This is a genomic window from Wolbachia endosymbiont (group B) of Athalia cordata (assembly GCF_947251845.1).
GTDB lineage: Bacteria > Pseudomonadota > Alphaproteobacteria > Rickettsiales > Anaplasmataceae > Wolbachia.
The window spans coordinates 1,268,774-1,326,150 of sequence record NZ_OX366383.1 but is presented as its reverse complement, the minus strand read 5'-3'; the positions used below and the strand labels follow the sequence as shown (position 1 = coordinate 1,326,150).

The window sequence follows — 57,377 nt, the reverse complement described above, 5'->3', positions numbered from 1 at the left end:
GGTAATATCATGGAAAAACATATATTTAAAATAGACGATAAAAATCCGCTTTATAAAAAATTGATTAAACTTCCCACTGCATATTACATAGTAAAGGAAAATGGTAATGTTAATACTGTTTCTTCACATATTGGTACAGTTGAAGTAGGGAATATTAATGATTTAAAGTTAAAGGAGCAGGGTGATGAGATAGTTTTATTTACAAACAACTCACCTCTAAAATTAAATGGCACGGACTTTATTATAGAACAAAAAGCTATCATAGGCGAGAATCAAGAGAATATTATAAAACAGCTTAAATTAGGAGAAGAAGCGTTAATTTCACGTAAGTACATAAAAGACAGTAATAATTTTGTTATTGAACTCATAATGAGTAATGATGATGGAAATAATTTTATTGGAATGCTCAATTTTATCAATTTTAACGATGAAAATGACCCAGTACTACAAAAAATTCAAGAAGAAAAAGGTGGACTTTATTTTACAATAGAAGGTGATTATATCTATATATCAGATGAAGAAGGAAAATGTCTTCCAGTATGTAAAGATGGTAGTTGCTATAAGTATCAATACACAAAAAATGAACATGATATATTAGAAATTAGTGAGATATCAACAATAATAAAAAACTTAACTAAAACTGAGCAATGCAGTGCACCAGCTAAAGCAGGGCAGGATTTTACTTTGCAAAAGGGAAAAGAATTATCGGATAATATCTATCAAGCAGATATCATGTTAAACGGTAAGCTTGTAGCTACTTTACCAAAAATAGGTTACTGCATGCTTGATGACCAATTGGTCATACATAATCACGTTACAGAAGAAGAGATAAAAATTCCTAGAAACTTTCATTATCTTAAAGTCGTTAAGTCTAGTAATAATGATGATTATAAATTAACATTTTGTAATTTCTTAGGTAATGAGTTTTTTGAACATAAAAAGTATGATTCTCAATACTCAAATGTTCCAGATGAATACCAGTATACAAGTTTAAACTATATGAAAAAGGGATATAAGCCAAATTTCTGCAAGTTGCTTAACGATAAACCATCTTTTTTTATTGCAAAAGGAACTACTAATCAAGATTCTTCAGGCCACTGCCCAGCTGATGTATTTGAATTAACAAAAAGTGGAAAAGGTAAGAAAATGGCTACATTAATTGATCAATTTGGCTCTTTCAATAAAGAGGGTAAGTTTCAATATTGTGATTACCATACAAAAGCAGATTACGATGTTTATGATTCTTATAAAATTAATAAAGAGTACAAAACAACAGATGAATTTCTCTTCAATGATGACATAGTTCTTTATACTATTCCAGAGCTATCTTAACCACGCACAAAGTATATTATAATTGCTTTTTAAAAGTGAATTTAGTAGAATTCAAAGAAGTGTAAGGGTATATTTTTTTAGTATTTAATCTAAATAAAATTGTTCTCAGTTTAAAATCGATATAAGACAGTAAGATGAAAAAAATTGAAATCTCAGAATTACTCAAAAGAATTGCTATCTGTTTACTATGCATAGCAATTATGGTCTCTATTGCTCTTTTGTTTGCCTATATGCATACAATGTTTCTCAGTAAAGGATATGAGCTGGCTGCACATTATATTAGCGAAGCTATGCCTTCTGTGTTACTCACTGTTTTCTTTTTTATCGCTTGGTTTATATATGATCAAATATTTAGTAAAATGAAGGAAGTAGAGCTGCCTATAGAAATAGAATTAGCTAATTCAGATAATAAAACAACATTTGCTAATGTTATAATTGACGATTCCTTAAAACAACGATTGCAGATTATTTGCTGTAACCAAATGACAGAAGAAATGCGTGAGATGTTTGGAAGTGAAAGTATTAACTCACTAAAAGGTTATATACTGCACGGCCCTCCTGGAAATGGTAAAACACTTATCGCCCGCGCAATTGCAGGTGAATCAAATATGAATTTTATAAGTATCTCAGGTCCAGAACTTATTGGAGTATATATTGGTCATGGTGCACATGCTGTACGCGAGCTTTTTAAAGTAGCGAGAAAATATTCTCCTTGTATAGTATTCATAGATGAAATAGATGCAGTTGCCCAAAAAAGAAGTACCGCTAATAACTCAGCTTACCACTGTCGAGAGAGCTTAACACAGTTACTAACTGAAATAGATGGATTTAAGAGCAGAAAAGATATAATAGTAATTGGTGCAACTAACCTGGTCAATGAGATAGATCCAGCACTTATTAGGCCTGGACGCTTAGGTCAAAGGGTTCATATACCTAATCCAAATATGGAAACGAGACAAAAGATATTGGAGCTTTATACCAAAAATACAAAAACTGATGGAAGGCTAAAGATTCAAGATATTGCAGAAAAAACAGAAGGCTATTCTGGAGCTGAGTTAGAACAACTAGTTAATGAAGCAAAAATATACGCTGCTCTTGAAAGAAAGTCCAAGGTAGTGAGTGAGGAAGATTTCAACCACGCGTTTCAAAAGCCAAATCCAGGACAAGGAAGAGGGAGAATAACATTAGCTTCATGTCAGACACAGACGACAGAAGCCCCTTTTGTACAATAAAAACTGGAAGTATAGCAAGATGTGCCAAATTTCGTTATTGAAAATAAAATTTAAAACTTGCTATCATTTTGCCACTCGTTAGCACCACAGTGGTTTTGTAATAGAACGCAAGCTGCAAAAACTTAAGGAAAAAATGGTCAGTGCTTGACACTGGCATCTAGTTCTTTCTATCAAAAATGCTGTAAAGTGTTCACCAATTTAGTTGGATCCCAGTACTGGGATGATATTATGAAGACCTAGCAGTTTATGACGGTGTCATTCCAGCGCGTGGCTCTGGAATCTAGTTCTTATTACCTGAGTCTTCTGGGTCCCAGTACTCGTATGATAAGAAAAGAAACACTGGTTTCAATATTTGCATGCATCTGAACAGATACAGATGGCTAAAATATTGAAGAAAGTATACGCGTCAAGTTAAGAGCAACTAGCCTTCTTTGACTTGTTAAGAAAGGTCTTTTTTTCCCTAGATTCTATTATCACATGCTGAAATGACATCTCTTGCTTCTTCATGTAATTATGCAAAAAGTCCTTTGAATTTTTACAGCTTGAAAAATCTTTATAAAATTTACTTTCTTTAAATGCTTTAACTTTCTCTTCATTATTTAGTGAGCCATGTTTAGAAAAATATTCATCTGTCGCTTGAATATATAAATTAATCAGCTCAGGAAAAGTGTAATCAGTTTTGTTGGAAGATTTTAAGCACGTAATTGGCAATTTATGTATATCTTTCTCAGCTTTTTTAGGATCAATATATTCATCATTTTTTCTTAATATTGTATACTGCTTGAAAAATTCTTCATATTCCTCAAAATCTTCAAATATTTCTTTTTTTTGATAATCTTTCCTTCTACCTCTTTGATCTATTTTTTCTATTTCTGTTGCAAGTTGCGCTGGCTGTTTTATCGTTTTATCTCCCTCTCGATTAAAGTACATTGTATAAGGAGTAATTGAATTTACGATTTTATATGTCTTCCAGTAGCAGCCAAAAATCTTTAGTACCAATTTGATTATCGGAGCAAGAAAAATTTTTAATTTTGCTATGAATCCAAAATAATAAAGAGAAGCTTGTTTAAGTGAACTTGCAGCATTGCTAACGATGCATCTTAAATGTATATCCTTATACTTAAAATTTTTATGAACCTCTGCAGCCACATGTCCACCTAGGCAGTCTCCAAACAATATGATATCATCTGGCTTTATACCTTTTTCCAATAAGTTAGTTACAACTGCTATACCAGATTTAACTCTATTGCTACGTATCAATGAACTGTTTTTACTTAAACCAAGTCCAGGATAATTAAAAAGATGTACATTGCTCTGTGGCCCAATTACAATTTTGGGAATAATCTTTACCAGGGCTTAACGCTCTATTTCCACCAATAAAGTATATCAGATGTTTTTCACCTCGATTATTGTTTTGATTTTTACCAAGAAGCGTAATTGTCTCTATTTTTATCCCGTTTTGAGTTTTTATAAATTCTCTCTCAGTTTGCTCTCTTGTTTCTTTCATATTTTAACTCTCACTATGCTGGTTTAATTACACAACAAAATCTTAAAAAAATCAACAAACCTTAATTTATGAACAATATAAACCTTCTCAAATTCATTGAATTATGCTTTCAAACGGTAGTGCCGGGGTGTGAGTATAATGATTATCAATATATAAAAGTCATAGCAGACAGGCTTGAAGCGGCAAGTTCAGGTGAAGTGAAAAGAATAATATTCAATATGCCGCCACGTTCAATGAAGTCCATTTGTGTAAGTGTTGCATGGCCCGCATGGATACTTGGAAATCAGCCAACTGCAAGAATAATAGTTGCAAGTTATTCTCGGCTCCTCAGCGAAAAGCACTCACTCGATACAAGGTGCATAATGCAATCTGATTGGTATAGAGAGCTATTTCCGAAAGTAGAATTATGCAAAGATCAAAACACTAAATATAAATTTCAAACAGTGCAGAGAGGATGTCGAATTGCAACATCAGTTGGAGGAACATTAACCGGTGAAGGTGGAGATTTCATTATCGTGGATGATCCACTAAGTCCCGCACAAGCTTTGAGCGAAACATTTAGAAAGCGTGCTGCAAACTGGTTTGATCAGGCTTTAGTAACCAGGCTCAACGACAGAAAAAAAGGAGTTATCGTTCTTGTGATGCACAGACTCCATTTAGAAGATTTAACTGGTCACCTCCTCTGTAAACCAAGAAACATATGGCATCATGTCTGTTTACCAATAATAGCTGAAGATAAGGAGATTATTTATTCAGTTAATAATCATATTCCAGAGCATGAACAGGAAATATACTCAAGAAAAGAAGGTCAATTGTTGTATTCCCTAACTGAAGGAAAAGAAGAAATTGAGATGATAAAAGCTGAACTTGGGAGTTATGGTTTTGCTGCTCAATACCAACAAAACCCTCTACCACTTTCAAGTGCTATAATTAAACGAGAGTGGTTGAAGCGCTATAAAAATTTTCCTGATAGCCTCTTGCATGTAACACAAAGTTGGGATACTGCAATTTCAACAAACAATACAAGTGACTTTAGTGTCTGCACTACCTGGACAAAAGTAGATAATACATTCTATTTACTCGATGTATATCGCGCAAAACTTGAATATCCAAAACTTAAAGAGAAAGTTCTATCTCTGGCTGCAAGGTGGAAGCCACACGCAATTTTAATCGAAGCAAAAGCAAGCGGTCAGCAATTGGTTCAGGAGCTCAGGAAAAACAGTGATTTACCTATTATTCAAATAGTACCACATGATGACAAATTAACTCGATTTCACCGAATTGTCCCAATTATAGAATCTGAGCGGGTTTTTCTCCCTAACCAAGCAGTATGGCTTAGCGACTTTGAGTATGAGATTTTAATGTTTCCAGAAATCCGTCACGACGATCAAGTAGACAGTACCGTGCAATATCTTCAGTGGGTGAGAAATAATATTGCTAGAGTGGTAGCGATACGTTCATTGTAGCTTGAAAAGGTTCCTCGGAATTGTGTATAATTTTTTTAACTGAGCTTATTTAATTTATCCATTTTCTGAATGATATTTTAGGGTTTATTGAAATAAATACTACGCAAAAATTCTATCTCTGGGTGCTTAGATGAATATCTTTATATTAGACGAAAATCCTGTAACTGCAGCACAAATGTTATGCGATAAGCACATAGTAAAAATGCCGCTAGAAACTGCTCAATTGCTTAGCAGTGTTTTTTCAATAGCATTGAAAGAGCCAAATCCTTTAGTCAGCATTACAAACCAGAATATAGAAGTTCCATATAAACTTACTCACAAAAACCATCCTTGTTCTTTATGGGCTAGACAATCAAAAGGAAACTTTGATTGGTTAATAAAACATGGAAAAGAATTGTGTATAGAATATAGCTTGCGATACAAAAGAACGCATAAATCCGAAGAAGTTATAGATTGGTGCGATAATAACAAGGATTTGCTAATATTTCGATCAGCTGATATACAAGCTTTTACACAAGCGTTACCTGATCGATATAAATGTAGTAACCCAATAGAAGCATATAGAGAATATTACCTAAAAGAAAAGATGAGATTTGCTAAGTGGGAAAAAGGTAGAGAAGCACCAGATTGGTTGCTAGACAAAATGCTATAGGTTATAAAATTATCCAAACCGATCATAAAAAAGGTAGAATTGAAGTTGCAAAAGCAATGCTGGCTGATAATGTTGATGTTTATCAAGTTTATTGATCTTTCTATTTGTGAGATTAAAGAATTCAGTAAACTGTTATTCCCAGTATATGGTAGGCTACTTGCACTATAGAGTGTCATGTACACATCTGTACTAACAAGCAGAGGTAAATCTAAGTCAGTTTAGATATAACATTTACTTTAAAAAACTTTATTTTACGCTGATATTCTAGCGCTTTTCTATGGTATTTTGTTGGGGTATAATTTGCAAAACTATCTTCCTTATAGGTTAAAAAATTACACTGCTTTATATGTAACTCTATCCACTCTGCATAATCCTGATGATCAGTTGCAATAAATATTTCACCTGTGACAAGTATTTTTTTTGCTAATAAATTTAAAAATTCCGTATTAATTAACCGTCTTTTGTTGTGACTTCTTTTTGGCCATGGATCTGGAAAGAGAATAAAGAATTTTTCAACACTATGGTCAGGAAAATTGACAATTAATTCTCTTGCATCTTCTGTCCATATTAAAATATTTTTTATGCTGTGTGCTTCTATACTTTTTAGCAAGGAAGAGACCCCCTTTAAATAAGGCTCACATCCTATAAATAATAGATCAGATTCATTGAATGCCTGATAGAGCATATTTTCACCATTACCGAAACCTATTTCTACTCGTATTCTTTTTTGTAAGTCTACGATCTTTTTTATAGATTCCTTGCTGTTTTTAATAGAATACTTCTCCAAAACATTCAACTTCAACCTAGATCTTCTGGAAAATGACCTAATCCAATTATTATTCCTAGATAACATAACTTACATAACTTAATCTTTTATAGCTTAAACAATTCTCGAAATGAATTAATGAGAATTTACTTGTCACTAATTATTAATATTATATAATATATGAGTTCTAATGAAGTTAAAATTAAAAGGTATGGAAAGTACAGTTGCTATCAAGAGGCTATCATCAAATAGGTTCATAGAAGAGATATTTCAAGATCAATTTGATAATCAAGATAATAACTTTTGTGAAGATTCTTTTGCCAACAAAATCAAAGAAGGAGATGTGGTAGAAGGTATAATCACAAGAAGAAATTCTAATGATATTGTGGTTGATGTTGGTTTAAAGTCAGACGGAAGAATTCTGATTAAGGAGCTCAGTTGTAATGATGATATCACTGTTGGCTCGAAAATTAGAGTTTATGTTGAAAGAATTGAAGATTACCATGGTAATGTTGTTCTTAGTCGTGAGAAAGCAATCAGAGACGAAAAATGGAATAAATTGGAAGAAAGCGCAGTTACAAAAGATGAAGTAACAGGAATCATTAAACGCTCAATTAAATGCGGTTTTATTGTTGATCTTGGTGATGGAATAAGTGCGTTTTTACCGCTGAGTCATGTGGATTTGAAGCAAATAAAAGATGCTAATCACCTTATTGAAACTGAACAAAAATTCATCGTGCTTAAAATGGATAAGAAGCAGGGGAATATTGTAGTATCAAGAAAGCTGGTATTAGAGAAATTGCATGCTGGTGAAAAAATTAAGTTTTTAGAATCTTTAAATGAAGGTGATGTAGTAGAAGGCAAAATAAAAAGCATCACTCACTACGGTGCATTTGTTGGCATTCATGAATCAGATACAGTGGGAGTTATAGATGGGCTGCTACATATTACAGATATCTCTTGGAGTAATGTAAGTCATCCATCTGCAATTTTTTCTTATGGTCAGCATATAAAAACTAAAATTATAAAAATAGATAGAGAAAATGGAAAAATCTCCCTGGGTGTAAAACAATTAGGAGACAATCCTTGGCAAGATCTAGAGTCAAAATGTCCAATTAACAGCGTACACAAAGGATGTGTAACGGGTATAAAAGATTGTGGATTCATTGTTGAGATTAAACCTGGGATTGCGGGTTTGGTACACTCATCAGAAATAACTTGGAACAAGAGTAATTTACCAATCAGTAGTTTTGTAACAATAGGACAAGAAGTGGATGTAAAAATTCTCGGTATTGACATTATTAAAAATAAGATGAGTTTAAGCACAAAAAGGTGCGTAGAGAATCCTTGGCAAGTATTTATTGATAAATATCCTCTTGGTTCTATTGTTTCTGGTAAAGTTAAAAGCAACAATGGTTCACAAATATCTGTGACTTTTGATAATTCTGAGATATCTGAGGACGTAGAAGGAACAATTTATATGCAAAATCTAAGTTGGTCGAAAAACAATTCAGATGAGATAAAAAAGTATAATGTAGGTGATGAAATAGAAGCAAAAGTGATAAGGGCTAACGTAGATCGGACAAGAATTTATCTTGGAGTAAAGCAAATAGAGTATGATCCTCTTGAAGAACTGATAGAGAAAGTTAAAGTAGGGGATAAAATTCAGGTTACTGTAAGTAAGAGAGAGGAAAATGGTCTAATCGTTGAGGTTGAGAACAATGTAACCCTTTTAGTAGATCAAGAGCATTTACCAGAAAATAAAAAGTTTTCTATATCAGAAAAAATACAAGTTGAAGTAGTAGGTGTTGAAAAATATAATATAATATTATCTGCCAAATAACTTCTTGTGCTTCATATAAATGGCAACGAAATCTGATATAATAGCAAAAGTGGCAAAAAAACACCTTTTGTTAGATAAGGTCATTATAGCAGACATAGTTGATAGTTTCTTTCGAGTGTTTTCAAACACGTTGAAATATCATAATAGAGTTGAAATCAGGGGGTTTGGTTCTTTTTCAATTAGAAGCTATAACTTGAAAGAAGCAAGTAATTTGACGTCACAGAAGGTTGCAAAACATCAATACTTTAAAACTTATTTTCGTAGCAGTAAAAAGTTATCCCTCTTGATAAATGAATAAAAATCTATATTGTAAATTTGAAAGTTGTACAATATAGCATCATATGCAAGTAGTAGAAATAGTTATACATAATAACACATATAAAATATCTTGCGAAAGTAAAAAGAAGGACCATTTATTACAACTTGCTAATAGCTTCAACAAGCTAGTTAGCTCCATATCTCAAAGAACTGGAGGTAAGGGCTCAGATGCATTAAATTTCTTACTTGCAGCATTGACTCTCGAAGACAAAATTTTAGAATTAACAAAGCGATTAGACGAAATGAATCAAGAATGCAAAAAGTATAGGGAGGAAAAAAGAGTAGAATATTCTGAAGTATTAGATAGGGTAAACAAGATTATTGGGTGCATAAGTGATTAAAGCAAGCAATCAAATCGACTACCTCACTACTCAAATCAGGGGGGAGAAGTTTCTTACGAGTGATGTAACAATATAATTCGCAATCATCAAGATCAACTATTTTTTCGTATTCAATTAGTTCACTTAAGGAAAATTTATCAAGATATTTCAATGCAAAATGCCCTAGAAGTATATCAGTTTCTTTACAACCCCTATGCCAACTCCTATACATCAGTTTTCTTCTTAATAAGGAGATATCTATCATTGTCATTAAACTTTTTTTTTAATTTAAAGACTAAACTAAATACTTGTCAAGCAAGGCGCATTTTAATATACTCAACGTTTGATTAAGATTTAAAACATAGGTGGAATTAATTTCTCATCAACTTAGCGCTGGAATATATTATTTTTTATCGTTTTCTTTAATAATTTCTATCATAGTATTCGTGCATGAATGTGGGCATTATATTGTCGCTAAAGCATGCAAGGTTAAAGTTGAATCTTTTTCTATAGGCTTTGGTCCTGAAATTTTTGGTTTTAACGACAAGTCTGGAACTAGATGGAAATTAAGTGCCTTTCCATTGGGTGGCTACGTTAAAATGTTAGGGGATACTAATGCAGCAAGCGTTCCTGTTGATCAACAAAAATTAACTGAAGAAGAAAAATTATACTCATTCCATACAAAACCTCGATATCAAAAAGCAGCAATAGTTTTTGCAGGGCCTTTTGCAAACATGATATTTACCGTTATAGCTTTCACAATATTTTTCAGCGTGGCAGGTTATTATCGTACTCCACCAGTAATTGGTAATGTAATTGAAGAAAGTGCAGCAAAGCAAGCTGGCCTATTACCAGGTGACACTATTACACAGATCAATGAGTACAAAATAAAATACTTTGAAGATATTTCACGCGTGATAATGTCCAACCCTGAAACAAGAATAGAAATTAAGTATAGCAGAAATAACGAAGAGTACAGAACTATTCTAACTCCGTTTACAGTTGAGGATAGAGATGTCTTTGGTAACATAATAGAAAGAAAAACTATAGGAATTACCTCAATTAATATGATAGGGTTGAAACAGTCATCTTTTCTTGGAGCTGCTAGCCTATCAGTGAATGAAACCTACCACACTATGTGTTTAACAATCAAAGCACTCTTTCAAATTGTTGTTGGTAAAAGGAGTATAAACGAAATAGGTGGGCCAATAAAAATCGCAAAATATTCAGGGCAATCAGCCAAAAAGGGATTTATTATGGTTCTATATTTTATGGCAATCATTTCAGCTAACTTAGCTGCAATTAACTTGCTGCCAATACCACTACTAGATGGTGGGCATTTATTTCATTATATTATAGAAGCAGTTATACGTAGAGATTTGAGTTTGAAATATCAAAAATATGCAGTCACTTTTGGTGCTACCATACTGTTTTTGTTGATGGCAGTTGCAATCACAAATGATATTAGGCATCTTTTTTAAGATACATATGAAAAAGTTATTTCACATACTAATAATAATATTTATTTCTTTTCCCACTCTACTTGTTGCTCTAGAAAATAAAGAAAAAGTACAGATAAAAAATATTAAGTATATTGGCAATGAGCGAGTAAGTGATCAAACAATAAGGTTTTATACAAAATTAGAACCAGGTAGTCATATAAATGATGATGATGTAGATTCAATTATAAAAGATTTATATAAAACAAAGTTATTTGCTAGTATTAACGCCTATATCGATGATGAAAAAAACTTAGTAGTAAAAATTCATGAGAATCCATTGATTAACAAAGTAATATTGAAAGGCAATAAGTTATTTAACAGTAAAGAGTTGCTAAATAACGTTATCCAGTCAAAATCACTAACTATTTTCACTGAAACAAAATTACAAAACGATTTAATAAATCTAGCTACTCTTTATAGGAACAGTGGTAAAATTGGTGTTAAAATTGCATATGAGCTAGATAAGCTCGGTAGCAATAGGATAAACCTAATTTTTAAGATAAAAGAAGGAAGAACGTCTAAAATTAAGGGTTTACGATTCATAGGTAATAAAAGCTTTTCAGCAAATGAGCTAGAGCAAGTTATCAAAAGGCATAGCAATGATATATTTAGTAAGTTATTTAGAGCCATTTTTAAAAGCGGAACTCATTATTCACCTCAATATCTACTGATTAACACAGAACTGCTTGATCGCTTCTATTCATCTAAGGGATATATTCAAAATAATATCCAACCAATTGTTGAGGTTGATAATAACAACCAAATAGAGTTAACTTTTTTGATTGATGAAAAGCAGCAATACTTATTTGGAAATAATGAAGTTGATATTGAAACTGAGATTCAGGATTTAAGTTTAAGGGAAGAAATATTAGAATTTATCAAAGAGGAAAATAATCAAATATTTAATAGAGTTAAAATTAACAATACAGCAGAAAAAATAAGTAAACATTTAAACGAAAAAGGATATATATTTGCAAAAGTTAATCCAGAATATACACAACATAACAATATTGTGGATGTAACTTACAAAGTGCTACCAGGTAAAAAGATTTATATAAACCAAATTACTATTGATGGCAATGACCGCACTTTAGATAAAGTAATTAGAAGAAAACTTAGCATGGCAGAAGGCGACGCATATAACACATCTGAGATTCAAAAATCACGTAGAAAACTTATATATAGCGATTTTTTTGAAACAGTAAAAATAAATAGTTATATAGTGGATGAAAATGCAGTAAATCTTGATTTAAATGTCAAAGAAAAAAGAACTGCCTCGTTATCTTTAACAGGTGGCATGTCTCTTCCTGGTGGAGTATTTGTTAAAACCGATTTCACAGATCGTAATTTATTTGGTAGTGGTAAAGAGGTATCTTTTGCTCTTGAAAAAAGTCAATATGTTCTTTCTACTAGTATAGACGCTGTTGAAAATAATTTTAACGATTCTGATACGTCATTAGGCGTAGGTATATTTTATGAAAAACAAGATAAGCCAAACACCACTTTTGATACTTGTGACTGGGGAGGAACAGTAAAATTATCTTATAAAATTTTAGAAAATCTAACCAACTCTATTCGCTATTCTTATAAATATAACCATATACATATGGACAATAAGAGTGGAAAAGATGAGGATATCTCTGAGATAATAAGAGATCAAAAAGGTGAGTATCAGATCTCATCAGTTGGATACACGTTAGCGTACAATAAATTGGATAATCTATATACTCCAAAGGAGGGGTACTTGTTGCGCTTAAATCAGGATATTTCAGGATTGGGAGGAAATGTAAATTTCCTAAAATCTGAGTTTTTGTCTTTTTATACACGCCCTATACTAAGCAAAATTGATGATGATATAACATTGCGCTTTAAAATAGCAGCAGGTCATATTTTCTCTTATACCGATAAAGAGCTAAATATTGGCCAGCACTTTTTTAAAGGGGGTAATGAAATTAGAGGATTTGACCTTTCCGGCATTGGACCAAGAGCAGAAGACAAAAATAAAAGCTCATTGGGAGGCAAAACTTATTTTAATTTAACACAGCAAGTAGATTTTCCACTATCTAAATTATACGACTATGCTGGTATCAAAGGCTCACTATTTGTTGACTACGCAACACTTTTTGGTTTAGATGAAAAGGAGATATATAGTGGAAAATATTACGATAGTAAGCTTATAAGAGTATCACCAGGTTTTGGCTTTTCAATGCCCTCTCCTTTTGGTAGACTTAGATTAGATTTTGGGTTTCCTTTAGTAAAGGAAACTTATGATATAATACCATCACCAAACGTTAAAATTTCTATTGAAGCGGGGATTTGAATGAAATATATACAGTTATTTACATCAGTCATTGCCTTAATTGTTTCCTTATTTGTAGGGTATAAGTTTGTAGGGTATCAACCTCAGAGCGCGATTAATACAAAGGCTGCCATTATTGATAGTGACAAAGTTATCAACGAATCTCTGGCTCTGCAAAATATACAACAACAAATAAAGGAGCAGAATTCTAGATTACAGCAAGAATTTGAAAATGAGTTAGAAAAATTTAAGCCATCGAAAGAAGAATTTGACCTTTTGTCAGAAGAAGCAAAAAAAGAAAAGACGGAACAATTTAGTAAGTACACTGTAAGCGTTAGGGATAATTACGCTAAGAAAATGTCACATTTAGAAGAAAACTATAGAGAAGCAGTAGAAAGTGTCTTTAACAAAATAAAAGAAGTGGCTAAAAGAACGGCAGAAAAAAACAATGTAGATTTAGTACTATTTATTTCAAAAAAGAACCAAGTTCTATACTCTATGGATGAGGTTGATTTATCAGATGTGGTATTAAAAAATGTAAATAAGGAAATACCTGAATTTGCTTTGCAAAGCATTGAGTAGGCTTATGCAATTTAATATCAGTGATATTATAAAAATACTACCACATTCTTATCCGTTTCTCTTAGTAGATAGAGTAATAGAATGTGACCATGGTAAAAGCATAAAAGCAATCAAAAATGTGACTTTCAATGAGCCATTTTTTATTGGCCATTTTCCTGGCCATCCGATAATGCCAGGAGTTTTGATAGTTGAGTCTTTAGCTCAGGCATCTGCTATATGTGTCCTCGGTAAAGAAACAATAGAAAATAAAGTTGTTTACTTTATGTCTATTGAAAACGCAAAATTCAGAAGACCAGTTATTCCAGGGGACACGTTGGTTCTTCAATCCAATATAAAAAATGCGCGTTTGGGTGCATGCAAATTTGAGTGTGTTGCATATGTTGGGGAAGAAAAAGCTGCAGAAGCAACAATCTTAGCAAGACTGCAAGACAAATAAAATCTTCATCTGCAAGAAACAGTATGTACACTGTATAGTATAACAATGCAACTGAATTTCAAAATCTCATTTTCAAACTTATACACTTGTAGTGGATTAATAAAATTAGATGAGACGTTTTTAGATTATATAAAATCGTGCGATGAAAGCTTGTTTTGTTCATTAATTGAAGCAAGAGAAAAAGCAGCTTCTTCTTTGATGTCATCCCAGTGCTTGACACTGGGATCCATAGAACAACCAATGTTGGCCACTCAAATGACAGATAGTCAGTTAATAATAGACCTCTCATATTTACTTGATGAATTTATTGCAAAACTTTTTAATATTGGAAAAGAAGCAGAGGAGCTAAAGAAAAAGCACAACGACTTTGCTGCAATATATAAGTGTAAAAGGTTATTTGTTCAACGCTATGCATTAAAGAAGTACACTGATATAGCAGATATAGATATTGATTATGTTACCAGCAAATTAAATCGCTTTCTTGCCCTACCAACAACAGAAAAAAATTTTGCTGAGCAGGTGATGCGTTGGTTGGAAAATAAAGAGGATCACAAAGAAGAAATAGAACTTGCAGCGCAATATGCAGCGTGGAGAGTGAAAAATAAACAGAGTATACTTTTTAGTATTCACAGAAAAATTGATCACGAAAATCTCGTATCGTTCTTCAAAAAAGAAGTAGACGAAGTTGAGGTATTGTATTCAAGCAAAACAAAAAGACGACATGGTTTTGATCTGACAAGTGAAAAGGTGAGTTTGAATAAAGCATTGGATAATGCTCATTACTGCATATTTTGTCATAAGCAAAATAAGGACAGTTGTTCAAAGGGGCTAAGTAATAACGACAATACCTTTAAACAGTCCCCACTCAAAGTTGAATTGCACGGCTGTCCACTAGAACAGAAAATATCAGAAATGAATCTGGTGAAAAGCGAAGGGTACAGCATAGCAAGCCTTGCAATTGTGGTAATAGATAACCCATTATGTGCAGCTACTGGGAACAGAATATGCAATGATTGCATGAACTCATGCATATATCAGAAACAAGAGCCTGTAAATGTGCCAATGATTGAAACAAGGATTCTAGATGATGTGCTCAGTTTACCGTATGGATTTGAAATATATTCTCTGCTTAGCCGTTGGAATCCTTTAAATTTTCAGCGTCCATTGCCAAAAGGAAACACAGGAAAAAACGTCCTAGTTGTAGGGCTTGGTCCTGCGGGTTTTAATTTAGCTCATCATTTATTAAACGATGGGCATAACGTTATCGCCATTGATGGACTAAAGATTGAACCTTTGATCGATAATTTTCAGCTAATTAAAGATTTCGAGCATGAAAAACTAAGTGAACGCACAGCTGGTGGATTTGGTGGAGTAGCAGAGTATGGCATAACCTCTAGATGGAACAAAAATTATCTAAAAATCATTAGACTTTTGCTGGAAAGACGTGAGAATTTCGCACTTTATGGAGGCATTCGTTTTGGAGGTACGATAACCGTTGATGACACATTCAACTTGGGTTTTGATCACACTGCCCTGGCACTTGGCTCTGGTAAGCCACGAATGATCAAAATAAAAAACATGCTAGCTCGTGGAGTGCGCATGGCATCTGACTTTCTTATGTCATTACAACTGACTGGCGCTCTTAAATTTGATTCTATAGCAAATCTGCAAGTTCGTATGCCGATAGTTGTTATAGGTGCGGGGCTTACTGCGATTGACACTGCCACTGAAGCTTTAGCGTATTATCCAATTCAAGTAGAAAAATTTCTTCTTCGTTATGAAATATTGGTTGATAAGTACGGAAAAGACTGTGTTGAAAAAGATTGGACAGAGGAAGAACACAAAATTGCAAATGAGCTGATATCGCATGCACAATTGATCCAAAAAGAGCAAGAATTAGCAAAAAAAGAGAATAGAGGAGCAAAAATACTGGAGTTAATGCAGAGCCTTGGGGGAGTGAAAGTTGTATATAGAAAAGAGCTAAAAGACTCACCAAGTTATCGATTAAATAGTGAAGAGGTGCAAAATGCACTGTCAGAAGGGATTTACTTTATTGAAAACTTAGAGCCAGTTGAAGTTGTGACGGATAAATATAACCATGCTGAATCAATAAAACTAATAGACAAAAAATCCGGCGAAATTAAATGCATGAAAGCACGTTCTATTTTTATAGCAGCAGGTACTGAGCCAAATACAGTTATTGCAACAGAAGATAAAAGGCATTTTAAATTAAGTAATGGGTATTTTACTCATTTGAATTCATCAGAAAAAGAAATAGATCCAATATTTTCTCCTAAGATGCAGAATAAAGACAGAATATTAGTATATAAACAAGGCAATAAAACAATTAGCTTTTTTGGTGATCTTCATCCTTCGTATAGTGGCAGCGTCGTGAAAGCTATGGCAAGTGCTAAGAACGGTTATCCTATTATTTCTCAGCTTTTGAGTAGAGTAGCTGACCAATACGCTGCAGAACATCAGACTAATGAAAAATTTTTTAATAGAATCAAAGAGCAATTCACTGCAAAGATTATAAAAATTCAATATTTAACTGACAAAGTTGTGGAAATAGTGATCAAAGCACCACTTGCGGCAAAAAATTTTAAACCCGGACAATTCTTTAGGTTGCAAAATTTTGCAACCAATAGCAGAAAAGCCAATAATACAAACCTTGCTATGGAAGGTATAGCCGTAACCGGCACTGAAGTAGACAAAAAAAAAGGATTTATTTCCACTATTGTGCTTGAAACTGGCGGTTCCACTAATTTATGTAAATGTTTTAAAGAAGGTGAACAAGTAATTCTTATGGGTCCAACTGGCAGCCCTACTGAGGTTTACTAAGTCTCAATATTAAAGTGATGCTAAATTTTATTTCAAAAAGTAAATAATTTACTAACGCTCGTGCACAAATTAAAAATAAATTATGCACGAGTGTAGCACTGTGAATTAGGAGTGCTATATTAAAGCTTACCTCACTATTAAAGCTATCGGTCAGATTAGATTAAAAACCTAATCTGACCGGTTTCTCTATAACCTTCTAAACCCTGATATAATTATATGGTAATTAGCTTAACTAGTGGTTAATATGCAAATTGATTTTATTTGTATGTTGAGGTAGCATAAACCATACTGTTTTACATCATTGTGCAACTTTATAAATTTTTATTGCTATTTCTATTGACTACATTAATAGTTATAGTCCTAAAATTACCTGAAAATTTGAGCATTGCAGTAAATTGGTCTCTCCCAATTCTAGATTTTGATTTATCTTTTCGTACCATACTAATATCTTTTTTATCAGTTGCATTTTTAGCTGTTCTACCAGCACAAAATTTGACTTTTTCAGAGATGCTATCTTTTTTTGCTTATACTACCTGCTCACTCTGTGCAATTTTATCCAAGCAGATAATGTTGGTTATAATATTCTTTGAATTAATGACCATCAGTGCATTTTTTATTATCGCAGCTAGCTGTAGAGATAGTGGATCTGCAATAAGGTACGCTTGTGTACACTTTTTGGTTGGAGTTATATTGACAGCAGGATTGGCACTTCAAAGCACTAACCTGATAATTTTGGGTTTATTGATAAACTGCGCTTGTTTTCCTTTTTCGTTTTGGGTTGTTGATGCATATCCTGCTGCATCACTACATGGCACTACATATCTCTCTTTATTTACCACTAAAGTCTCTTTTTTAGTGATGCTTTTACACACTTACACCCTATGGCAAGATTGTACTGAAATATTAGCACTTGTAGGCGCCATCACTGTAATTTACAGCATTATATTTGCTTCTCTTGAGCAAAATATTCGTAGATTTCTATGCTATAATGTTGTAGGACAAATGGGCTTGCTGATTATTGCAGGAGGTTTACTCAGCCCTTCGGAAAAGGCAATACCAATTTTGATGCTACACATAATTTTCTCTCTTGTTTATCAATCATTATTGTTTGTGGTTAGCAATGCGATTATTTCGCGGACAAAAACAATTAGTTTTAATGGAGTGGGTAAATTGATGTCAGTCGAAGGCATGTGTGCTATAATTGCGATATTCACAGTGGCTGCATTTCCTGGAACCGTTGGATTTATTAGCAAATCATACATTACAGGCAAGATTGAAGCAAGTGGTGCTAATTTAGAAGTGTATAAAAATTTATACAAGATTCTAAATTTACTGCTTTATTTAAGCGTGGGACTCAAGTTTTTCTATTACATATTTATCGCTAAAAGCAAGTCCAAACCTTCAGAAGGGAAAGAAGGTAGAATAACAATGATTATTTTAGCATTCATATGTATAATTGCTGGCAACCCTTACTTGCCTATTTACAATAACCCTTCGATTTTCGATTTTGTGTACAACACAAAAAATATTTTGTCGCAATTTAATTTGTTATTATGTACCACTTTATTGTTTATTCCTTTACGCAAGTTATTTTACCCAAGAATAAATTTTAAAATGGATATTGATTGGATTTTTAGAGCTTTCGTACCCTATATTGTCTTGCTGTTCAATCAATTGGTCTTTAAAGTGAGAGAAATGTCTGCCAACGTACTGCAAAACTTGACTAATTCACTTACTAATTTATACTTTAATAATATTACTAAACTTAAAGAAGTGCTAAGTTATAACTCAGTGAGTTTTGTTTCAGCTTCTTCTCTCTTTTTAATGAGTATTCTACTAATGCTATTATGTTTAAATCGTTAACTGAAAGTTTAAATTCTGTATTTAGTAAACTGAGAGGAAAGTCGATCATTTCTGAAGATGATTTTAATCTTGCCATGCGTGAAATACGTATAGCTTTAATTGAAGCTGACGTTTCACTTGAAGTTGCAAAAAAATTCATCAACGACATTAAAGATAAAGTGATTGGGGAAAAAGTCATAAAAAGTGTTTCTCCAGCACAAATGATAATTAAAATTGTGCAGGATAATTTAGTTGCAGTTCTCGGATCAGAGAAAAGTGACTTAAATCTAGCAGTTAAACCCCCTGCTGTGATTATGATGGTGGGCTTACAAGGTGCAGGTAAAACAACTACCTCAGGAAAGCTTGCTTTCAAGCTAAAAAAGCAAAAGAAAAAAGTGATGCTTGCCTCTTTAGACATTTATAGGCCGGCTGCCCAGAAACAACTTGAGGTGCTAGGTAAACAGATAGACGTACAAACTTTATCTATAGTAATAAATGAGGAGCCTATTGCAATTACAAAAAGGGCACTGGCAGCAGCAAAGAACGATAATTATGATGTATTAATACTAGACACCGCAGGCAGGCTTCATATTGACAATAATATGATGAATGAGTTGAAAGCCGTAAAGGAAATAGCTTCACCTGCAGAAGTTATTTTAGTAGCCGACGCAATGATAGGCCAGGATGCGGTCAACATTGCCAAATCATTCAATGAGGTAATAGGTGTAACCGGCATTATTCTCACCCGTGTTGATGGTGATGCACGTGGTGGTGCTGCTCTTTCTATGAAAATGATCACCGATTGTCCAATTAAATTTATTGCTTGTGGTGAAAAATTAAGTGACCTCGATGATTTTTATCCCGATAGAATTGCAAAAAGGATACTTAGCATGGGTGATGTTGTATCATTGGTTGAAAAAGCTGCTGAGATTGTTGGTCAGGAAGAAATTGATAAGTTACAAAAGAAAGTAAAAAAGGGTAAATTCGACCTAAACGACCTAGTGGGAATGTTAAAAACTCTGAGTAAAATGGATGGCATTAGCAACATAATGAAATTCATCCCTAGTTCATTCACAAAAAAGCTAAGTAGCAGTGTGCCAGACGACAATAAAGTGAAAAAATATATAGCCATCATAAACTCAATGACCGAAAAAGAAAGGCAAAATCCAGATATTTTAAATGGCAAAAGAAGACTTAGAATTTCTAAGGGGTCCGGAACAAGTGTAACTGACGTTAATCTTCTAATTAAGCAGTATAATCAAATGAGCTCTATGGTGAATAAATTCAGTAAAGTTGATCATAATAAACTCAAAGAATCTGATTTAATGGATATGCTGAGCAGAAAATAAATCAGCAGGTAGTAGAATGAAATAAAATCATCAGTTGTAACTGCTGTTGAGTAGTGAAGTAACAAATTCAATAAATTTCCGCAGTTGGAATTGGCATAATAATAAAAATTGATATAAGTTACTTTAGCTATATTTAATGCGTTGTTTTATAGCTAACACACCATACCACCGTGGCACTACACTAGTAACAGAACGACAATTGTCAGTAGCTCAAGTTAGGCTAGATATGGCATTCACAATATCGTTTGTAAACCTATAGCTATATATAATGAATGAATTTTTTTATATATTCGTTATTAGTATTTTGTATTTCTTGGACAGTTCCGTGGTAGATAATATTCCCTTCGTATAATACTGCTATTTTATCAGCTATTTTAAATGCACTATGAATATCATGTGTAATCGTGATAATTGTAGGGTTAAAGTCTTTAGATAATTTTATTATTATCTCGTTTACCATATCTGACATAATTGGGTCCAATCCTGAAGTTGGCTCATCCAATACAATAATTTCTGGATTGTGCGCAATCGCCCTTGCAAGTGCTACTCTTTTTTTCATTCCGCCTGATAGCTCGATTGGAAACATATCTGCTATGCTTTCCTCCAGTCCAACATCATTTAACTTCTCGATTGCTAGCTGTTTTGCCTCCTTTTCGCTGATATTAAAGCGCTTTTTATAATTAAAAGATATATTTTCCCACACTGTAACGTAGTCAAATAAAGCAGAATTTTGAAATAAGACTCCAAATTTATTTTTGCTTTCACTATTTATTTTAATAGACCCTGAGTCTGGTTTTAGCAATCCAATGATTATTTTTGTTAATACAGATTTACCACTTCCTGAGCCGCCAAGTATGACTAATGATTCCCCCTTCGATATATTAAAACTTATGTTGTTTAATATCGTTCTATCATCAAAAGACAAGCTTAGGTTCAATATTGATATTATGGGGCTATACATGTATCAAAGTAATCAAGTAGTTTGCTAAAATGATCAATATGGACGAAAAAACAACAGTTGATGTTGTAGCAACACCTACTCCTCGTGCACCTTCTCTACAATGGTAACCGTAATAACAACTTGAAACAGAAATTATAGCGCCAAAAGCAGTCGCTTTCATTAGCCCAACAACAAAATCGTTTATATTAAAGAATTGAGCTGTATATTTTATGTATATATTTAAATTGTGGTTAAATTCAAAGACTGCGGTGACATACCCTCCAAATATTCCTATTAGATCTGCACATACTGTAAGTATTGGAAATACTATAACTGACGCTAGAATTCTTGGTGCAATTAAATATTTGAAAGGATTGATGTCCAAAGTTGTAAGTGCATCTATTTGTTCAGTGATGCGCATCGTGCCAATTTCTGCTGCAATTGAGGACCCAACCTTTCCTACCATTATTAAGCTAATCAAAACTGGCCCTAACTCTTTAATGATAGTGATCGTAACAAGCTTAGGTACTACTTGTTCTTGATTAATCAATAGACCACTTAAGCTACTTTGTAAAACTATCACCGCTCCTATAAAAACTCCAGTGAGCCCAACAATTGGTAAAGAGAAAAAGCCTATCTCTATAATTTGTTTTGCTACATTGCTAAAATAATACGGTGGCACAAAGCAGTGGTATAGAGATTGAATAAAAAACACAAATGCGTTACCAAGCCTCAACAGAAAGTTGATAAAGCACCTACCGATTATTCTAACACTGTTTACATCAAAGGAACTCACTTTGCATTTATCTTAGCTAAAAATTAGTTTTACTGATTTTATTAAAATTTTTATTAACTCTATCGCAGAGTATAGTCAAGATATATCTTAAGTTCAATATACTTTGATCAAAATGCTTGAGTTTAAGTTTATAAGACTGAATTGTATAAGAAAACCTTACTTATTTCGCTATTTACTTCTTGTAAAAAACATGCTACTAATAAATTGTGTTATATAATTGAATTGGAGTAAGTTTTGGCAGTTCCGAAGAGAAAAAAGTCAAAGTCAAGGCGTAATATGCATCGTTCTCATCATGCTATTAAGCCTAAGAATATTGTGGTATGTGCAACAACTGGAGAATTCATGTTGCCTCATAACATAGCAGTTGACAATAGTTACAAAGGAAAACGTGTTTTCATTAAACAAAAGGTGGAGTAACTCATGATATGTTACCCACGGTCAACAACAACATAGTTATCGCACTTGATGCTATGGGAGGGGATTTTGCACCTCTTTCCGTAATTCAGGGTGCTAGTTTTTTCTTGGATAATCTTGTTGATCCAGGTGTTGAAGTTTTTTTTCATATTTATGGAGATCAGAAAGAAATATCTCCTTTGCTTTCAAAATACAAAAAAGTAATCGATAACTCCGAATTTACCCATTGCTCTGATAATGTTCTTCCAAATGATAAACCCTCTTTTGCACTGAAACATCGCAAAGATTCAAGTATGAAGGCAGCTGTTGAAGCAGTGAAAAAAGGTAAAGCTTTTGGAATGGTGTCTTCAGGCAACACTGGAGCATTGATGGCTATCTCCAGATTTATTTTAGGAACATTACCCAATATCTATCGTCCTGCTATTGTATCTGTCTGTCCAACTAAGACAAAAAGCTTTGCATTGCTTGATCTTGGTGCAAATGTTGACTGTAATACTGACTCATTATTTCAATTTGCATTAATGGGGAGTATATTTGCAAAAATAGCATTAAAAGTTGAAAATCCTGAAGTCGCTTTGCTAAACATTGGTACAGAAGAAGTGAAAGGTACTGACTCAGTAAGAGGAGCTTTTGAGTTACTCAAAAATGCTCCAAGTATTAACTTCAAAGGATATATAGAGGCAAGTGAATTTTTAGATGGTAATATAGACGTAATTGTTGCTGATGGTTTTGTTGGTAATGTAATGCTCAAGACAGCTGAGGCAACTGCTGGTACTTTTATCAGTCTAATAAAACAGGAAGTATTTAACTCATGGATGACAAAAATGCTTGTCGGCATATTGTTGAAACCCAAGCTAAATAAAGCATTAGAGCGTTTTAATCCTAAAATTAGAAGTGGAGCTATGTTTTTAGGGCTAAATGGTATCATTATAAAGAGCCACGGAAATTCTGATGCTATTTCTTTTGCTCACGCTATAAAATTTGCAGTAAATGCAATCAGTGAAAATTTAAACCAGAAGATAATTAACGGGGTAAGTCATATTGAATAAAAGTTTCATATTGAGCACTGGTTCTTACCTACCAAAAAAAATTTTGAGTAATAACGAAATTGCATCGATAGTTGAAACAAACGATGAATGGATAAGGCAAAGAACAGGAATAGTTCAAAGACATATAGCAGATGAAGGAGAACTAACGTCAGATTTAGCTGTTAATGCAGCGAAAAATGCTATAGAAAAAGCGAAAATTTCAATAGATGAAATTGGTTTGATCATAGTTGCAACAACAACACCTGACAAAACTTTTCCTAGCTGTGCAACGATTATACAAAGTAAATTAAAGTGTAAAAACGCATTTGCTTTTGATGTACAGGCAGCATGCTCTGGTTTTATATATGCAGTTACAGTTGCTGATTCACTTATAAAGTCTAACGATAGAATTAAATACGCGCTTGTTATTGGTGCTGAAATAATGTCTAGGATTGTTGATTGGGAAGATAGGTCAACTTGTGTACTCTTTGGTGATGGTGCTGGTGCAGTGATAATGAAATCAGAAATGAGTAGTAGTAGCATTATATCAACAAACTTACACTCTGATGGCAATGTGGACTTATTATGTACAAACGGAGGAATATCCTCTACTCGTGATTCTGGAAAGATACTTATGAATGGAAGAGAAGTGTTTAAACATGCAGTAGAGAAATTAACAGCCTCAGTAGAGGAAACTCTAAAATGCAATAGTTTGAAGATTACTGATATTGACTGGTTAATTCCCCATCAAGCAAACATTCGCATTATTGAAGCAGTAGTAAAGAAATTAGATTTTCCTATAGAAAAAGTAATTAATACAGTTGATAAGCATGCAAACACCTCAGCAGCGTCAATTCCACTAGCCTTAGACTATGCAGTACAAGAATCAAAAATAAAGTCAGGAAATCTGATATTGCTGATTTCAATAGGTGCAGGTTTAGCCTGGGGTTCTGTGTTACTGCGCTATTAGACTTCCTATTACCCACGCTTCTTTTTTCTCAGTTTTATCGTTACATGCTGTACTGACAAAGTTTTGAGATATTATCACAAACATTATATTCACAAGAAATACTTGACTTCACGTGTACTAAGAAGCATTTTATATATGATGTGTGCCCGTAGCTCAGTTGGATAGAGCAACAGCCTTCTAAGCTGTGGGTCGTAGGTTCGAATCCTACCGGGCACATTCTTCTATCAATGCTTTCTATAAATTTTCAAGTATTCTGGTACCACATTTTCAATTGCTAGTGGTCTAATTTTCATTGTTTCGAGATCATCTGACTTTTCGATTGAACTACTCATCATAACTTTCACCTGATCTCGAGTAAGTATAGGGCTTGCATCTCCAGTTATAGGTTTTAACAGCACAGAAACAACTTTACTTTCTAAGAAAAAGGCTATCAATCTTGCCATTGGAAAAGGTACATTGATCAGTAGACACTTTCTGTTAGTCACATTCAGAATAAACTTTAATAAGCTTTTAAAAGAGTAAACTTTTGATCCACCTATATTATAAATTTTTTTATCTTGCTTATTAAAGCTGATAATACGGTATACCACTTCAGCTAAGTTTGTTACACATATCGGCTGAAACTTCGTTATTCCACTACCGATCAACGGCAAAAAAGGAAGAATTGTTGCTAATCTTGCAAATTTATTAAAGAAATTATCTTCTTTACCAAATACAAGACTGGGCTTAATTATCATTGCTCCTTGAAACGCCGAAGCTACAGCTTTCTCACCTTTCAATTTACTTTGGGCATATTTTGATAACTTATCATTTTCTATTCCCATGGCAGAAAAATGTATCATCATGGATACATTTTTTATTTGCGCAGCTTTTGCTATTCTTTCAGCTATTCCAACATGAACTGTATAGAAATCGTATTTTCTTTTTTCATATAATATTCCTACTAAGTTTATAACAACATCACACCCCTCCATACTTTCTAAAATTGATTTTTCATTAAAAAAATCTCCTTCAAGTATTGATATTTGCCCTAAGTTGCCACATAACTTTAGACAAGCAGCTTTTTCCTGATCACGAGTAAATATTCTTATTAAATACCCCGCCGCTGCCAAGCGTCTTACGATGTGTTTTCCTATAAATCCCGTTCCACCAAAAATAACTATACGTTTTATCACAGTTAAAACTTCCAATAACTTAACTTTAAATTAATACAATAGTTTTATTTAATATTCTATTGTGAATTCCTGCACTATAAGGTCCATTCTCATTCCATGAGAACCTTTAACTAAAATTACATCATTACCTTGAACAATATTAGCTAAATTACTTTTCAATTGGTTAGAATCATCGAAATGCATGCCTTTTATATTCTCCGGTAAAAGTTTATTCAATTCTAACATAAATTTACCAACTGTATGAACTTTATTCACATTTTGTTCTACTATAGAGTCAAGCAATTCTGTATGAAATACTATGCTTTCATTACCAAGTTCTAACATATCGCCGAGTAGTGCCACTTTTCTTAAATTAGAATATGTACCTAAAGTTCTTATTGCAGCCTTCATTGAAGTAGGGTTAGCATTATAGGAGTCGTTAATCAAATGTACTAATTTTCCATTGTATTTAGCTTGATGAACATTACCTCTACCTTCTGTTACAGTAAAATTCTCAAGTGCTAGTGGTAATTTCGATAAATCAAGTCCTAGAATTTGCACAACTGCTGTCACAACTAATGCAGAGTATGTAAAATGCTCACCCCGCAAACGTAAATTACAGTTTATAATTTGACCGTTGTGCGGTTTAATTTTTAAATTTATACCGCTATCGTTTCTTATTAGGTCTAACAAACGAACAGTAGCACTTTCATTCTTACCAAAGCTCACTACATTTCTGTCAGCATTTGATAAAAGATAATCATAATGTTTATTATCCTTGTTCAAAACCAAAGTACCATTATTTTTCATACCACATAGGACTTCTAACTTCGCTTGCGCAATATCAAGTAGAGATGAAAAATTTTCAACATGCGCAGGTTCGATGTTGGTAATAACTGCAATATCCGGATTGCTAATCTTCGATAGCTCTTTTATCTCACCAGCTCTATTCATTCCCATTTCAAGGATTAAGTACTGGCAGTTTTTTGGGACTTTTAGAATAGTAAAAGGTAATCCTATATTATTATTCAAGTTATCTTTGTTTGCATAAGACGCTCCATATTGCGATAGAACAGTGTGCAGCATGTCCTTTGTAGTCGTTTTCCCGACACTACCTGTAATTGTAATAACTTTAGCATTAACAAGAACATTTCTAATGTAATATGATGCCATATTATGCAAAGCTTTTAGAGTATCTTGCACAATAATTAGAGGAAAATTTCTATATTTATCTTCGCTTACTACCGCAGCAACAGCTCCTTTTAAAAATGCTTCATGTAGAAAATCATGCCCATCAAATTTCTTTCCCTTGAGAGCAATAAATAAATCACCTTTTTTTATGCTTCTTGTATCCGTTGAAATATTTGAGCTATATACCGAATTACAAACACCCTCCCCTCTTCCGCCAGTAGCATCGATAATATTATTTGCGTTCCATTTTAACATAATTTATCTTTAAAGGTAATTTGAACAAGAAAAGCAGCAAAAATACTACATACTTTGGTAATGTACAAATAATGATTGCTATCTCTATAATTTCATCTTATAATAGATATACAAGCTTAAATATTTTCGTCTATAATTGGGTGTATTTTACTATCTGATTGTAGAAAGTGACTTGGAGGTATGTATGGCAAAAGATGAGTCAAATAAAAAGTCTATTTTGGCTAAGATAAAAGGCGTGTTTTTTCTTGTGCCTAAAGCACTTATTTATCCTATAAAGAAACCGTTTGCTTCAATTGATGAAATGAAGCATGATGCTAAAGTTTCATTAAAAAAGGCTGTGAGTGATGTAACTAAAGAAGAAGAGAAATATGACCCACCTATAAAAACCACAGAAGCTAGTAAGTACCTTGGCATACAAATAACAAAACAAGAAAAAGGTAAGGTAAGTTTTTTAGCGTCAAGAACTTTAACGGGGGATATACCTTACTTGAGTCCAGAGAAATTAGATAAAATAAGGAAAGATCTGCCAAATATAACTATTTTTAGAGAAGAAAACAAAATTGTAATTGAAGTTGATGTTGAGAAGATTATCCAAGAAATAAAAGATAAAAATCCAGGTATAGACGAAAAAGTAATGAAAAAGTACGCTCTTGAAGGAATTTATAATAAAATTGATTATGATCTCAAAAATTTGGCAAAAATTACTGGTGGAGAGTTTAAAGTTCACACAGACCGAAAGTTGCTGTATGATATTGCAGAAAAGTTGTATAGTGGATACGATAGTAAAAAGCAACAGTCACAAGAAGTTATAAGGTCTATAGGTAAAGAAAAGTCATCAGAGAAAATTTTAAATAATTGGCAAAAAGCTATTAAACAAGATTTTGAAAGTTGCGAAAGCATAAGAGGTAGGGGGAAATAAATTATGGAGAGTGTTATGAAAGAAGTTCAAATAGAGGAAAGGTATCATAGCCTAACTGTTCCTGGAGATATGTATCATTTACAACCAGAAGTTATTGCTGCAAGAAGGGCAAAAAGAATAGAAACGTTTTCAAAAAGACACCAAATGGACTATGGGTCAGTTTTGCGTGGACAAGATATACAGCTAAAAGACGTTTCAAGTCTTGAAGATGCTTCTAGCGAAGCAGCAATAAGCCCACCTTCTACACCAAATCATAAGCAAAATAGAAGAGGACCAGGAATTTAATAAAGTATGGGTAGTACAGCTTATGATGACACTAATATTTTTGCTAAGATATTAAGAGGTGAGTTGTCTTATGAGGAAATACATAAAAATGAAAATGTGCTAGCTTTTCGTGATAAGTATCCTGATGCACCAGTTCATATTCTAGTTATACCAAAAGCTCAATACGTTTCATATGATGATTTTGTTCTGAAAGCTTCCGAAGAGGAAATAGTAAGTTTTTTTAAAACTGTTAGAGAAATAGCACATAAATATAACTTAGAAAAAACAGGATATAGATTAGTTACTAATCACGGTAAAGATGGAGAGCAAGTTATACCGCACTTTCACATACATATTTTAGGTGGTAAAAGATTAGGAAAGCATGTAAATTCATAGTGTTATATGTTTTTTAAATGAGTGAATATTTAACCATATTAATTTTTATCTGTGTATCAATTGTAGTATCCTTTACTTTAGGTGTATTACCTATGTTTCTTGCAGTCAGTAACCCAGATGGTGAAAAGCTTTCTACATATGAGTGTGGCTTTAATCCTTTATCAAGAGCCAGAAAAAGTTTCGACATAAAATTTTACTTAGTTGCAATATTGTTCATAATATTCGATTTAGAAATTGCTTTTCTTTTCCCTTGGGCCGTTTCTTTATCTAAAATAAGCTATTGCGGATTTTGGTCTATGATGATATTCCTTGCAATACTTACTATAGGCTTTATTTATGAGTGGTGTAAAGGTGCGTTGGAATGGGAATAAATTTATCTAATGGCGACTGGAATCGTTACAAAAAAGAAGGTTTTCTTATCACTAAATTTGGCGATTTAATAGATTATATAATGAACTGGGCAAGGTCTGGTTCATTGTGGCCAATGACATTTGGTCTTGCATGTTGCGCAGTAGAGATGATGCACACTGCATCCAGTCGTTATGATCTTGATAGATATGGCATAATCTTTCGTGCAAGCCCAAGGCAAGCAGATGTTATGATTGTTGCTGGCACGTTAACTAATAAAATGGCAGCAGCATTGCGTAAAGTTTATGATCAAATGGCAGATCCCAAATACGTCGTCTCTATGGGAAGTTGTGCAAATGGCGGTGGCTATTATCATTATTCTTACTCAGTAGTCCGTGGTTGCGATAGAATTGTGCCAGTTGATGTGTATGTTCCTGGATGCCCTCCAACTGCTGAGGCGTTGCTATATGGAATGCTATGTCTACAAAATAAAATAAAACGAACTAAAAATATATAGCATGGATAAAACTGCAAAATACATACAAAAAAAGACTAAATGTGAATGTATTCAGAAAAATGATGGCACTATTGTAATATATTCAGCTTTGAATGACATTGAAAATCACTTACTCTTTCTACGTGATGATGAAAAGTGTAGGCTTGAATTATTAGTTGACGTTTTTGGAGTTGATTACCCAGATAGAGAAAAACGTTTCGAGCTAATATACAATTTGCTCAGCGTTGTACACAATATCAGAGTGCACATAAAGCTTCAGTTATGTGAAGGTGATATACCTCTAAGTGTAGCAAAGATATTTAACGCAGCTTCGTGGTTTGAGCGTGAAGTATTTGATATGTATGGAATAGAGTTTTCTGATCACCCAGATTTACGTAGGATTTTAACGGATTATGGATTCAAAGGTCATCCAATGTTAAAAGATTTTCCTCTCACTGGCTACGAGGAAGTAAGATACGATATAGAGGCAAAAAAGGTTGTATATAATCCTATAGACTTACCGCAAGATTTTCGTATGTTTGACAGCTTATCCCCTTGGGAAGGTAGTAAAGCCACAAAAGTAAATATAAAGGAGTAGAAAATGACAGCACAAAGAAAAAAAATATCTTTGATTGGTGCAGGAAATATCGGTGGAACGCTTGCCCATATGATTGCACTAAGAGAGCTAGGAGATGTTATTTTGCTTGATGTAAGCGATGGAATACCACAAGGTAAAGCGCTTGACATTACAGAATCATCTCCTATTGATCGATCTAATGTCAATATTACTGGTACAAATAGGTATGAAGATATAAAAAACTCTGACGCAATTATAATAACTGCTGGCATTGCCAGAAAACCTGGAATGAGCAGAGATGACCTTCTGCAAACTAATGCTGCAGTAATGAAAGAGGTTGGGGAAAATATTAAAAAACATTCTCCAAACGCATTTGTAATAGTGGTTACCAATCCTTTAGATGCTATGGTTTCAGTAGTATACAAATCTTCAAGTCTGCCAACTAATATGATTGTTGGTATGGCAGGAGTGCTTGACTCTGCTCGTTTTCGTTATTTTCTTGCAAGTGAGTTAAATATTTCTGTCGAAGATGTATCTGCTTTTGTGCTTGGAGGACATGGTGACACTATGGTACCACTAATCAATTATGCTTCAATTGCTGGCATTCCACTTACCCAAATCATTGAGATGGGTTTGATTACGCGAGGAAAAGTTGATGAAATAGTTGAGCGCACTCGTAATGGTGGAAAAGAAATAGTTGATCTACTTAAATCTGGATCTGCATACTATGCTCCTGCATCTTCAGCCATAAGTATGCTAGAATCATACTTAAAAGATAAAAGGCGTATATTACCATGCGCTGCTTATCTTAATGGTGAATATGGTGTGAAAGACTTATTCATTGGTGTTCCTACTATTATTGGCAAAAATGGAGTTGAGAAAGTTCTAGAAGTTAAAATGAACGATAGTGAACAAGAGATGTTTTATAAATCTGTAAGTGCAGTAAAAGAGCTCTGTCAGCTAAATTAATTGCCCTATAGAATTTCTTTGAGCTCAAGCTTCGAAAACAGTCTAAAAAAATTATTTGTAGTTATTTTTGCTACTTGTTCCGGCGATTCATTCCATAATTCTGCTAAACAATTCACAACATATTTCACCATTGCCGGTTCATTTTTTCTTCCTCTGTAAGGCTCAGGAGATAGATAAGGTGCATCAGTTTCAACTAAAACACGCTCACGTGGCACATTTTGTGCAATTTCTCTTAGTAAGTTCGCATTTTTAAAAGTAATAATTCCAGAAAATGAAATGTATAATCCCAAGTCCATAGCCTTATAAGCAAGCTCTTTAGAAGAAGCAAAGCAATGCATTACTCCACTAAAAGCGTCCTTCTTCATTTCTGAATTTAACATATCAATCATCTCACTATCAGCATTTCTAGTGTGAATAACTAAAGGTAATCCTGTTACTTTTGCCGCTTCTATATGTGATGCAAAACTTTTTTTTTGATTGCTTTTGTTATCAGATTTATAAAAATCTAATCCGGTTTCACCGATACTAATTACCTTTTGACCCTTAGTAAACTCAATTAATTCATCAACATGTATACACTCACCATTTTCTATAGTAGTATCAAGCGGATGTATACCAACGGAGCAGTAGACTTGATCATAGGATGAAGAGATTTTTAATAATTTAGGGATATCATTAATGCTTATACATATGTTATGCAAAATTCTCACACCATTTTGCTCTGCTCTTGAAATTACCTTTGGTATTTCATCATCAGAAAAATAAATTAGATGACAATGAGAATCAACTATCATAAATAGATCCTTTTATGATAGAAGAAAACTCTTCTATCACTTTTTTATAAACTTCTTTTTTGAACGGTATGGCACTGGCTACCAAATCATCCACATTTTGCCAACGCCACTCTTTGAACTCTGGATGATCAGTATAGTTAATATTAATATCCTTATCCTTCCCACAAAATTTCATTAAGAACCACCTTTGCTTTTGGCCAGAATACCTCCCATTCCAGCATGTTGGTATAACTTCCTCAGGTAAGTTATAGTGTATCCACTCTTTATTTTTAGCCACAATTTCTGCTTTATCAGTACCAACTTCTTCCAATAGCTCACGTAGCGCTGCCTGCTCTAGCTCTTCACCTTCATCAACTCCTCCTTGTGGCATCTGCCAATAAGAGTCACTATCAAAACGTTTTCCAATAAAAATATTTCCCTGTTTGTTAAATAACATTATGCCAACACAAGGGCGATACTCTTTCTCCTCACTAATCACAAATACTCTCTGTTGCTAAATTATCTATCATAGAAGTTCCAACTACTTTTTTACTATTCATTTTTTCAACAATTTTTTTTGCAACTTCTTTTGCGCTTAAGTTTGAGTTATCAATTTCAAGTGAACCTTGAGGCACAAATAGTTTCTTTCCTTTAATTCTTCTCATAGCAAAATCTGAATCAGTAATTTTTCTCTCCTGCTCTCTTTCCTTTAATTGAACGCGCTTTACTAGTTCTCCACTATTACAATATAACACCACAGGGAGAATCTCCACGTTCATTTTTTTACTTAAATTCACCACTGAGTTATATACTTTTTGATCATAGGAATCACCTTTTATCAATTCGTTTGTAAATATATAATGCTTTGATTCTATATGGTATTTTTCCAATATTGCTAACATATTCTCTCTAATCACAAAAATTTCTTCCCATATTTCACTTGTAACCTCAGCGTTTCTGAAATCGATCATATCAAATATGATATTATTAAACAGGTTATTGTCTACTATCACCCCATCAATAATATTACACAGCTCTTTTGCAATCGTAAGTTTGCCACTACCCGGAAATCCGATTAAGTAAATGATCATACCATCAGAAAACTATCATATATTACAAATATATGTATTATAAACATTACACTAGAAACATATCAAAAATAGTTCATATTCAGAAATTTTGAGTGTATCATTACAGATAAATTATATAATTTAGAATAATGAATGGTGATACAGAATCAATAAAAAATACAATTGTAGATGTAATAGATCAAAACAAAGGTCAAGATATAGTTACTTTTGATGTACAGAATAAAACTGTCATTGCAAAATATATGATCATTGCATCCGGTGATTCGAGCCGCCATGTAAAAGCATTAGCTGAGCACGTGATGAAAAATCTCAAGCAATATGATAAAATAGATGTAGAAGGTATGGATGAAGGTAACTGGGTGATTGTGAATTTTCAAGGTATAATGGTTCACCTATTCAGGCCAGAAGTAAGAGAATATTATAAGATAGAAGAGTTATGGAATTGATTATCCAGGTAGCTGGTATACACTTTCAAATGTTGTAATTTTGAAGGCAACCCTTATGAAGTTGGTGGTGTCATTCCAGTGCTTGACGCTGGAATCTAGAAAACTTAATCATAAACGAGCACACTATACAACATTTTTGATGAAATTTCATAATAAACTGGATTCCAGCGTCAAGCACTGGAATGACGCCATCGTTAACAACACCGTTTACACACAAAATAACATATTATGAAACATAAATCCGAGTTTTTAAACTTCATTCAAGAAAGAGGATACCTATATCAATGTACAAACATTGATAGGTTAGAACAGCTATTATCACAAGATAATTATATAATTGCATACATTGGGTTTGATTGTACGGCACCAAGTTTGCATATTGGCAATCTCATTCAAATCATGATGCTCCGTCACCTACAAAAATTCGGTTATAAGCCAATAATTCTACTTGGAGGTGGCACAACAAAAATTGGTGACCCATCTGGTAAAGACAAAGCAAGAAGCGTCTTGCCGATAGAAGATATCAATCAAAATATACTTGGTATAAAGAAAACCCTCGAGAAGATGATATCTTTCGATTATGGAAAAACTGGTGCAATCATAGTAAACAACGCAGATTGGTTAGATAACATAAAATATATAGACTTTTTGCGTGATATAGGGACACATTTTTCTGTAAATCGCATGTTAGGCTTTGATAGTGTGAAAATTAGGCTAGATAGGGAGCAAAATCTAAGCTTTCTCGAGTTTAATTACATGTTGTTACAAGCCTATGATTTTGTCGAGTTGAATAAAAAGTATGGCTGTCGTCTCCAGATTGGAGGGTCAGACCAATGGGGAAATATAGTAAACGGAATTGAACTTGGCAAAAAGTTAAATTTACCTGAGCTGTTTGGTCTTACCACACCTCTTTTATTAAACGAACAAGGAAAAAAGATGGGCAAAACTGAAAGTGGATCAGTATGGCTTGATGGTAGCATGCTAAAGCCCTATGACTACTGGCAATATTTTCGCAATGTTGATGATCAAGATGTTGGTCGTTTTTTGAGACTTTTCACTGATTTATCAATTGATGAAATTAAAAAACTAGAGTCCTTGAAGGATCAAGAAACAAACGAAGCAAAAAAGGTCTTGGCAACAGAGGTAACAAGAATATGTCATGGTGATAAAGAAGCAGAAACTGCACGACTTACTGCAATCTCTGCTTTTGAAAATGAAGACAGTTCATTGCTTTCTGGTTACACCATCACAAGAGAACAAGTTGCAAATGGCATACTCCTGATAGACTTGCTTCATGACACCGGTTTTGAACCTTCAAAAGGTGCGGCAAAGCGTTTAATACAGGGAAATGGATGTAAAGTTAATGATAATACTATAAATGATGTTAACTATATAATAAATTCTGAGAGCTTCAAAGATCAGTCATTCATAAAATTGTCTGCAGGAAAGAAACGTCATATTAAAATTTTAGTGAGTGAAGTAAGAAAGTAAATTTGTCTCTGTTCAGCAGAGTGGTAAAATAAGGTAGGCGGGAAAAGACAATTATAGGGACAAATGGATATCATTGAAGCAGCTGATACTGTGGCAGAATCGCTAGGCAACCCTACTATCGCTAGCAGTTTCTTGCTGTCGATTTGCTATAATGAAACAAAAACTTTATCAGGTGCTTGTTGGAACCAAAAAATTTTCAAGCCCTTTTTAAAATACGCACTAAAGTTAACGTGAAGATTGTATAGCCGCAATAAAGTAGATAAGCCTAAACGCCATAATGTCTTTAGGAGAGCTTGCTAATTTATTCTCTTAAGTTAACGCCATTGCCTGAACAGATACATAAAAAAGTAGTACTTGCAAGAAAGAGTTACTTAAGAAATTAATTAACTTTGCTATTTTCTCTAACATACCTAGAAGAAATAGATACATTATCTAATGCACTACTAATCCTAGTATTCCTTTCATTAATCGCTGCAGTTGGTTGAAAGGCAGCATAGATGATGTATTGCGGCATATCATTAATTTGTGCTAGAATAAAATTAATACATTCAATATTACCTTTATATATAGCAATGCCAAGTGGTATTAAGCTGTACGTCCGACCGTCTTTATAGTTTATAGTATTTTCAGTAGTCAGAATCTCTTGCAATATACCGCTATTTTGAGCCTGAGTTAAAATCGAATTAATATGTGCATGATTACCTTCATGTATAGCAAAGCCAAGTGATGTTAAGTTGTACGTCCAACCATCTGGAGAATATACAGTATTTTTAGCAGCAAGAACATTTTGCAATATACCACTATTTTGGGCCTGAGTTAAAATCGAATTAATATGTGCATGATTACCTTCATGTATAGCAAAGCCAAGTGATGTTAAGTTGTACGTCCAACCATCTGGAGAACACATAGTATTTTTATTAGCAGTAAGAACTTCTTGCAGCGTACCATTATTTTGAGCTTGTCTTAAAATAGAATTAATATACTCATTGTTATTTCTATATATAGCAAGGCCAAGCAATGTTAAAATGTATGTCCAATTATTCAGAATATCTTGCGATACAACATTATTTTGAATCATTGTTGAAATGTAGTTACAACATTCCTTATTATTTTCATATATGGCAAAGCTAATTGGTGTTAAAATATGCGTCAGACCATCTGAAAACTGTAAAATATTTTCAGCAATAAAAACGCCTTGCAGCATATCATTATTTTGAGCTTTTTCTAAAATAGAACTGATACATTCTTTATTACCTTTATATATAGAGAAACTGAGTGGTGTTAAAGCATACTCCTTAGTATTGAAATACTGTACAATATTTCTAGCAGCAAGAATATCTTGTAGTATTCCACTGTCCTGGGCTTTTGTTAAAATATCATTAATATATCTTGGCTTATTGTAATGTATAGCAAAGCCAAGCGATGTTAAGGTGTATATCAGACTATCTTGATAGTTTATAATATTTTCAGTATTAATAATCTCTTGCAGTGTACCGTTATTTTGAGAATGTATTAAAATAGAATTAACGCATTCGTCATTACATTTGAATATGGCGAGGCTAAGTAGTGTTAAAGTGCGTTCCCCACCTCTTGGAAATTGTGTAGTATATCCTATTGTAAGAACTTTTAGTAAATCATTCTCTGAGGCTACTTTCAAGATATTACTAATTCCCTCACCATTTGATATTACCTTTTTCAACTTAAAATGCAAATTTCGTTGTGCTTGTGTTAAGTTGTTATCATTTAGCATATTCTTGTAACCTCGCTTTAAAGTCAGTGCAGTTTAATTATTCTATGTTAGTATACACCAATAGAAAAAATTTCATCATATGTTCTGGAAAAAATTTACACAGGTTAATGAGGAAATCGTAAGAGAGAGCCTAAAAAAGGTTATAGAGAAGAAAAGTGGTAAGAATGTTGGTGTAGTATCCTCAATTGTTATTAAGGGTAAAGATGTTGCTTTTGCTCTTGAAGTTACTGAGCCAAATGAAGAATTAAGAAAAAATTGTGAGCAAGCTGTTAAGGCGATACCGGGAGTAGGAAAGGTTACTGTAGTTGCTACTGGTCAAAAACAAGCTAGGCAACAAAAAGCTAAACTTCATATCGAAGGAGTGAAAAATATAATTGTCGTTGCTTCTGGTAAAGGAGGTGTGGGTAAGTCGACAGTTGCACTAAATCTAGCTCTTTCGTTAGCAGAATTAAAACATAAAGTTGCGCTAGTTGATGCAGATATATATGGTCCTTCGATTCCTAAAATGTTGGGCACTGAGAAATTAAAACCAGAAATACAGAGTGGTAAAGCAATGCCTATAGAGAAACATGGTCTCTATACTATTTCAATTGGCTATTTTATTGATAAGGACCGCGCAGTAATATGGCGTGGACCTATGATCACAAAAGCACTTTACAATTTGCTAATGGGAACAAGGTGGTCTGATATAGAATATTTAATCATTGATACACCGCCTGGCACTGGCGATGTACATTTAAGTCTGATGGAGAATTTTAGTTTAACTGGAGCAATAATAGTTTCAACTCCACAGGAGCTTGCTTTAGTCGATGCACAAAAAATTTATGATATGTTCACAAAGCTCAGCGTGCCAATTATCGGCATTGTGGAAAATATGAGCTATTTTGTTCAAGATAATTCAAAAATACACATATTTGGAAAAGGTGGTGCAAAAAAAATGTCTGAAGAGCTGGGAGTCAAACTCTTGAGCAGAATTCCTCTAGATCCGCAAATATGTAGTGCTTCTGATTGTGGAAATCCTTCAATACTAAGTGAGGATTTAGTAAGGATTTATGAAGGCATTGCTAAAGATGTTAGGTCTTTTGTATGCAGTCTATAAAGTTTTTTTAAACTACTTTTAAAATAGGTAGAATGTAATTTTAGGTGAATAAAATATTTCAAATGGCAGCAGCGACCTCGTATCTGAACAGACAATAGACTTCTTGGATAACTTAAGAAAAAAGTAGTAGAAGCAATATTAGGGAAGGTATAAATTTTGAGCAGGTAAGTAAACTTGATGAAGAGAAGCTTCGAAGACTAAGAGGAGTAAAAAGAAAAACATTGGAAAAATAATAGAAATTTTAATAGAGGAAGAGGCCAAGAAAAAGGCAAGAGGAGGAAAACCAAATATATTTATTAATAGCACTCGAATATTTGTGTAAATACCGTACATATTTCCATATAGCGCAAAGCTATGGAATAAGTGAAAGTTCTTGCTAACGGCTGAATAGAAGATGCATTGATAAAACATCCAGATTTCAGGAAGATAAAGAGCTATTAAAGTTAAATAGGAGTATGCAAAAGTTTTATAAAAAGGGAATGTTCAACTCACTGCCATTAAGTTAAGGGGAAGTGATGGACTGTATTGTAAAATCAGGTAAGATCCACAAATTAAAAGAAGTAATGACATGAGTAAAAAAAAGAATAATCATGTTTATAAAAAATAAATTGATGAGTTTAAACTTTATAAACGCACACAGAGCATCCTCAAAAGACTTCTCACGAAAAAGAAAGCTGCCCTTCATTAATGTATTTCTCCTGATTTTTAGAAAGAGTGTAAAGTCATTACAAGTAATGCTTAATGAGTTTGTTCTGCATACAAGAAAAGATTACACAATTACGGCAAGTGCATTTACTCAAGCAAGAAAGAAGCTAAAGCATACTGCGTTTTCAGAGTTAAATGATGATATAGTTTCCCTATACTACCAAGATCAGGAATTTAAAACCCACCATGGCTTCAGAGTACTTGCATTTGATGCTTCAATACTGATTCTGCCAAAGAGCGACAAAATAATAGGCGAGTTTAGCTCAAGAGCAGTATGGAATGGAATCCAGAGATTTGAAGACTATACAAGTGCAACCTTTGAAGTTTGCTACGATGTGCTAAATAATATTGCAATAAAATCTGTGCTAAGTAGAGGTGACAGCTATGAGGTTGATTTAGCGATCGGTATGCTTGAATCCATAAAATCAGACGATTTGTTAATCTGTGATAGAGGATACGTATCTTATCGATTTCTTGCTGAGCTTACAGGAAGGAAAATCAATTATATAATTCGCTGTCCAAGTTCGTCTTTCAATGAAATAAACGCTATGTTTAAGCCGGAAAGCCCATCTAGTACGGTGGTAGTGTCTACCGCACCTATTAAAGTAGCAAGACAGCTACGAAAGCTAGGATTACCTGATGAGATGAAATTCAGGTTAGTCAAAATAATACTTTCTTCTGGAGAAGTTGAAGTGTTAGTAACATCATCTGTTAGATGAGCAAAGTTTTACAGTCGAAGAGTTTGAGAGATTATATTACTTGCGCTGGGGAGTAGAAACATTTTTTTCTAGGCTGAAGGGAAGATTAAATTTAGAGAATTTCACAGGAAAAAGTATTGAAACTATCAAGCAGGATTTTTGGTCAACTATCTTCATCAGTAATCTAGAAAGTATCATGATAGAAGATGATGAAGAGACATTGAGCGCACAGAATAGTAAACTAAAAAAAAGCATCAATAAATCTGTCTCATTTAATGCGATTAAAAACTTAGCCTTTGATATTTTTTCTACAGAGTCAGACATAGACTGCATTATGGATCGACTATCACAGTTATTTTTGATGAACACTTTAGTGGTAAGAAAAGGGAGAAGAGTTGATCGTCATAAGATATCTGATATTCGTTCACTCAACTACCAGAAAAGAGCTAGAAAACATGTGTTTTAAATTCAAGATATCTTTTCAGTATCATTGTATTAGTACATTCTTTGCAAAATAACCTGCAATTATTACTTTTTTAAATAACTTGCACTTTTCAGACTCCCTTTTCTTAAAAATTCACCCTAGTATTTACCATAATTATCAATCACTTCAAATTTTTTGTCCAATCTTAACTTCTCTTTCCCTTAACTTAATGGCAGTGATGTTCAACTCCCCCATAGAAGATCAAAAAATATCCTTAGGTTATCCAAGAAGTCTATTGTTGGTAAACATAAAAGGCTATTTGCCTTTTTATCTAGTTTATGCAGGAGGTCTATATTTATTGTTGAGTGTGATTTTAGGCATTTCTGCTAAAACGCAACTTTTAAATCGCCAAAATTTCTCCTTGCCTTTACTAATTCCGATTCTTGGAGTGCACACATAATCTGGTTTGAGGTGATATTCATAGAGACAAAATTCATGACTTATAGTAAGGTCTTGTTTATTATGTTCTTTTGTAATGTTTAATTTTTTGCACAGTATGCCTGGCCCGCCTAAATTTGCTTCAAGCGGTTCAGTGAGCTTTAATCCTCGTATTAACACTGCTGCTGGGAATCCTTCTGCTTCTGTTACAATATTTAGACAATAGTACATTCCATATATAAAATATACGTACGAAAACCCTGGCGTACCAAACATTACTGAGGTTCGATTAGTATAGCCTCTTGCTGCATGACAAGCTGGGTCATCCATTCCTATATACGCTTCAACTTCAGTTATTATTCCACTAAAATTAGAAAATTTCAGCATCTTCCCTAGCAGCTCCCCAGCTACGGTTAAAGTTGGCCGTTCATAGAAATTTCTTGGTAATATTGTGTTATTCATCATAGAAGTACAAGTTACTTACATTTGTAAGCAAGTTATACTATTTTTGCTTTTTCTTATTTATTTAGTCAAGAGCATTTCTGAGAAGTAGAAGTTGGTGTTGTTGTCACATTTGTTACATCTGTTGAAGGCTGCTGTAAAACCTTGACTGATTCAGAGCTCTTTTGTTGCAATTGCGGTACTAACGCTTCATATAAAGATTTTGGCTCACGTCTCTTACCTATTTTGACTTCTTTATTTGCACGCAACTGCTCTGCAGTAACACCGTTGCCTTCAAGGAGAGTTACACCATTCTTACCATCAATGTTAACTTTAACTTTGCATTCTCTTCCATCAACATACCACTTTAAAGTCATTTCATATAACCCACTCATTATTTCATAAACTCTTTCCTCATTATCACTATAGCAAGATGCCCCCCTCTTTTTTTCTTGATTAGGATGACAAAATGTAATTGTTCTTACACCATACTCTTTACATATACTACCGCCTAGAAGTTTAGCTATATCTACTCCTTCTTTATTGGCATGTAGCACAACTCTCACGGTAGGATAAACAATATTCTCTTCCCTTTTGCCTTCTTTTATCATTATGGACTCTATGGTATATACCTTCGATATCTCTGCCTTAATTTGGTCAGCAATCTTGCCTACAATCTCTTTACCATGATAGTGAGATTCTCCTTTCTTCGGAGAAAAAGGTTCTTTGTTTGTAGTATTAGTGTCTGGATCATTCTGTAACTTAAAGAATTTATCCCATTCTTCATCACTGTCTAATTTAATATATTCACGCTTGTTCTTGCCTGATACTGCATTCTGAATACTAGACGATCCTTCTGTTACAGTTGTACCAGAGCTATTGCCTTTACCTTTTAGAAGAACAAGATGCTCTTCTGACCTTTCTTCCTTACTCAACTTTGAAGCTGCCAAAAGAAGGTTTCTCTACTATATGCGTGTAAGAACTTTTAACTCTACTCTCATTATCAGGTACTGTAGTAGCCCACAAAAGCTTTTTAATATAATCTAACATATGCCACCTCTTACCATTAACTAAATATCAGTATGCAAACTTTGCTATAACTAATCAATAACTAAATTTACTCCAAATAAAATGAGCTGATAAAAAGGTATAAATTGAGATTAGGTAAAGCTTTTGGTATAATATCTAGTTAATTTTGAATAGGCAGGTGATCTCATCTACAAAGACGTTTTTTATCTCATTTATTTTTGGGTTTATTCTCTTTCCCTATTTTATAAAACTTCTAAAAAAGATAAGTAAAGATGGACAACCAATCAGATCATATGGACCAGAAAGTCATTTAATAACAAAAAAGAATATACCACCTATGGGTGGAATAATAATACTAACTTCTGCTTTATTACCAATCCTGCTTTGGACTCAATTAACACCAGAAATTTCATTGCTGGTATTTATAACTCTATTTTTTGCTCTACTTGGATTTATTGATGACTATTTAAAATTGAAGACAAATCACCACCGAGGTTTAAGTGCAAAAACCAAAATACTTATTCAGTTTGTCGTTACTCTGGTCTGTATGTTTATACTTAAGCTACAATCTGCTGAAGGTTTTACAAAAATTTCTCTATTTAGAGAAGTAGAAATCGACCTTGGCTATCTATATCTTCCGTTTGCTGCATTTGTAATTGTCGGCTCTTCTAATGCTGTGAATCTTACAGATGGCCTAGATGGCCTTGCTGCAACTCAAGCCATTACTTCCTTTTCTTTTTTGGGGCTAATTGCATACATCACTCAGACAGATGTAAACATTACTTTATTCTGCATTGCATTTATAGGAGCTATTTTAAGTTTCTTGTGGTTTAACACACATCCAGCAAAAATATTTATGGGTGATGTTGGAAGCCTATCAATCGGTGCAGCTTTAGGACTCACTAGTGTTCTAATTAAAAAAGAAATGCTTTTTGCCGTTATTGGAATAATCTTTGTAATAGAGACTTTATCTGTGATTATTCAGGTATCATATTTTAAATATACAAAATTTAGATATGGAGCAGGAAGAAGAATTTTCCTTATGACACCAATACATCATCACTTTGAAAAGAAAGGGTGGTCAGAAAATACAATAGTTATAAAATTTTGGATAATTTCTATTGCTTGTTCGATTTTTGCTTTAACTTTCTTATTATAGGAATTATGAAATATCCAGACTTTTCATTAGAAAATACATTATCAGGAATTATAGCAGGAGTAGATGAAGTAGGAAGAGGTCCGCTTGCCGGTCCAGTGATATCTGCAGCTGTAATATTTACTGATAGAGATACGGTTATTGATGGAATAAACGACTCAAAAAAGCTAACCCCTAAGTGTAGGCAAGTTCTATACGAAAAAATAACGTCTGTTGCAAAATTTGGTATAGGAATGGCAAGCGTAGAAGAAATAAACTCATACAATATTTTGCAAGCAACAAAGCTTTCAATGAAACGTGCGTTGGCAAACTTGAATCTAGAACTAGATTATGTGCTAGTTGATGGTAATCAACCACCTGAAGTAAAATGGCAAGTAAAATCTATAGTGAATGGTGATAGCTTAAGTATATCAATCGCAGCTGCTTCAATCGTTGCAAAAGTTACAAGAGATCGGCTTATGGAAGAATTGCATAATAAACATCCTCAATATAATTGGTATAAAAATAAGGGATATGGAACAAAAGAACACCTCAGCGCTATTGGCCTTCATGGAATTACGAAGCACCATAGAAAGAATTTTGCACCTATAAGAATACTATAGCCTTTAATCACTTACCTTTTTTGAAAGGTATGTTTTCATTAAACAGGCAGACTGTGCTTGATCCGTTTCTTAAGGTAAATACCGAGCTTACTCTTTCAATTATCAGGTAGTCATCAACTGTACGAAAATTTATCAAGGATTCATATCCTGCAGAATCAACCATAAAAACTGCCGGGAAATCAGAGTTTATTTTATTAAATTGTAGATATGTAAATTTTCCGTCATCAAAAACCTTAATTGGTATTATTGATTGACTGCCTTTAACGTGCGAGATGGAATAGTTAAAATTCAAGCCTTTCTTTATAACCTCAATATCACTTATATCAGGGATAGTGGTATGACTAGCTTGCTCTAGAATATCACCGTTACTCGTTGAATAAATTTCATCACTGTTGAACAGTGGATAAAGAAACCTTACTTCATATGCTAACCTTGGATCATCTAGCCCGTTTGCTTCTTCAGCATGAAACTCGAAATAATAAACTCTTTTATTGGTAATTATAGTTGCATTAGTATCGGCAATATCATCTATAGGCTTAATAAATAATCTATTACCTTGAGGAAGGAGTTGCCAACCGGTTGCATCACCCATTGAAAGACTCTCTATTACCTCCCCTGGCTCAAACAATATGCTGGATTGATAACCATAAAAGCCCGTGTACTTATGTATAGCCTGTGGATTATAATTCATTACCTTTATGTGGTTATCACCAGCTATTGGTCGTGGTTCCTGTTTTGCAAGTGCATCACCACCACAAAAAAATAATAGTGCAACAAAGAGTACCCTAATCATAGTATCAAAATAAACTGATCTTCATTTTATCATTGATAGACATGTACTGCAACTATCAAACTATCCCAGTAGTAAGCGACAGAAAATGCAAGCTTCATAATAATTCATTACTGCAGGAAAAAGAAATTAACTACAGATTTTATGTCTAGGTTACTCCACAAAATTTTTTCTTTCCTTATCCAAGATTCAAATTTATAGTATCGAGTCCTTTTCATGAAATATGAAGCCATCTCAAGTTATAGTTAAGCCTATATTCAGTGAATTACTTTCACAAGTGCAATTGATTTTAGTGTTATACTGTTCTAACAGTAAAGAAGTCATATAGATAATAATGTCTTTTGTATCCAAACTAATATCATTTTTTTTTGTTAACTTGCTTACTAATGATGTGCTTATTGATTTATGTTCATTTACTACTTTTATAGTTAGTAGTGTTTTATCTTCCGTTTTAGTCAGTAAAATAGACACTAATTCAATTTGTGCCACTGCACTGATTATAGTTATCACCATATTGGAAATTATCTTATTTATTTTTTCAATTAAGTTTTCTGTAGGGCATTCACTTACTCCCCACTGAAGCTTTACTTTTTTTTTAATAAATAATTTTCTATATTGGATTTAGTCTTAACAAAGCTGCAATTATCTGATGAATGAGAATACGCTTGCTTCATAACTTTATATTTATATATTAAATCATCAGAGCTTTCTTTAAGCAATGACAATGCTTCGTTTTGCATATTAGGATTGTTTTCTTCAAGCTCTTCCAATCCACCCACTATTCCTTGCATAGAACTAGCAAAATCATGAAGAATTCGTCCTGATAGGCATTCTGTTATTAACATTATGTTTTTATTCATTGGATAAAAGTATAAATGATTTAAGTTAACCCTATATTGGTAGGCATGTAGTAGTCAATTTAAGAGAAAGTTTCGTTGCGCTTTTTGTGTCAAAGCATTAATGTAGTATTAATAATTATAAGATTTATGAAGGCGTTATGAATACTTATGCTAAATCTGGAATAGACCTTAAACTATATAATGAACTAATAAAAAAAGTTAAACCTATTATTGAAAAGACTAAAGGAGAAGAAGTAATTAGTGAAGTAGGATCATTTTCTGCATTGTTTGACTTTTCTTCGCTGAGTAAGAAATACGACCATCCAGTACTTGTTTCCTCAACTGATGGAGTGGGCACAAAACTATTAATAGCTCAAGAGGTGAATAAGCATGATACTATAGGTATAGACTTAGTTGCAATGTGTGTAAATGATTTACTTGCACAAGGAGCAACACCTTTATTTTTCCTTGATTACTTTGCAACAGGCGTTTTAAACAAAAACGTTTTATTGTCTGTAATCCAGGGCATTGCAGAAGGGTGCAAGGAATCTAAAATAGCATTAGTTGGTGGAGAAACTGCAGAAATGCCTGGAATGTATGGTAACAATCACTATGACCTTGCAGGGTTTGTGGTTGGTGTTGTTGATCGAAAGCAAATTCTTCCAAATTGTAGTATAATGAAAGCAGGTGACTGTGTAGTTGGTTTAGAATCAAATGGAATTCACTCAAATGGATTTTCTTTGGTGCGCCATATTTTTAAAAGCTTAGGTATAAATTATAATGATATATCTCCATGGAATAATAAATCTTGGGGTGAAATATTACTTAAGCCAACAAAGATATATGTTGATTCTTTGTTGCCTATTATGCCAAAGGTAAAAGGCATTGCGCATATAACAGGTGGCGGGTTAATAGACAATATCCCAAGAATTCTCTCAGGAAATTTATTTGTAGACATAAATATTAATTCTTGGAAATGGCCAGATATATTTTTATGGCTGAAAGAAGAAGGCAAAATAGAAAAGAGAGAAATGTTAAAAACATTTAATTGCGGCATAGGTATAGTACTGATTGTAGATCCCGATAATATGAAGGATGTGGAAAGCCATTTCCAAAAGCGTGGAGAAAAAATTGAGATTATTGGAAAACTTGATGAGGCATGTAACCCTCCACTTGATAGAGTAGTATTTAGTTAGTCTAACTTTACTGACAGTCTTTTTGCAACTTCTGAGTATGCTTCCTTTAAGTTTCCTAGATTTAAACGGAAAACATCTTTGTCTAGCTTTTTATGCGTATTTTTATCCCATAGCCTACAATTATCAGGGCTGATTTCATCGGCTAAAATGATTTTAGTGCTGTTGTTTATCAATTTGCCAAATTCTAACTTGAGATCAACTAAATATATATTTGCATTTGAAAATAGGTCGACTAAGATTTTGTTGATCTTTAAAGTTGTAGTTTTAACTTCTTCCATTTCTTTATTGGATAACCAACCAAAATATAGTATGTGATTTTCATTCACCATTGGGTCGGCTAGGTCATCATTTTTGTAAAAAAACTCGATTATAGGAGATGTAAGTGTCTCACCTTCTTTGATATTAAAACGTTTGCAAAAGCTGCCAGCTGCAATGTTTCTAACCACTATCTCAAGAGGTATTATCTTGAGTTTTTTGACTAGCTGTTCTCTTTCGTTTAGAGTGTTTATAAAGTGCGTGCTAATTCCTGCTTCTTCAAGCTTTTCCATGATAAAAGCACTAACATGATTATTAATTATTCCTTTGCCCTCAATAATTTCATATTTTTTCTTGTTGAACGCTGTAACATCATCTTTAAAGTACTGTATAACAGTTGATGAGTCTTCAGTTTCAATAATGACTTTGGCTTTACCTTCGTATATCGTTTTATTCAGTGACATGATTAATTTAGCTGTATACTATAAGATAATATCAAATTGCTGCTTAGTTTACTACAAATTTGCTAATGACGTTTAGTGTTACAGTGTTAACCATATTTCCAGAAATGTTCCCCGGGTTTTTGAACTATTCTCTTGCCGGAAAAGCGTTAGAAAAAAAAATATGGAACCTTGAAGTAATAAATATTCGTTCTTTTGCAAAAGATAAACATTCAACTGTGGATGATGTTCCATACGGAGGTGGAGCAGGGATGGTTATGCGCCCAGATGTGATTGGTAATGCAGTTGATAATGTGCTTTCTGCTCATAAAAATACTAGATTTATTTATATGACTCCATCTGGTACAAAATTTAATCAGAGCATTGCAAAGGAGCTAACAGAAATTCCTCATGTAACAATATTGTGTGGTCGATTTGAAGGTGTTGACCAAAGAGTAATTGATGTGTATACTCCTTATGAGTTAAGTATTGGAGATTATATACTTTCGGGAGGTGAGCCAGCTGCAATGGTGGTTCTTGATGCATGTATTAGGCTTCTTCCAGGTGTAGTAAATAATTTCGATAGCGTTGCTGAAGAAAGTTTTAGTTATAGTGGTGGTATGCTTGAATATCCTCAATATACTAGGCCTGAGCAGTGGAGTAGGTACAAAGTTCCTAAGGTTCTGTTGTCTGGCAATCACAGAAAAATAAGTGATTGGAGAAGGGAACAGTCATATGTTAGAACAAAGGAACGTCGACCTGAATTGTTGAATGGAGATGATAAATGACAAACTTGCTTGAAAAATTTAACGAACAACAAATACAAAGATTAGCCAAAGAGATGCCAGCTTTTTGTCCTGGCGATGATTTGAAGGTCACTTTTAAGGTAGTTGATAGTATGGGTGAGCGTATACAGATATTTGAGGGCGTATGTATATCAAAAAGAAATCGTGGATTACACTCTTCTTTTTCAGTTAGAAAGGTAAATCATGGAGAAAGTATAGTATCACAATTTTTTGTTTACTCTCCTGCATTAATTTCAGTACAAGTGATAAGAAAGGGAAAGGTCCGTAGAGCAAAATTATATTATCTGTGCAAGCTATTTGGGAAAGCTGCAAGGATCAAAGAACGTACTACTTATGTTAAAAAAAAATCTAAGTAGATACAATAGGGAGTGATGTCAATTGTATCATCTCAAAACTCTCTCTTATTATCCCAGTGTGTGGCGCACAACTGTACGTTTGCCTCCCGCTGTGGTGTCATCCCAGTGTCAATCACTGGAAAAAGGGGAAAGTTTTTTCAAATCCTCATATAAAGAAAAGTAAATGAGTATAAAGAAAAACTTCCTTAAGTTACTTCAGTCAAGGCGCGTACATGCTCGTGTAAAAAGAAAAAATAAAAAGAACAACATTTTATGCTTTTGCTCTTTTACAGCACTGATTGTCTCAATTGGGTGTCCTATATGTATATTACTAAGTATATTAGTTAACTCTTACAGTGCTTTAACAGTAACGAAAATTTTATTGCCAGTTGAAATAAATGCTGATCTTATTTTAACTAATAATCCTGGTGATTTACGATATAAGTCCATTAGACTACTCAATAACTCTTTACATAAAGTGTTTGAAGGAATTGACTTTAAAGACAGTGACGAAATTTTAAGTCGTAACTCTTACAAGGAGCTAGAGAGGTTTTTTCTTAAGAGAGTAAAAAATAGTGGTGAATATGAGATTTGGTTTACCGCATCGAGTGTGATCAATTCACTATATAAAAATAAATGTTTGAATGATCATTATGCTAAATTACTTGATTGGTTAAAAGAGAAGGGAAGAGTAAGAAAATTTTTTAATAAGTCTCTGTTTCTTAAGTCTGATTCTTGTGAGCCTGAGAATGCAGGGATTTTAGGGGCATTTATCGGTTCATTAATGACAATTATAGTATGCTTAGCGTTGGCATTGCCAATAGGGATTATGTCAGGTATCTGTCTTTATGAATTTATGCCTAGAAATAGGCTAATAACCAGTATTGTAGAAATTAGCATGAATAACCTTGCTGCAGTGCCTTCGATAATATTTGGTGTGGTAGGACTGACTCTCTACTTGGGCATATTTGGTTTACCCCGTTCTTCACCGCTTGTTGGCGGGATGACTCTTTCATTTATGATGCTGCCTAATATTATTATTGCAACAAAAAATGCCTTTACAAACGTTCCTATTGCAATAAAAGATGCAGCGTTTGCGCTAGGTGCACCTCACATCAAGGTGATATTGGATCACTCTTTACCGATTGCGTTGCCACGGATAATACATGGTGCAGTGCTTGCAATTGCAAGGATTTTAGGCGAATCTTCCCCTTTACTTATGATAGGCATGGTAGCATTTATTGCTGATACACCTACATCCTTCTTCGATCCGGCAACTGTTTTACCTGTACAAATATACATATGGTCAAGTAGTCCTGAAATTGCATTTATTGAGCTTGCTGCCATTGCAATTATAGCTTTATTGTTAATGCTATTTGCTTTGAATTTAATAGCAAATTTTGTAAAAAGAAAGTTCGAGTTTTTTGATTCATGAAAATTACAATCCTATCTGGTTATGGCTTAAATTGCGAAAAAGAAACTGCATTTGCATTTATGGAATGCAGCAGAAAGCTTGGTATTAATAATATTGAAGTAAAAATCGTTCACATTAATGATATTATAGATAATCCAAGTGAACTGAAATTAAGCAATATACTTGCAATTCCAGGAGGTTTTTCCTATGGTGATGATACTGGTGCTGGTAATGCATTTGCTTTGCGTATAAAAAACAACTTGTTAGACGAATTTCAAAATTTCTTATCTCAGGATAAGCTTATTATAGGGATATGTAATGGTTGCCAGATATTAGTAAAATTAGTTCCAGAATTCTCTAATCTAGCTTTAACCTCTAATGATATAGGTAATTACCAATGTCGTTGGATTAGAGTGAGAGTTAATCCGCAGAGTAGTTCTGTTTGGCTACGGGGCCTGAGTGAGCTATATCTTCCTGTTGCTCATGGAGAAGGCAGGTTTTTTATGGATCAAGATATTTTAAATCAATTGATTGAAAATAATTCCGTTGCACTGCGTTACGTTGATGAAAATGGTGACTATGCAAATTTACAATTTCCTTACAATCCAAACGGATCTATATACGACCTGGCAGCTTTGTCAGACAAAAGTGGTAGAGTTTTAGCTTTAATGCCTCACCCAGAGAGAGGAATATTTTTTACTCAGCAGGACAACTGGCCTCTTGAAAAAGAAAAATGTAAACGTTCAGGAGTGGCTATGCCAAAATATGGTGATGGAATGCTCATATTTGAGAATGCACTAAAATATTTTGCGTAAGTATTACAATACGTTACATACAACAAGTTTTTAAGCCATAAAAAGTTACTTTCCTTGTTATGACAATAAATCCTTATCTTTGATCTGCAGAGTAGCTTTCTCTAACGTTAGGGATATAATTGTTCCACTTTCCAATTGCTTTTCTCAACAAGAGTATATCTAAATCTAGTGTGTCTCCTATATTCACCTTCTTGCCAAAATTCAATTACCTTTGGGATTACGCAAAATCCCACCCAAAAGTCAGGACGAGAAACTTGTGTATTGTGAAATTCTTTCTCTTTCAATTCTATAGCCTGCTCAAAATCTTGCCAATTTTTCAGAACTCTTGATTGTTTTGAGCACCACGCGCTAATTTGACTATCACGTGCTCGAGAAGAGAAATATTCGTCAGCCTTTTTGCCGCTTAGAAGCCTAACTTCTCCTTCAATTCGTACTTGTCTAGAAAATTCTGTCCAATGAAATACGAGTGCAGCTTTGGGGTTCTCAGTCAATTCTTTTCCTTTTCTACTGTTTACGTTAGTAAAGAACACAAAACCTTCTTTACTATATTCCTTTAGTAATACCACTCTTGCAGATGGAATGCAGTCTTTGCTACACGTTGCTAGCGTCATTGCAGTTGACTCTTTACACGGAAAATTAAGTACTTCTTGATACCACTTTGAGAACAAATCAAAAGGATCTTTTTCAGGTAAGAGTGTCATATGCAAAAATAAAATTTAATTCTGACATGCATTGCAAAAATAAGTGCTACGACCATTTTGTCGTATAAGTGTTATGATATTGTTGCAGATTCTGCAAGGTTTTTGCACTTTACCATATACGTAAAAGTTATTTTGAAAGTATCCAGCAGATCCAGATGGTTGTGCATAATCTTTCAGTGTTGAACCACCAGCAGCAATTGCATCACTCAGAGTATTTTTTATTTCGATAGCAAGTTTTTCGCACTCTATATATGTTAAATCTTGTGCTAGCCTAAGTGGGGATATTCGAGCTCTAAATAAGCTCTCAGAAGCATATATGTTACCTACGCCAACTATTAGCTTATTATTCATTAATACTGATTTGATATTCGCTTTTCTGTTCTTTAGCAACTTCTGTAAATAATTTCCGTCAAATTCATCTGTGAGGGGTTCTATTCCTAGGTTATTAAAAAAATTTAGTTCTTGCTCTCTGTTTAAAACAATCACTAATCCAAACCTTCTTGGGTCATTAAAGATTAGTGAAGTGTTGTCAGAAAATAAGAATATCACATGATCATGTTTGTTCTGTGCTTGATTGTCTTCAGCATATATAAGCTTTCCGCTCATGCCAAGATGTATGATTACAGCCATACTAGCATCTATATTCGAGATTATATATTTACCTCTACGCTTGATATCATTTATAACTTTGCCCTTTAGCAAATCATCAATATTTTTTGTTATTGGTACACGCAAATTCCAATTATTGACTGTAACATTGCTTATTTTCTTATTTTTGATTTTATCAAATAAGAAGTTAGAGATGACTTCCACTTCTGGGAGTTCTGGCATGATACCTCCTTCAAAACTTAAGTTTCTGATGGTAATTTTGTTGTTAAAGCTTCCTCAAATACGTTTGGGTATTCTGCGGCGCTTTCTCCTAAAAATTCCTCACCACAAACAAATTTTGGAAGGGGTCTGCTTTGTCTACTCTGTTGCTGTTTTTTTCTTTTTAGAATATTTTGCTTTAAAGCTTTTGCCAATCTTTTTCTCTCTTCTTCTTTTTCCTTATTTTTTTTCATGTTATTCATTATCATAATACGTGAACTTGCCGTTGTAGCTCAGGTGGTAGAGTACGTCATTGGTAATGACGAGGTCCCAAGTTCGAATCTTGGTAACGGCAGTTTAGAGGACGATATTCATAAAGTCAATCCTCTAGATGCTAATTAGATTATAGAAAAACGTCTAGTAAATACCTTTTATACACTACCATTAAGCTGCTTTTTCAGTATTACTATTCAATAATACCTGCCGTAATTTTTCTTTAGAAAATCCATGCATTAAAAGAAATTGTATAATCCTTTGCCAAAAATCCCTCACAATATACTGAAGGATTATTAAAACTTACGTTGGCAGGGTTAAACCTGTTACCATAACTTCCCCCACCACAAATATTTTCATAACAACACTGCTTACAATCGTCAGGCCTGTTTTCCATATCACTCAAAAAGTTATTAAAAAATTTATCTGATAAGAACTTAGCCCAACTAGTATTGCTTATGTTATATTCAACAAACTTATGAGGGACACATGTTCTCAAATCATCTAGTGGGCCGAGATTACCATTATTGGAAACACATATTAACGGTAATACAAAAGGACTTCTTTTGCCAAATCCTTCAACTCTTGAATAATTACCGTAAAATAGCTCTAATGAAAAGTTATATAGAAATTTCTCTATCCTTTTTATGATAGTTCTCAGTCAGGTCTTCTTTTATCTTATCTGCCCAGCATATATTACCATGCCCTCCACCATCTCTATCAAACTGACAATGGCTACTGTGATTATTTCTACCATGAAAATTACCTGAAAGTTTCTCTATTCTTTTAAGTATAATACTACTACTAACTTGACCAATATTAACGCTAAGACGCTCTAATAATAAATCCACTTGTTTTTCTTTGTCATTTACCATAATTACTTTGCTTTAAAATAGCAAAGTTTAGGTTTACTATAGCTTTTGTCAAGCATTTATCTGAGCTATTTATATATTGGAATGCTACTCGTCATTTTATTTGCTTTCAAATGTATAACTTTCGGTATCTTGTTTTCAAGGACTTTTAACTTAATATTACCACTATTAAAGTCAATACTATAACACTTTAGTTCTTGACCATTCTTGAGTCCCATATTATTGCAATCACTACCTAATTTAACCCCACGTATCTTTTGTAGCTCTAGACTTCTGGTTAAGTTAAAGCATATATCACTATACTTATCAGTATCTTGGAAAGTTAAATTTTTATTCAGTAATCTACTGGGTAATAAACTGAGAAGTATGCTAGAATCTCCTATAGAGGCTATGATATCTTTTATAAAGGACTCTGATAAGTAATGTTTTAAATGACTTGCAAATAAGTCAACATTAAAATTAACTTGCTTTGAAGTCGCTTCATTTATTATTCTATTTATAACATTTAATAAGTTATATTCTCCATTACTAATCTCATTTAATTTCTCATCAATTATCATTGCAAGAATAAAACCTTTGTTATAGCTCAACATGCTTATGTTTTGATCAAGTAAATGCTTTTGATTTATTTTTTCGAAATCAATATTAGGTATTAAAGAATTAAAATACTCTTTTAAAGTAATATTAATTATTTTTAAGTACTCATCTTTATCAATAAGTTTCGTGTCAAGTAAGGTTTTCACTCCATAAAATTCCGTAAATCCTTCAAAAAACCACTTATATTTTATTTCATTTTTCTTATCGTTGTCTTGCTCTATTATATGTCCTATATATCTGTGAATTAATTCATGTGATATCACTCTAGTATAATCTTTGATATTTTTTTTTAAGCTTCCCTCAATAATTACATAGTCCTTTCCTGCAGCACCTGTAGTTCTACTAAGATTGGGATTATCAACAAGTACTATATTATACGGCTTACTTTCTAGTATGAATAAGTTATCTTGAGCTAAGATAATTTTATTAATAATATTTACAAGACTGATACTATTATGAGCATTGGTATAAAGCTTATTTCTTTTATCAAGATCAAAACTTCTAAAATTGTCAGTTCTAATAATTTTTTCTATATTATCAAAAGGTTTTCTAAAAGGTAAAAAATCAGGTAAGTTTTTTAAATGTGATGAAGAGTTATCTAAAGCAATAGCAGAATGCATATACTGAATGTATATAAGGAAAAAACAAATAATATAATTTAATAGACTGTGTACATTTTTAAGCTTAATGTTTGCCATAAATAAAACAGGACATTGAAGAAGTGTAAGTAATTACGATTAAGCAAATATAATTTATTGCTAAGTAGGTGATAAGGATAATTTTAATTATCTCTTTAAAACTTTACTCTTCCCATATTATTGAACACCTTATAATAAAGACTGAGAAGAAAGTTATAAAGGATTCCATATTCTTATCATCATAGCGCTGTTACTACAGTAATAACACTAAGAATAACTATAAGTTTCTTTGAATGATAGTTGAAGCTTGATTGAAATTTTGAGGCTATAAAAACCGCAGGTACCAGTTGGTTTTTATTAGCTAAAGTAAACGTCAAATATCTGGAATTCTGGACATAAAATCCTCCTTTGAAAAAAAGATTAGAAAAAAATGCAATGCACATACGACAGAAATTAAGTATGTGTGTATGCACCCACATACGCTGAAGAGGATACGCTACATTTTTTTATGAGTTTAATAAAAAAAGTCTGCAGACAAAGATAAATTTTTGAGCTCTAAAAGTATCTCTAATTGTAGTTATAATCAGATTTAAAATGTGCGGAAGTAATTTTTAGCTAAGGTAAGAATATATTGTAGAAAAAAGAACCCAAAAGTTAGCGTTATTGGTAATCCAACTTGGTGTAACGGCACTGTAGACCTTACAATAAAGACTGAGAGGAAAGTTACAAAGGAAGATTATCATGCTTCTTCCATATTCTTTCTACTTTCTTGTTTTTAAGTAGCTCTAATGCTTTGTGAAAGTGATGCCTTGTTTTACTTGGCACTATAATGTCATCAATGTATCCATGTGATGCAGCAAAAAATGGATTAGCAAATTTCTCTTTATATTCTTTGATTAACGTTTGCTGGTCTTTTTCATGCCTAAATATAATTTCAACTGCACTTTCAGGGCCCATTACAGCTATTTCAGCGGTTGGCCAAGCATAATTTATATCACCTTTTAAATGCTTTGAGTTCATAACAATATATGCACCACCATACGCTTTTCTAGTGATAAGGCTAATTTTCGGCACGGTCGCTTCAGCATAAGCGTAAAGCAGTTTCGCTCCGTGTTGTATTATATTATTGTATTCTTGATTTGTACCTGGCAGGAAACCTGGAACATCAATAAGTGTGATGATGGGAATGTTAAATGCGTCACAAAATCTTACAAACCTCGCAGCTTTTCTTGAAGAGTCAATATCCAAGCATCCTGCAAGGTGCATAGGTTGATTTGCAACAACACCAATAGTATTTCCTCCAATTCTGCCAAAGCCAATTATGATGTTACGGGCAAAATCGGGTTTTAGTTCAAAAAATTTCCTTTCATCACACACCTTTTCAATGAGTTCATACATATCATAAGGAGTATTAGGATTACTAGGAACTAGAGTGTTCAAAGATTCATCAACATCATCAATTAAGTCACAGATTGTTACAGGTTTTGGCAACTCTTGATTGTTTGCTGGCAAAAAGGTAAAGAATTCACGCATTTCTAGCAACATTTCAACGTCGTTATTGAATGCAAAATCTGCTACTCCTGTTTTGCTTGTATGAATTTTTGCTCCACCGAGGTCTTCTAAGCTTACATCTTCATAGGTAACCTTTTTCACTACATCTGGTCCAGTTATAAACATGTATGAGCTATTTTTTACCATGAAAGTAAAGTCAGTTAGTGCTGGAGAGTAAACTGCACCGCCAGCACATGGGCCCATGATTAGAGAGATTTGTGGTATAACGCCTGATGCATTTACATTCCTTTGAAAAATTTCTCCGTAACCAGCAAGGGAATTTACTCCTTCTTGGATTCTGGCTCCACCAGAATCGTTTAGTCCGATAATTGGAATCCTGGCATTAATTGCCATATCCATAATTTTGCATATTTTTTTTGCATGTGATGCACCAAGTGATCCACCAAAGACAGTAAAATCCTGAGAATAAACAAAAACTTTTCTGCCATAAATAGTACCATGGCCAATTACAACTCCATCACCTAAAAAATCAGCATTTTGCATGCCAAAATCAGTTGCGTGATGCTTCACAAACTTATCATACTCTTGAAATGAATTTTCATCGAGCAATATACTCAGCCTTTCTCTAGCGGTTAGCTTTCCTTTTTCATGTTGCTTCTTAACTCTATCAGGACCTCCTCCTTTTTCGGCTTCTAATGTTTTGATCTTTAGAGTTTCTAGTATTTCAGAGTCTTGCATGTAGTAAAATAACTTTCAAATTGGTTGTAAACTTTATTGAGCTTACAAATCCTATTGATTATACACATACACCGTTGCTGCATGCAACGGTGTATGTGTACGATAATTAATGCGCTAGCAATTTCTATTTAATATTTTGAGAATGCTGAGACTCACTAACATTCTGTGCACTTGCACTTGTTACACCTGTTGATGGATTAATTGTTATAACTTCTCTTTCAATTCCTTGTAAGTTTGAAGCCAATGAGACCAATTTTGCTAGAGTCATGTCATTATATTTATCCATCTTCTTATTCTCATAATAGCCAATTTTTATTTTTACAGCTTTGTTTTCCTCGAAGTCCTCAGGACTTATATTATCACTTAAATCAGTACAAAATACGTTACCATTTCCACTAATATTTAAAGCAATACTGCAATCTCTATCACCCACTTTCCAGTTAAATTTAATTATACAAGACTCATTTAGTATTTGATAAAGCCTTACACCATCATCACTTTGTGAAACACGCACCAACCTTTTATCTTCTGGAGATACCAATGTAAAAGCTCCAATTTTTGGATTACTATCCTTTAAGGCTTTACCAGGAAATGAGTTATCAAATTTTAACTCACCTCTGCCTTCTTTTAACGATACCCATGCAGTAAATGATTTATCTTCTTTTCCTCTCAACCTCACATCTACAGAATCATTACCTGTATATTCAGCAATTCCTTTTCGAATTACACTCAGAAATTTCTTAGTTTCTTCATCATTGTCACTCAAAAAAAGCTCCTTATTTGCATGTGACCGGGATGGATCATTGAGGTTCTCCAATGCTTTAGCTAAAGTTATATAGTTATATATACGTGTCCTGTTGTTATAAGGTGTCCCTAATTTATAAATTTGAGGAGTTAATTGAGCAACTTGATCGAAATTCATTATTAAAGTTTCATTTGCATTATGCATAGCGCCTCCAATTCTACATAATAAACTTAAGATAAAATATCCTAATTTTAGTATAGGTATATAATCTATCAAGTCAATAGTTAAAATGAAAAATTTTGATTATAATCTATTATGTACAAAACATGCTCTTAAACTATGCTGAAAATAGTCATAATAGGCCTTCCAAATGCAGGCAAGTCAACTCTATTTAATAGGCTAGTAAGAAGAAAAGCAGCGGTAGTTAGTGACATTCCAGGAGTAACGAGAGATAGGC

General features: G+C 33.4%; 60 protein-coding genes, 2 tRNA genes and 4 pseudogenes (2 of these 66 running past the window's edge). 41 read left to right on the top strand and 25 right to left on the bottom strand.

Going from position 1 to position 57,377, the window contains the following annotated elements:
* The 3 genes from OPR30_RS06200 to OPR30_RS06190 form a co-directional block, all read left to right on the top strand.
* A protein-coding gene (locus OPR30_RS06200; protein WP_265030694.1) for a collagen-like protein crosses the window boundary here: on the top strand, positions 1-5 show its final stretch. It extends 3,736 nt beyond the left edge of the window; only the last 5 of its 3,741 coding nucleotides appear in the window; the start codon falls outside the window, past its left edge; its stop codon occupies positions 3-5.
* 4 nt (positions 6-9) lie between these two features.
* Positions 10-1,332, top strand: coding sequence for a hypothetical protein (locus OPR30_RS06195; protein WP_265030691.1), 1,323 nt, complete (start codon positions 10-12; stop codon positions 1,330-1,332).
* A gap of 239 nt (positions 1,333-1,571) precedes the next feature.
* Entirely contained in the window at positions 1,572-2,564 is a 993-nt protein-coding gene (locus tag OPR30_RS06190) for an AAA family ATPase (protein WP_265030689.1), read from the top strand.
* Positions 2,565-2,944: 380 nt separating this feature from the next.
* On the opposite strand, the pseudogene OPR30_RS06185 reads toward OPR30_RS06190, so the two are convergent.
* Positions 2,945-4,071: pseudogene (locus OPR30_RS06185) on the bottom strand (alpha/beta hydrolase family protein).
* A 68-nt stretch (positions 4,072-4,139) separates the two neighbouring features.
* On the opposite strand from OPR30_RS06185, the gene terL reads away from it, so the two are divergent.
* Together terL and OPR30_RS06170 are read left to right on the top strand one after the other, a co-directional pair.
* Complete coding sequence (gene terL, locus OPR30_RS06175; protein ID WP_264374543.1) at positions 4,140-5,537, top strand: phage terminase large subunit; 1,398 nt, start codon at positions 4,140-4,142, stop codon at positions 5,535-5,537.
* A gap of 130 nt (positions 5,538-5,667) precedes the next feature.
* Positions 5,668-6,189 (top strand): pyrimidine dimer DNA glycosylase/endonuclease V, encoded by a 522-nt coding sequence (locus OPR30_RS06170; RefSeq protein WP_006013204.1) that lies wholly within the window; start codon positions 5,668-5,670, stop codon positions 6,187-6,189.
* 208 nt (positions 6,190-6,397) lie between these two features.
* On the opposite strand, the gene trmB is transcribed toward OPR30_RS06170, so the two are convergent.
* Positions 6,398-7,042, bottom strand: a complete 645-nt coding sequence (trmB, locus tag OPR30_RS06165) for a tRNA (guanosine(46)-N7)-methyltransferase TrmB (RefSeq protein WP_265030685.1) — start codon at positions 7,040-7,042, stop codon at positions 6,398-6,400.
* A gap of 103 nt (positions 7,043-7,145) precedes the next feature.
* Here trmB and OPR30_RS06160 point away from each other — a divergent pair, with 103 nt between their 5' ends.
* The 3 genes from OPR30_RS06160 to OPR30_RS06150 are packed head-to-tail and all read left to right on the top strand — an operon-like array spanning position 7,146 to position 9,457.
* Complete coding sequence (locus OPR30_RS06160; RefSeq protein ID WP_264374541.1) at positions 7,146-8,798, top strand: 30S ribosomal protein S1; 1,653 nt, start codon at positions 7,146-7,148, stop codon at positions 8,796-8,798.
* Between the two features lie 19 nt (positions 8,799-8,817).
* Positions 8,818-9,096, top strand: a complete 279-nt coding sequence (locus tag OPR30_RS06155) for an HU family DNA-binding protein (protein ID WP_010404234.1) — start codon at positions 8,818-8,820, stop codon at positions 9,094-9,096.
* A gap of 43 nt (positions 9,097-9,139) precedes the next feature.
* Positions 9,140-9,457: a cell division protein ZapA gene (locus OPR30_RS06150; RefSeq protein WP_265030684.1), complete on the top strand. Its 318-nt coding sequence runs from the start codon at positions 9,140-9,142 to the stop codon at positions 9,455-9,457.
* Here the strand turns inward: OPR30_RS06150 and OPR30_RS06145 are convergent.
* Positions 9,435-9,701: a succinate dehydrogenase assembly factor 2 gene (locus OPR30_RS06145; protein WP_010404229.1), complete on the bottom strand. Its 267-nt coding sequence runs from the start codon at positions 9,699-9,701 to the stop codon at positions 9,435-9,437. The genes OPR30_RS06150 and OPR30_RS06145 overlap by 23 nt on opposite strands.
* Before the next feature lie 100 nt (positions 9,702-9,801).
* On the opposite strand from OPR30_RS06145, the gene rseP reads away from it, so the two are divergent.
* The 7 genes from rseP to ffh all read left to right on the top strand — a co-directional run bounded on the left by rseP (position 9,802) and on the right by ffh (position 20,287).
* Positions 9,802-10,917 (top strand): RIP metalloprotease RseP, encoded by a 1,116-nt coding sequence (rseP, locus tag OPR30_RS06140; protein ID WP_262986220.1) that lies wholly within the window; start codon positions 9,802-9,804, stop codon positions 10,915-10,917.
* 7 nt (positions 10,918-10,924) lie between these two features.
* Positions 10,925-13,258: an outer membrane protein assembly factor BamA gene (gene bamA / locus OPR30_RS06135; protein ID WP_264377626.1), complete on the top strand. Its 2,334-nt coding sequence runs from the start codon at positions 10,925-10,927 to the stop codon at positions 13,256-13,258.
* Positions 13,259-13,819: an OmpH family outer membrane protein gene (locus OPR30_RS06130; protein WP_264377625.1), complete on the top strand. Its 561-nt coding sequence runs from the start codon at positions 13,259-13,261 to the stop codon at positions 13,817-13,819. It begins immediately after the preceding gene.
* 4 nt (positions 13,820-13,823) lie between these two features.
* Complete coding sequence (gene fabZ, locus OPR30_RS06125) at positions 13,824-14,255, top strand: 3-hydroxyacyl-ACP dehydratase FabZ (RefSeq protein WP_265022842.1); 432 nt, start codon at positions 13,824-13,826, stop codon at positions 14,253-14,255.
* A gap of 45 nt (positions 14,256-14,300) precedes the next feature.
* On the top strand, positions 14,301-17,096 hold the full coding sequence (locus tag OPR30_RS06120) for an FAD-dependent oxidoreductase (RefSeq protein ID WP_265030679.1): 2,796 nt from the start codon (positions 14,301-14,303) through the stop codon (positions 17,094-17,096).
* A gap of 303 nt (positions 17,097-17,399) precedes the next feature.
* Positions 17,400-18,959 carry a proton-conducting transporter transmembrane domain-containing protein gene (locus OPR30_RS06115; protein WP_265030677.1) on the top strand — a complete coding sequence of 520 codons (1,560 nt, stop codon included), beginning with the start codon at positions 17,400-17,402 and terminating at the stop codon, positions 18,957-18,959.
* Positions 18,944-20,287 (top strand): signal recognition particle protein, encoded by a 1,344-nt coding sequence (gene ffh, locus OPR30_RS06110; protein ID WP_052264999.1) that lies wholly within the window; start codon positions 18,944-18,946, stop codon positions 20,285-20,287. Before OPR30_RS06115 ends, ffh begins: the two co-directional genes overlap by 16 nt.
* 259 nt (positions 20,288-20,546) lie before the next feature.
* On the opposite strand, the gene OPR30_RS06105 is transcribed toward ffh, so the two are convergent.
* Together OPR30_RS06105 and OPR30_RS06100 are read right to left on the bottom strand one after the other, a co-directional pair.
* Entirely contained in the window at positions 20,547-21,248 is a 702-nt protein-coding gene (locus OPR30_RS06105; RefSeq protein ID WP_010405332.1) for an ABC transporter ATP-binding protein, read from the bottom strand.
* A complete protein-coding gene (locus OPR30_RS06100) occupies positions 21,241-22,023 on the bottom strand; it encodes an MlaE family ABC transporter permease (protein WP_029237671.1) in 783 nt (260 codons plus the stop codon). Before OPR30_RS06100 ends, OPR30_RS06105 begins: the two co-directional genes overlap by 8 nt.
* Positions 22,024-22,257: 234 nt before the next feature.
* On the opposite strand from OPR30_RS06100, the gene rpmF reads away from it, so the two are divergent.
* The 4 genes from rpmF (at position 22,258) to OPR30_RS06080 (ending at position 24,651) form a co-directional block, all read left to right on the top strand.
* A complete protein-coding gene (gene rpmF / locus OPR30_RS06095) occupies positions 22,258-22,440 on the top strand; it encodes a 50S ribosomal protein L32 (protein WP_265030674.1) in 183 nt (60 codons plus the stop codon).
* Positions 22,441-22,448: 8 nt separating this feature from the next.
* The gene (gene plsX, locus OPR30_RS06090) at positions 22,449-23,486 is read left to right on the top strand and encodes a phosphate acyltransferase PlsX (protein ID WP_265030673.1); all 1,038 of its coding nucleotides are present in this window, start codon (positions 22,449-22,451) and stop codon (positions 23,484-23,486) included.
* The gene (locus tag OPR30_RS06085; protein WP_264377619.1) at positions 23,479-24,435 is read left to right on the top strand and encodes a beta-ketoacyl-ACP synthase III; all 957 of its coding nucleotides are present in this window, start codon (positions 23,479-23,481) and stop codon (positions 24,433-24,435) included. Before plsX ends, OPR30_RS06085 begins: the two co-directional genes overlap by 8 nt.
* 142 nt (positions 24,436-24,577) lie before the next feature.
* Positions 24,578-24,651, top strand: a tRNA-Arg gene (locus OPR30_RS06080).
* Between the two features lie 8 nt (positions 24,652-24,659).
* Here OPR30_RS06080 and OPR30_RS06075 read toward each other — a convergent pair.
* Together OPR30_RS06075 and OPR30_RS06070 are read right to left on the bottom strand one after the other, a co-directional pair.
* Positions 24,660-25,625 carry a complex I NDUFA9 subunit family protein gene (locus OPR30_RS06075; RefSeq protein ID WP_064085471.1) on the bottom strand — a complete coding sequence of 322 codons (966 nt, stop codon included), beginning with the start codon at positions 25,623-25,625 and terminating at the stop codon, positions 24,660-24,662.
* 33 nt (positions 25,626-25,658) lie between these two features.
* A complete protein-coding gene (locus OPR30_RS06070; RefSeq protein ID WP_265030671.1) occupies positions 25,659-27,035 on the bottom strand; it encodes a UDP-N-acetylmuramoyl-tripeptide--D-alanyl-D-alanine ligase in 1,377 nt (458 codons plus the stop codon).
* A gap of 184 nt (positions 27,036-27,219) precedes the next feature.
* Here OPR30_RS06070 and OPR30_RS06065 point away from each other — a divergent pair, with 184 nt between their 5' ends.
* From OPR30_RS06065 to mdh, 7 genes are read left to right on the top strand one after another with little or no spacing between them, the layout of a single operon-like run.
* Positions 27,220-27,954 carry a hypothetical protein gene (locus OPR30_RS06065; RefSeq protein WP_265030669.1) on the top strand — a complete coding sequence of 245 codons (735 nt, stop codon included), beginning with the start codon at positions 27,220-27,222 and terminating at the stop codon, positions 27,952-27,954.
* Between the two features lie 3 nt (positions 27,955-27,957).
* On the top strand, positions 27,958-28,239 hold the full coding sequence (locus OPR30_RS06060; protein WP_320109774.1) for a hypothetical protein: 282 nt from the start codon (positions 27,958-27,960) through the stop codon (positions 28,237-28,239).
* Positions 28,240-28,245: 6 nt separating this feature from the next.
* A complete protein-coding gene (locus tag OPR30_RS06055; RefSeq protein WP_006014413.1) occupies positions 28,246-28,614 on the top strand; it encodes an HIT domain-containing protein in 369 nt (122 codons plus the stop codon).
* A gap of 17 nt (positions 28,615-28,631) precedes the next feature.
* Positions 28,632-28,985: an NADH-quinone oxidoreductase subunit A gene (locus OPR30_RS06050; protein ID WP_064085468.1), complete on the top strand. Its 354-nt coding sequence runs from the start codon at positions 28,632-28,634 to the stop codon at positions 28,983-28,985.
* Entirely contained in the window at positions 28,976-29,479 is a 504-nt protein-coding gene (locus tag OPR30_RS06045) for a NuoB/complex I 20 kDa subunit family protein (protein WP_007302257.1), read from the top strand. The genes OPR30_RS06050 and OPR30_RS06045 overlap by 10 nt, the downstream gene beginning before the upstream one ends.
* Before the next feature lies 1 nt (position 29,480).
* Positions 29,481-30,056, top strand: coding sequence for an NADH-quinone oxidoreductase subunit C (locus OPR30_RS06040; RefSeq protein ID WP_017532371.1), 576 nt, complete (start codon positions 29,481-29,483; stop codon positions 30,054-30,056).
* A 3-nt stretch (positions 30,057-30,059) separates the two neighbouring features.
* Positions 30,060-31,004: a malate dehydrogenase gene (gene mdh, locus OPR30_RS06035; RefSeq protein WP_211907691.1), complete on the top strand. Its 945-nt coding sequence runs from the start codon at positions 30,060-30,062 to the stop codon at positions 31,002-31,004.
* A 5-nt stretch (positions 31,005-31,009) separates the two neighbouring features.
* Here the strand turns inward: mdh and OPR30_RS06030 are convergent, their stop codons facing one another.
* Genes OPR30_RS06030 through OPR30_RS06020 form a run of 3 tightly spaced genes read right to left on the bottom strand, consistent with a single transcriptional unit; the run spans position 31,010 to position 32,868 of the window.
* Positions 31,010-31,798: a TatD family hydrolase gene (locus OPR30_RS06030; RefSeq protein WP_265030666.1), complete on the bottom strand. Its 789-nt coding sequence runs from the start codon at positions 31,796-31,798 to the stop codon at positions 31,010-31,012.
* Positions 31,788-32,276, bottom strand: a complete 489-nt coding sequence (locus tag OPR30_RS06025; protein ID WP_264375990.1) for an RNA pyrophosphohydrolase — start codon at positions 32,274-32,276, stop codon at positions 31,788-31,790. Before OPR30_RS06025 ends, OPR30_RS06030 begins: the two co-directional genes overlap by 11 nt.
* On the bottom strand, positions 32,269-32,868 hold the full coding sequence (locus OPR30_RS06020; RefSeq protein WP_064085464.1) for an AAA family ATPase: 600 nt from the start codon (positions 32,866-32,868) through the stop codon (positions 32,269-32,271). Before OPR30_RS06020 ends, OPR30_RS06025 begins: the two co-directional genes overlap by 8 nt.
* 128 nt (positions 32,869-32,996) lie before the next feature.
* Between OPR30_RS06020 and rsfS the strand changes: the two genes are divergently transcribed.
* From rsfS to OPR30_RS06005, 3 genes and pseudogenes are all read left to right on the top strand, one after another.
* A complete protein-coding gene (rsfS, locus tag OPR30_RS06015; protein WP_007302263.1) occupies positions 32,997-33,314 on the top strand; it encodes a ribosome silencing factor in 318 nt (105 codons plus the stop codon).
* 228 nt (positions 33,315-33,542) lie between these two features.
* Entirely contained in the window at positions 33,543-34,805 is a 1,263-nt protein-coding gene (gene tyrS / locus OPR30_RS06010) for a tyrosine--tRNA ligase (RefSeq protein WP_265030664.1), read from the top strand.
* 142 nt (positions 34,806-34,947) lie between these two features.
* A pseudogene (locus tag OPR30_RS06005) lies at positions 34,948-35,105 on the top strand (IS4-like element ISWosp8 family transposase); the annotation flags it as partial.
* A 79-nt stretch (positions 35,106-35,184) separates the two neighbouring features.
* Here the strand turns inward: OPR30_RS06005 and OPR30_RS06000 are convergent.
* Positions 35,185-36,555 carry a WD_0033/WD_0034 family tandem repeat-containing protein gene (locus OPR30_RS06000; RefSeq protein WP_265027635.1) on the bottom strand — a complete coding sequence of 457 codons (1,371 nt, stop codon included), beginning with the start codon at positions 36,553-36,555 and terminating at the stop codon, positions 35,185-35,187.
* A gap of 79 nt (positions 36,556-36,634) precedes the next feature.
* Here OPR30_RS06000 and OPR30_RS05995 point away from each other — a divergent pair, with 79 nt between their 5' ends.
* From OPR30_RS05995 to OPR30_RS05985, 3 genes and pseudogenes are all read left to right on the top strand, one after another.
* Positions 36,635-37,654: an Mrp/NBP35 family ATP-binding protein gene (locus OPR30_RS05995; RefSeq protein WP_265030663.1), complete on the top strand. Its 1,020-nt coding sequence runs from the start codon at positions 36,635-36,637 to the stop codon at positions 37,652-37,654.
* A gap of 149 nt (positions 37,655-37,803) precedes the next feature.
* Positions 37,804-38,028: pseudogene (locus tag OPR30_RS05990) on the top strand (helix-turn-helix domain-containing protein); the annotation flags it as partial.
* A gap of 216 nt (positions 38,029-38,244) precedes the next feature.
* A pseudogene (locus tag OPR30_RS05985) lies at positions 38,245-39,523 on the top strand (IS4-like element ISWpi18 family transposase).
* Positions 39,524-39,817: 294 nt separating this feature from the next.
* Here OPR30_RS05985 and OPR30_RS05980 read toward each other — a convergent pair.
* The 3 genes from OPR30_RS05980 to OPR30_RS05970 all read right to left on the bottom strand — a co-directional run bounded on the left by OPR30_RS05980 (position 39,818) and on the right by OPR30_RS05970 (position 41,410).
* Positions 39,818-40,381, bottom strand: coding sequence for a DNA-3-methyladenine glycosylase (locus tag OPR30_RS05980; protein ID WP_214303133.1), 564 nt, complete (start codon positions 40,379-40,381; stop codon positions 39,818-39,820).
* A gap of 68 nt (positions 40,382-40,449) precedes the next feature.
* On the bottom strand, positions 40,450-41,295 hold the full coding sequence (locus tag OPR30_RS05975) for a hypothetical protein (protein WP_265030661.1): 846 nt from the start codon (positions 41,293-41,295) through the stop codon (positions 40,450-40,452).
* Complete coding sequence (locus tag OPR30_RS05970) at positions 41,288-41,410, bottom strand: hypothetical protein (RefSeq protein WP_265030658.1); 123 nt, start codon at positions 41,408-41,410, stop codon at positions 41,288-41,290. Before OPR30_RS05970 ends, OPR30_RS05975 begins: the two co-directional genes overlap by 8 nt.
* 157 nt (positions 41,411-41,567) lie before the next feature.
* On the opposite strand from OPR30_RS05970, the gene mraY reads away from it, so the two are divergent.
* Both mraY and OPR30_RS05960 read left to right on the top strand, forming a co-directional pair.
* Positions 41,568-42,548: a phospho-N-acetylmuramoyl-pentapeptide-transferase gene (gene mraY / locus OPR30_RS05965; protein WP_265030656.1), complete on the top strand. Its 981-nt coding sequence runs from the start codon at positions 41,568-41,570 to the stop codon at positions 42,546-42,548.
* Positions 42,549-42,553: 5 nt separating this feature from the next.
* Entirely contained in the window at positions 42,554-43,147 is a 594-nt protein-coding gene (locus OPR30_RS05960; RefSeq protein ID WP_007302272.1) for a ribonuclease HII, read from the top strand.
* A gap of 7 nt (positions 43,148-43,154) precedes the next feature.
* On the opposite strand, the gene virB9 is transcribed toward OPR30_RS05960, so the two are convergent.
* The 3 genes from virB9 to OPR30_RS05945 form a co-directional block, all read right to left on the bottom strand.
* Positions 43,155-43,940, bottom strand: coding sequence for a P-type conjugative transfer protein VirB9 (gene virB9, locus OPR30_RS05955; RefSeq protein ID WP_265014869.1), 786 nt, complete (start codon positions 43,938-43,940; stop codon positions 43,155-43,157).
* A gap of 231 nt (positions 43,941-44,171) precedes the next feature.
* On the bottom strand, positions 44,172-44,537 hold the full coding sequence (locus OPR30_RS05950) for a histidine phosphotransferase family protein (RefSeq protein WP_265031125.1): 366 nt from the start codon (positions 44,535-44,537) through the stop codon (positions 44,172-44,174).
* Positions 44,522-44,797: a hypothetical protein gene (locus tag OPR30_RS05945; RefSeq protein ID WP_012481935.1), complete on the bottom strand. Its 276-nt coding sequence runs from the start codon at positions 44,795-44,797 to the stop codon at positions 44,522-44,524. Before OPR30_RS05945 ends, OPR30_RS05950 begins: the two co-directional genes overlap by 16 nt.
* 137 nt (positions 44,798-44,934) lie before the next feature.
* On the opposite strand from OPR30_RS05945, the gene purM reads away from it, so the two are divergent.
* A complete protein-coding gene (gene purM / locus OPR30_RS05940) occupies positions 44,935-45,972 on the top strand; it encodes a phosphoribosylformylglycinamidine cyclo-ligase (RefSeq protein WP_264730070.1) in 1,038 nt (345 codons plus the stop codon).
* On the opposite strand, the gene purC is transcribed toward purM, so the two are convergent.
* Positions 45,969-46,691, bottom strand: coding sequence for a phosphoribosylaminoimidazolesuccinocarboxamide synthase (gene purC / locus OPR30_RS05935; protein WP_265030654.1), 723 nt, complete (start codon positions 46,689-46,691; stop codon positions 45,969-45,971). The two genes, purM and purC, sit on opposite strands and share 4 nt — an antisense overlap.
* Positions 46,692-46,756: 65 nt before the next feature.
* Here purC and trmD point away from each other — a divergent pair, with 65 nt between their 5' ends.
* The 4 genes from trmD to OPR30_RS05915 all read left to right on the top strand — a co-directional run bounded on the left by trmD (position 46,757) and on the right by OPR30_RS05915 (position 50,037).
* Positions 46,757-47,455, top strand: coding sequence for a tRNA (guanosine(37)-N1)-methyltransferase TrmD (gene trmD / locus OPR30_RS05930; RefSeq protein ID WP_265030652.1), 699 nt, complete (start codon positions 46,757-46,759; stop codon positions 47,453-47,455).
* Positions 47,452-47,829, top strand: coding sequence for a 50S ribosomal protein L19 (gene rplS / locus OPR30_RS05925; RefSeq protein WP_265030649.1), 378 nt, complete (start codon positions 47,452-47,454; stop codon positions 47,827-47,829). The genes trmD and rplS overlap by 4 nt, the downstream gene beginning before the upstream one ends.
* 163 nt (positions 47,830-47,992) lie before the next feature.
* Positions 47,993-49,243, top strand: a complete 1,251-nt coding sequence (locus tag OPR30_RS05920; protein WP_265030648.1) for a PstA family ABC transporter permease — start codon at positions 47,993-47,995, stop codon at positions 49,241-49,243.
* The gene (locus tag OPR30_RS05915; protein WP_064085770.1) at positions 49,240-50,037 is read left to right on the top strand and encodes a phosphoribosylformylglycinamidine synthase subunit PurQ; all 798 of its coding nucleotides are present in this window, start codon (positions 49,240-49,242) and stop codon (positions 50,035-50,037) included. The genes OPR30_RS05920 and OPR30_RS05915 overlap by 4 nt, the downstream gene beginning before the upstream one ends.
* A 107-nt stretch (positions 50,038-50,144) precedes the next feature.
* Here OPR30_RS05915 and pdxH read toward each other — a convergent pair whose 3' ends face one another.
* From pdxH to OPR30_RS05900, 3 genes are read right to left on the bottom strand one after another with little or no spacing between them, the layout of a single operon-like run.
* Positions 50,145-50,738: a pyridoxamine 5'-phosphate oxidase gene (gene pdxH, locus OPR30_RS05910; protein WP_006014087.1), complete on the bottom strand. Its 594-nt coding sequence runs from the start codon at positions 50,736-50,738 to the stop codon at positions 50,145-50,147.
* A 15-nt stretch (positions 50,739-50,753) separates the two neighbouring features.
* Positions 50,754-51,569, bottom strand: coding sequence for a bifunctional DNA-formamidopyrimidine glycosylase/DNA-(apurinic or apyrimidinic site) lyase (gene mutM, locus OPR30_RS05905; protein WP_265014874.1), 816 nt, complete (start codon positions 51,567-51,569; stop codon positions 50,754-50,756).
* Positions 51,570-51,586: 17 nt separating this feature from the next.
* Positions 51,587-51,799: a hypothetical protein gene (locus tag OPR30_RS05900; RefSeq protein ID WP_149168766.1), complete on the bottom strand. Its 213-nt coding sequence runs from the start codon at positions 51,797-51,799 to the stop codon at positions 51,587-51,589.
* 28 nt (positions 51,800-51,827) lie between these two features.
* Between OPR30_RS05900 and OPR30_RS05895 the strand changes: the two genes are divergently transcribed.
* Positions 51,828-51,900: transfer RNA gene (locus OPR30_RS05895), tRNA-Thr, on the top strand.
* Positions 51,901-52,438: 538 nt separating this feature from the next.
* Here OPR30_RS05895 and OPR30_RS05890 read toward each other — a convergent pair.
* From OPR30_RS05890 to OPR30_RS05875, 4 genes are all read right to left on the bottom strand, one after another.
* Positions 52,439-52,693, bottom strand: a complete 255-nt coding sequence (locus OPR30_RS05890; RefSeq protein ID WP_265030647.1) for a hypothetical protein — start codon at positions 52,691-52,693, stop codon at positions 52,439-52,441.
* 65 nt (positions 52,694-52,758) lie between these two features.
* A complete protein-coding gene (locus tag OPR30_RS05885) occupies positions 52,759-53,907 on the bottom strand; it encodes a M61 family metallopeptidase (RefSeq protein WP_265030646.1) in 1,149 nt (382 codons plus the stop codon).
* A gap of 741 nt (positions 53,908-54,648) precedes the next feature.
* The gene (locus OPR30_RS05880; RefSeq protein WP_264375211.1) at positions 54,649-56,175 is read right to left on the bottom strand and encodes an acyl-CoA carboxylase subunit beta; all 1,527 of its coding nucleotides are present in this window, start codon (positions 56,173-56,175) and stop codon (positions 54,649-54,651) included.
* A gap of 124 nt (positions 56,176-56,299) precedes the next feature.
* Positions 56,300-57,124: a hypothetical protein gene (locus tag OPR30_RS05875; protein WP_265030645.1), complete on the bottom strand. Its 825-nt coding sequence runs from the start codon at positions 57,122-57,124 to the stop codon at positions 56,300-56,302.
* A gap of 135 nt (positions 57,125-57,259) precedes the next feature.
* On the opposite strand from OPR30_RS05875, the gene der reads away from it, so the two are divergent.
* Positions 57,260-57,377: the 5' portion of a ribosome biogenesis GTPase Der gene (gene der, locus OPR30_RS05870; RefSeq protein ID WP_264376004.1), read on the top strand. It continues 1,208 nt past the right edge of the window; only the first 118 of its 1,326 coding nucleotides appear in the window; it begins with the start codon at positions 57,260-57,262; its stop codon lies off the right edge, out of view.

Excerpts from the sequence above, each read along its gene's own strand:
- ffh (WP_052264999.1), top strand. The coding sequence starts at position 18,944 with ATGTTTAAATCGTTAACTGAAAGTTTAAATTCTGTATTTAGTAAACTG.
- OPR30_RS06045 (WP_007302257.1), top strand. The coding sequence starts at position 28,976 with ATGGGAATAAATTTATCTAATGGCGACTGGAATCGTTACAAAAAAGAA.
- bamA (WP_264377626.1), top strand. The coding sequence starts at position 10,925 with ATGAAAAAGTTATTTCACATACTAATAATAATATTTATTTCTTTTCCC.
- OPR30_RS06020 (WP_064085464.1), bottom strand. The coding sequence starts at position 32,868 with ATGATCATTTACTTAATCGGATTTCCGGGTAGTGGCAAACTTACGATT.
- rplS (WP_265030649.1), top strand. The coding sequence starts at position 47,452 with ATGACAAACTTGCTTGAAAAATTTAACGAACAACAAATACAAAGATTA.
- virB9 (WP_265014869.1), bottom strand. The coding sequence starts at position 43,940 with ATGATTAGGGTACTCTTTGTTGCACTATTATTTTTTTGTGGTGGTGAT.
- OPR30_RS06145 (WP_010404229.1), bottom strand. The coding sequence starts at position 9,701 with ATGATAGATATCTCCTTATTAAGAAGAAAACTGATGTATAGGAGTTGG.
- OPR30_RS06155 (WP_010404234.1), top strand. The coding sequence starts at position 8,818 with ATGGCAACGAAATCTGATATAATAGCAAAAGTGGCAAAAAAACACCTT.
- OPR30_RS06170 (WP_006013204.1), top strand. The coding sequence starts at position 5,668 with ATGAATATCTTTATATTAGACGAAAATCCTGTAACTGCAGCACAAATG.
- OPR30_RS05915 (WP_064085770.1), top strand. The coding sequence starts at position 49,240 with ATGAAAATTACAATCCTATCTGGTTATGGCTTAAATTGCGAAAAAGAA.
- OPR30_RS05920 (WP_265030648.1), top strand. The coding sequence starts at position 47,993 with ATGAGTATAAAGAAAAACTTCCTTAAGTTACTTCAGTCAAGGCGCGTA.
- fabZ (WP_265022842.1), top strand. The coding sequence starts at position 13,824 with ATGCAATTTAATATCAGTGATATTATAAAAATACTACCACATTCTTAT.
- OPR30_RS05995 (WP_265030663.1), top strand. The coding sequence starts at position 36,635 with ATGTTCTGGAAAAAATTTACACAGGTTAATGAGGAAATCGTAAGAGAG.
- OPR30_RS05970 (WP_265030658.1), bottom strand. The coding sequence starts at position 41,410 with ATGTTAGATTATATTAAAAAGCTTTTGTGGGCTACTACAGTACCTGAT.
- OPR30_RS06000 (WP_265027635.1), bottom strand. The coding sequence starts at position 36,555 with ATGCTAAATGATAACAACTTAACACAAGCACAACGAAATTTGCATTTT.
- OPR30_RS06190 (WP_265030689.1), top strand. The coding sequence starts at position 1,572 with ATGTTTCTCAGTAAAGGATATGAGCTGGCTGCACATTATATTAGCGAA.
- plsX (WP_265030673.1), top strand. The coding sequence starts at position 22,449 with ATGTTACCCACGGTCAACAACAACATAGTTATCGCACTTGATGCTATG.
- OPR30_RS06070 (WP_265030671.1), bottom strand. The coding sequence starts at position 27,035 with ATGTTAAAATGGAACGCAAATAATATTATCGATGCTACTGGCGGAAGA.
- OPR30_RS06120 (WP_265030679.1), top strand. The coding sequence starts at position 14,301 with ATGCAACTGAATTTCAAAATCTCATTTTCAAACTTATACACTTGTAGT.
- OPR30_RS05885 (WP_265030646.1), bottom strand. The coding sequence starts at position 53,907 with ATGCATTCTGCTATTGCTTTAGATAACTCTTCATCACATTTAAAAAAC.
- mdh (WP_211907691.1), top strand. The coding sequence starts at position 30,060 with ATGACAGCACAAAGAAAAAAAATATCTTTGATTGGTGCAGGAAATATC.
- purC (WP_265030654.1), bottom strand. The coding sequence starts at position 46,691 with ATGTCACTGAATAAAACGATATACGAAGGTAAAGCCAAAGTCATTATT.
- OPR30_RS06030 (WP_265030666.1), bottom strand. The coding sequence starts at position 31,798 with ATGATAGTTGATTCTCATTGTCATCTAATTTATTTTTCTGATGATGAA.
- OPR30_RS06065 (WP_265030669.1), top strand. The coding sequence starts at position 27,220 with ATGGCAAAAGATGAGTCAAATAAAAAGTCTATTTTGGCTAAGATAAAA.
- OPR30_RS05980 (WP_214303133.1), bottom strand. The coding sequence starts at position 40,381 with ATGAATAACACAATATTACCAAGAAATTTCTATGAACGGCCAACTTTA.
- terL (WP_264374543.1), top strand. The coding sequence starts at position 4,140 with ATGAACAATATAAACCTTCTCAAATTCATTGAATTATGCTTTCAAACG.
- trmB (WP_265030685.1), bottom strand. The coding sequence starts at position 7,042 with ATGTTATCTAGGAATAATAATTGGATTAGGTCATTTTCCAGAAGATCT.
- OPR30_RS05880 (WP_264375211.1), bottom strand. The coding sequence starts at position 56,175 with ATGCAAGACTCTGAAATACTAGAAACTCTAAAGATCAAAACATTAGAA.
- OPR30_RS06055 (WP_006014413.1), top strand. The coding sequence starts at position 28,246 with ATGGGTAGTACAGCTTATGATGACACTAATATTTTTGCTAAGATATTA.
- OPR30_RS05875 (WP_265030645.1), bottom strand. The coding sequence starts at position 57,124 with ATGCATAATGCAAATGAAACTTTAATAATGAATTTCGATCAAGTTGCT.
- OPR30_RS06150 (WP_265030684.1), top strand. The coding sequence starts at position 9,140 with ATGCAAGTAGTAGAAATAGTTATACATAATAACACATATAAAATATCT.
- trmD (WP_265030652.1), top strand. The coding sequence starts at position 46,757 with ATGACGTTTAGTGTTACAGTGTTAACCATATTTCCAGAAATGTTCCCC.
- OPR30_RS06105 (WP_010405332.1), bottom strand. The coding sequence starts at position 21,248 with ATGTATAGCCCCATAATATCAATATTGAACCTAAGCTTGTCTTTTGAT.
- rsfS (WP_007302263.1), top strand. The coding sequence starts at position 32,997 with ATGAATGGTGATACAGAATCAATAAAAAATACAATTGTAGATGTAATA.
- OPR30_RS05900 (WP_149168766.1), bottom strand. The coding sequence starts at position 51,799 with ATGAAAAAAAATAAGGAAAAAGAAGAAGAGAGAAAAAGATTGGCAAAA.
- tyrS (WP_265030664.1), top strand. The coding sequence starts at position 33,543 with ATGAAACATAAATCCGAGTTTTTAAACTTCATTCAAGAAAGAGGATAC.
- OPR30_RS06160 (WP_264374541.1), top strand. The coding sequence starts at position 7,146 with ATGAAGTTAAAATTAAAAGGTATGGAAAGTACAGTTGCTATCAAGAGG.
- OPR30_RS06130 (WP_264377625.1), top strand. The coding sequence starts at position 13,259 with ATGAAATATATACAGTTATTTACATCAGTCATTGCCTTAATTGTTTCC.
- mutM (WP_265014874.1), bottom strand. The coding sequence starts at position 51,569 with ATGCCAGAACTCCCAGAAGTGGAAGTCATCTCTAACTTCTTATTTGAT.
- OPR30_RS05890 (WP_265030647.1), bottom strand. The coding sequence starts at position 52,693 with ATGGTAAATGACAAAGAAAAACAAGTGGATTTATTATTAGAGCGTCTT.
- OPR30_RS05945 (WP_012481935.1), bottom strand. The coding sequence starts at position 44,797 with ATGAATAAAAACATAATGTTAATAACAGAATGCCTATCAGGACGAATT.
- OPR30_RS06040 (WP_017532371.1), top strand. The coding sequence starts at position 29,481 with ATGGATAAAACTGCAAAATACATACAAAAAAAGACTAAATGTGAATGT.
- purM (WP_264730070.1), top strand. The coding sequence starts at position 44,935 with ATGAATACTTATGCTAAATCTGGAATAGACCTTAAACTATATAATGAA.
- OPR30_RS05960 (WP_007302272.1), top strand. The coding sequence starts at position 42,554 with ATGAAATATCCAGACTTTTCATTAGAAAATACATTATCAGGAATTATA.
- OPR30_RS06050 (WP_064085468.1), top strand. The coding sequence starts at position 28,632 with ATGAGTGAATATTTAACCATATTAATTTTTATCTGTGTATCAATTGTA.
- OPR30_RS06195 (WP_265030691.1), top strand. The coding sequence starts at position 10 with ATGGAAAAACATATATTTAAAATAGACGATAAAAATCCGCTTTATAAA.
- OPR30_RS06060 (WP_320109774.1), top strand. The coding sequence starts at position 27,958 with ATGGAGAGTGTTATGAAAGAAGTTCAAATAGAGGAAAGGTATCATAGC.
- pdxH (WP_006014087.1), bottom strand. The coding sequence starts at position 50,738 with ATGACACTCTTACCTGAAAAAGATCCTTTTGATTTGTTCTCAAAGTGG.